Annotated in this window: 55 protein-coding genes (2 of these 55 running past the window's edge); 32 read left to right on the top strand and 23 right to left on the bottom strand. The window is 72.2% G+C overall.

All coding sequences use genetic code 11. From position 1 onward, the window contains the following. From FJQ56_RS10890 to FJQ56_RS10900, 3 genes are all read left to right on the top strand, one after another. Positions 1-53, top strand: partial view of a M4 family metallopeptidase gene (locus FJQ56_RS10890; RefSeq protein ID WP_140009415.1) — the end only. The gene continues 1,864 nt to the left of window position 1, outside the view; the window shows 53 of its 1,917 coding nt (coding positions 1,865-1,917); its start codon lies off the left edge, out of view; it ends in the stop codon at positions 51-53. Between the two features lie 234 nt (positions 54-287). Further along, complete coding sequence (locus tag FJQ56_RS10895; protein ID WP_140009416.1) at positions 288-1,754, top strand: NAD-dependent succinate-semialdehyde dehydrogenase; 1,467 nt, start codon at positions 288-290, stop codon at positions 1,752-1,754. Positions 1,755-1,799: 45 nt separating this feature from the next. Beyond that, positions 1,800-2,741 (top strand): hypothetical protein, encoded by a 942-nt coding sequence (locus FJQ56_RS10900; RefSeq protein WP_140009417.1) that lies wholly within the window; start codon positions 1,800-1,802, stop codon positions 2,739-2,741. On the opposite strand, the gene FJQ56_RS10905 is transcribed toward FJQ56_RS10900, so the two are convergent. The 3 genes from FJQ56_RS10905 to FJQ56_RS10915 all read right to left on the bottom strand — a co-directional run bounded on the left by FJQ56_RS10905 (position 2,689) and on the right by FJQ56_RS10915 (position 5,399). Next, complete coding sequence (locus FJQ56_RS10905; protein ID WP_140009418.1) at positions 2,689-3,402, bottom strand: hypothetical protein; 714 nt, start codon at positions 3,400-3,402, stop codon at positions 2,689-2,691. The genes FJQ56_RS10900 and FJQ56_RS10905 overlap by 53 nt on opposite strands. 101 nt (positions 3,403-3,503) lie before the next feature. Then, positions 3,504-4,016 carry a DinB family protein gene (locus FJQ56_RS10910; RefSeq protein WP_140009419.1) on the bottom strand — a complete coding sequence of 171 codons (513 nt, stop codon included), beginning with the start codon at positions 4,014-4,016 and terminating at the stop codon, positions 3,504-3,506. A gap of 9 nt (positions 4,017-4,025) precedes the next feature. Then, on the bottom strand, positions 4,026-5,399 hold the full coding sequence (locus tag FJQ56_RS10915; RefSeq protein ID WP_140009420.1) for an HNH endonuclease signature motif containing protein: 1,374 nt from the start codon (positions 5,397-5,399) through the stop codon (positions 4,026-4,028). Between the two features lie 435 nt (positions 5,400-5,834). On the opposite strand from FJQ56_RS10915, the gene FJQ56_RS22430 reads away from it, so the two are divergent. After that, positions 5,835-6,146 carry a DUF1232 domain-containing protein gene (locus FJQ56_RS22430; RefSeq protein WP_211350839.1) on the top strand — a complete coding sequence of 104 codons (312 nt, stop codon included), beginning with the start codon at positions 5,835-5,837 and terminating at the stop codon, positions 6,144-6,146. 27 nt (positions 6,147-6,173) lie between these two features. On the opposite strand, the gene FJQ56_RS10925 is transcribed toward FJQ56_RS22430, so the two are convergent. From FJQ56_RS10925 to FJQ56_RS22435, 5 genes are all read right to left on the bottom strand, one after another. Next, positions 6,174-7,166, bottom strand: a complete 993-nt coding sequence (locus FJQ56_RS10925) for a helix-turn-helix transcriptional regulator (RefSeq protein WP_140009421.1) — start codon at positions 7,164-7,166, stop codon at positions 6,174-6,176. Positions 7,167-7,175: 9 nt separating this feature from the next. After that, positions 7,176-7,811, bottom strand: a complete 636-nt coding sequence (locus FJQ56_RS10930; protein ID WP_140009422.1) for a TIGR03086 family metal-binding protein — start codon at positions 7,809-7,811, stop codon at positions 7,176-7,178. Between the two features lie 11 nt (positions 7,812-7,822). After that, positions 7,823-8,842, bottom strand: coding sequence for a sigma-70 family RNA polymerase sigma factor (locus tag FJQ56_RS10935; RefSeq protein WP_140009423.1), 1,020 nt, complete (start codon positions 8,840-8,842; stop codon positions 7,823-7,825). Positions 8,843-8,981: 139 nt separating this feature from the next. After that, positions 8,982-10,535, bottom strand: coding sequence for a glycerol-3-phosphate dehydrogenase/oxidase (locus FJQ56_RS10940; protein ID WP_211350840.1), 1,554 nt, complete (start codon positions 10,533-10,535; stop codon positions 8,982-8,984). Continuing rightward, complete coding sequence (locus tag FJQ56_RS22435; RefSeq protein ID WP_211350841.1) at positions 10,532-11,098, bottom strand: TetR/AcrR family transcriptional regulator; 567 nt, start codon at positions 11,096-11,098, stop codon at positions 10,532-10,534. The genes FJQ56_RS10940 and FJQ56_RS22435 overlap by 4 nt, the downstream gene beginning before the upstream one ends. Positions 11,099-11,115: 17 nt before the next feature. Here FJQ56_RS22435 and FJQ56_RS10945 point away from each other — a divergent pair, with 17 nt between their 5' ends. Together FJQ56_RS10945 and FJQ56_RS10950 are read left to right on the top strand one after the other, a co-directional pair. After that, positions 11,116-12,708 (top strand): FAD-binding oxidoreductase, encoded by a 1,593-nt coding sequence (locus FJQ56_RS10945; protein WP_246084079.1) that lies wholly within the window; start codon positions 11,116-11,118, stop codon positions 12,706-12,708. Further along, positions 12,705-13,658: a diacylglycerol/lipid kinase family protein gene (locus tag FJQ56_RS10950; RefSeq protein WP_140009425.1), complete on the top strand. Its 954-nt coding sequence runs from the start codon at positions 12,705-12,707 to the stop codon at positions 13,656-13,658. The genes FJQ56_RS10945 and FJQ56_RS10950 overlap by 4 nt, the downstream gene beginning before the upstream one ends. A 53-nt stretch (positions 13,659-13,711) precedes the next feature. On the opposite strand, the gene FJQ56_RS10955 is transcribed toward FJQ56_RS10950, so the two are convergent. Both FJQ56_RS10955 and FJQ56_RS10960 read right to left on the bottom strand, forming a co-directional pair. Further along, on the bottom strand, positions 13,712-14,938 hold the full coding sequence (locus FJQ56_RS10955; RefSeq protein WP_140009426.1) for an SGNH hydrolase domain-containing protein: 1,227 nt from the start codon (positions 14,936-14,938) through the stop codon (positions 13,712-13,714). 59 nt (positions 14,939-14,997) lie between these two features. Then, complete coding sequence (locus FJQ56_RS10960) at positions 14,998-15,660, bottom strand: pirin family protein (protein WP_246084080.1); 663 nt, start codon at positions 15,658-15,660, stop codon at positions 14,998-15,000. Positions 15,661-15,700: 40 nt separating this feature from the next. Between FJQ56_RS10960 and FJQ56_RS10965 the strand changes: the two genes are divergently transcribed. Further along, positions 15,701-17,032 (top strand): GH1 family beta-glucosidase, encoded by a 1,332-nt coding sequence (locus FJQ56_RS10965; RefSeq protein ID WP_246084081.1) that lies wholly within the window; start codon positions 15,701-15,703, stop codon positions 17,030-17,032. Positions 17,033-17,065: 33 nt separating this feature from the next. On the opposite strand, the gene FJQ56_RS10970 is transcribed toward FJQ56_RS10965, so the two are convergent. Beyond that, a complete protein-coding gene (locus tag FJQ56_RS10970) occupies positions 17,066-18,214 on the bottom strand; it encodes an aminotransferase class I/II-fold pyridoxal phosphate-dependent enzyme (RefSeq protein ID WP_140009429.1) in 1,149 nt (382 codons plus the stop codon). Positions 18,215-18,259: 45 nt separating this feature from the next. Then, positions 18,260-18,940, bottom strand: a complete 681-nt coding sequence (locus FJQ56_RS10975; protein ID WP_140009430.1) for a hypothetical protein — start codon at positions 18,938-18,940, stop codon at positions 18,260-18,262. Positions 18,941-19,146: 206 nt separating this feature from the next. On the opposite strand from FJQ56_RS10975, the gene FJQ56_RS10980 reads away from it, so the two are divergent. Genes FJQ56_RS10980 through FJQ56_RS11000 form a run of 5 tightly spaced genes read left to right on the top strand, consistent with a single transcriptional unit; the run spans position 19,147 to position 24,425 of the window. Continuing rightward, positions 19,147-20,043: an ABC transporter substrate-binding protein gene (locus FJQ56_RS10980; protein WP_140009431.1), complete on the top strand. Its 897-nt coding sequence runs from the start codon at positions 19,147-19,149 to the stop codon at positions 20,041-20,043. Further along, a complete protein-coding gene (locus FJQ56_RS10985; RefSeq protein ID WP_140009432.1) occupies positions 20,040-20,891 on the top strand; it encodes an amino acid ABC transporter permease in 852 nt (283 codons plus the stop codon). The genes FJQ56_RS10980 and FJQ56_RS10985 overlap by 4 nt, the downstream gene beginning before the upstream one ends. Then, complete coding sequence (locus FJQ56_RS10990) at positions 20,888-21,700, top strand: amino acid ABC transporter ATP-binding protein (RefSeq protein ID WP_140009433.1); 813 nt, start codon at positions 20,888-20,890, stop codon at positions 21,698-21,700. The genes FJQ56_RS10985 and FJQ56_RS10990 overlap by 4 nt, the downstream gene beginning before the upstream one ends. A 55-nt stretch (positions 21,701-21,755) precedes the next feature. After that, entirely contained in the window at positions 21,756-22,919 is a 1,164-nt protein-coding gene (locus FJQ56_RS10995) for a CaiB/BaiF CoA transferase family protein (protein ID WP_140009434.1), read from the top strand. 54 nt (positions 22,920-22,973) lie between these two features. Continuing rightward, positions 22,974-24,425 carry a flavin-containing monooxygenase gene (locus tag FJQ56_RS11000; RefSeq protein ID WP_140009435.1) on the top strand — a complete coding sequence of 484 codons (1,452 nt, stop codon included), beginning with the start codon at positions 22,974-22,976 and terminating at the stop codon, positions 24,423-24,425. Here the strand turns inward: FJQ56_RS11000 and FJQ56_RS11005 are convergent. After that, positions 24,422-26,236, bottom strand: coding sequence for an AAA family ATPase (locus FJQ56_RS11005; protein ID WP_140009436.1), 1,815 nt, complete (start codon positions 26,234-26,236; stop codon positions 24,422-24,424). The two genes, FJQ56_RS11000 and FJQ56_RS11005, sit on opposite strands and share 4 nt — an antisense overlap. Next, positions 26,233-27,384 carry a hypothetical protein gene (locus FJQ56_RS11010; protein WP_140009437.1) on the bottom strand — a complete coding sequence of 384 codons (1,152 nt, stop codon included), beginning with the start codon at positions 27,382-27,384 and terminating at the stop codon, positions 26,233-26,235. Before FJQ56_RS11010 ends, FJQ56_RS11005 begins: the two co-directional genes overlap by 4 nt. A gap of 190 nt (positions 27,385-27,574) precedes the next feature. Between FJQ56_RS11010 and FJQ56_RS11015 the strand changes: the two genes are divergently transcribed. Together FJQ56_RS11015 and FJQ56_RS11020 are read left to right on the top strand one after the other, a co-directional pair. After that, positions 27,575-27,769: a CsbD family protein gene (locus FJQ56_RS11015; RefSeq protein WP_140009438.1), complete on the top strand. Its 195-nt coding sequence runs from the start codon at positions 27,575-27,577 to the stop codon at positions 27,767-27,769. A gap of 137 nt (positions 27,770-27,906) precedes the next feature. Next, the gene (locus FJQ56_RS11020) at positions 27,907-28,542 is read left to right on the top strand and encodes a CPBP family intramembrane glutamic endopeptidase (RefSeq protein ID WP_140009439.1); all 636 of its coding nucleotides are present in this window, start codon (positions 27,907-27,909) and stop codon (positions 28,540-28,542) included. Between the two features lie 28 nt (positions 28,543-28,570). Here the strand turns inward: FJQ56_RS11020 and FJQ56_RS11025 are convergent, their stop codons facing one another. Beyond that, complete coding sequence (locus tag FJQ56_RS11025) at positions 28,571-29,464, bottom strand: NAD(P)H-binding protein (RefSeq protein ID WP_140009440.1); 894 nt, start codon at positions 29,462-29,464, stop codon at positions 28,571-28,573. A 195-nt stretch (positions 29,465-29,659) separates the two neighbouring features. Between FJQ56_RS11025 and FJQ56_RS11030 the strand changes: the two genes are divergently transcribed. Continuing rightward, entirely contained in the window at positions 29,660-31,153 is a 1,494-nt protein-coding gene (locus FJQ56_RS11030; protein WP_140009441.1) for a DEAD/DEAH box helicase, read from the top strand. Positions 31,154-31,313: 160 nt separating this feature from the next. Here FJQ56_RS11030 and FJQ56_RS11035 read toward each other — a convergent pair whose 3' ends face one another. Further along, entirely contained in the window at positions 31,314-32,036 is a 723-nt protein-coding gene (locus FJQ56_RS11035) for a MerR family transcriptional regulator (RefSeq protein ID WP_140009442.1), read from the bottom strand. 128 nt (positions 32,037-32,164) lie between these two features. Between FJQ56_RS11035 and FJQ56_RS11040 the strand changes: the two genes are divergently transcribed. Together FJQ56_RS11040 and FJQ56_RS11045 are read left to right on the top strand one after the other, a co-directional pair. After that, positions 32,165-33,376 (top strand): acetyl-CoA C-acetyltransferase, encoded by a 1,212-nt coding sequence (locus FJQ56_RS11040; RefSeq protein ID WP_140009443.1) that lies wholly within the window; start codon positions 32,165-32,167, stop codon positions 33,374-33,376. Positions 33,377-33,522: 146 nt separating this feature from the next. After that, positions 33,523-35,736 carry a 3-hydroxyacyl-CoA dehydrogenase NAD-binding domain-containing protein gene (locus FJQ56_RS11045; RefSeq protein WP_140009444.1) on the top strand — a complete coding sequence of 738 codons (2,214 nt, stop codon included), beginning with the start codon at positions 33,523-33,525 and terminating at the stop codon, positions 35,734-35,736. A gap of 73 nt (positions 35,737-35,809) precedes the next feature. Here FJQ56_RS11045 and FJQ56_RS11050 read toward each other — a convergent pair whose 3' ends face one another. From FJQ56_RS11050 to FJQ56_RS11070, 5 genes are read right to left on the bottom strand one after another with little or no spacing between them, the layout of a single operon-like run. Further along, positions 35,810-36,142: a PIN domain-containing protein gene (locus FJQ56_RS11050; protein ID WP_140009445.1), complete on the bottom strand. Its 333-nt coding sequence runs from the start codon at positions 36,140-36,142 to the stop codon at positions 35,810-35,812. After that, entirely contained in the window at positions 36,139-36,402 is a 264-nt protein-coding gene (locus FJQ56_RS11055; RefSeq protein ID WP_140009446.1) for a hypothetical protein, read from the bottom strand. The genes FJQ56_RS11050 and FJQ56_RS11055 overlap by 4 nt, the downstream gene beginning before the upstream one ends. Continuing rightward, positions 36,395-37,693 carry a WXG100-like domain-containing protein gene (locus tag FJQ56_RS11060; RefSeq protein WP_140009447.1) on the bottom strand — a complete coding sequence of 433 codons (1,299 nt, stop codon included), beginning with the start codon at positions 37,691-37,693 and terminating at the stop codon, positions 36,395-36,397. Before FJQ56_RS11060 ends, FJQ56_RS11055 begins: the two co-directional genes overlap by 8 nt. Continuing rightward, positions 37,690-37,989, bottom strand: coding sequence for a WXG100 family type VII secretion target (locus FJQ56_RS11065; RefSeq protein WP_140009448.1), 300 nt, complete (start codon positions 37,987-37,989; stop codon positions 37,690-37,692). Before FJQ56_RS11065 ends, FJQ56_RS11060 begins: the two co-directional genes overlap by 4 nt. Next, positions 37,989-38,312, bottom strand: a complete 324-nt coding sequence (locus tag FJQ56_RS11070) for a WXG100 family type VII secretion target (protein ID WP_140009449.1) — start codon at positions 38,310-38,312, stop codon at positions 37,989-37,991. The genes FJQ56_RS11065 and FJQ56_RS11070 overlap by 1 nt, the downstream gene beginning before the upstream one ends. A 59-nt stretch (positions 38,313-38,371) precedes the next feature. Here FJQ56_RS11070 and FJQ56_RS11075 point away from each other — a divergent pair, with 59 nt between their 5' ends. Continuing rightward, complete coding sequence (locus tag FJQ56_RS11075) at positions 38,372-38,983, top strand: hypothetical protein (RefSeq protein WP_140009450.1); 612 nt, start codon at positions 38,372-38,374, stop codon at positions 38,981-38,983. Here the strand turns inward: FJQ56_RS11075 and FJQ56_RS11080 are convergent. Further along, positions 38,980-40,311 carry an aminotransferase-like domain-containing protein gene (locus FJQ56_RS11080; protein ID WP_140009451.1) on the bottom strand — a complete coding sequence of 444 codons (1,332 nt, stop codon included), beginning with the start codon at positions 40,309-40,311 and terminating at the stop codon, positions 38,980-38,982. The two genes, FJQ56_RS11075 and FJQ56_RS11080, sit on opposite strands and share 4 nt — an antisense overlap. A gap of 91 nt (positions 40,312-40,402) precedes the next feature. Here FJQ56_RS11080 and FJQ56_RS11085 point away from each other — a divergent pair, with 91 nt between their 5' ends. The 9 genes from FJQ56_RS11085 (at position 40,403) to FJQ56_RS11125 (ending at position 50,774) form a co-directional block, all read left to right on the top strand. Beyond that, positions 40,403-41,242 carry a nitrilase-related carbon-nitrogen hydrolase gene (locus tag FJQ56_RS11085; protein ID WP_246084127.1) on the top strand — a complete coding sequence of 280 codons (840 nt, stop codon included), beginning with the start codon at positions 40,403-40,405 and terminating at the stop codon, positions 41,240-41,242. A gap of 126 nt (positions 41,243-41,368) precedes the next feature. After that, positions 41,369-42,814, top strand: coding sequence for a dihydropyrimidinase (gene hydA, locus FJQ56_RS11090; RefSeq protein WP_140009453.1), 1,446 nt, complete (start codon positions 41,369-41,371; stop codon positions 42,812-42,814). Positions 42,815-42,915: 101 nt separating this feature from the next. Further along, positions 42,916-43,944: a TIGR03842 family LLM class F420-dependent oxidoreductase gene (locus FJQ56_RS11095; protein WP_140009454.1), complete on the top strand. Its 1,029-nt coding sequence runs from the start codon at positions 42,916-42,918 to the stop codon at positions 43,942-43,944. A gap of 8 nt (positions 43,945-43,952) precedes the next feature. Further along, positions 43,953-44,891, top strand: a complete 939-nt coding sequence (locus tag FJQ56_RS11100; protein WP_140009455.1) for an ABC transporter permease — start codon at positions 43,953-43,955, stop codon at positions 44,889-44,891. A 32-nt stretch (positions 44,892-44,923) separates the two neighbouring features. Next, on the top strand, positions 44,924-45,775 hold the full coding sequence (locus FJQ56_RS11105) for an ABC transporter ATP-binding protein (protein ID WP_246084082.1): 852 nt from the start codon (positions 44,924-44,926) through the stop codon (positions 45,773-45,775). Further along, a complete protein-coding gene (locus FJQ56_RS11110) occupies positions 45,772-46,554 on the top strand; it encodes an ABC transporter permease (RefSeq protein ID WP_140009457.1) in 783 nt (260 codons plus the stop codon). Before FJQ56_RS11105 ends, FJQ56_RS11110 begins: the two co-directional genes overlap by 4 nt. 64 nt (positions 46,555-46,618) lie before the next feature. Next, positions 46,619-47,773: an ABC transporter substrate-binding protein gene (locus FJQ56_RS11115; RefSeq protein WP_140009458.1), complete on the top strand. Its 1,155-nt coding sequence runs from the start codon at positions 46,619-46,621 to the stop codon at positions 47,771-47,773. Between the two features lie 131 nt (positions 47,774-47,904). Continuing rightward, complete coding sequence (locus FJQ56_RS11120; RefSeq protein WP_140009459.1) at positions 47,905-49,239, top strand: aspartate aminotransferase family protein; 1,335 nt, start codon at positions 47,905-47,907, stop codon at positions 49,237-49,239. Beyond that, positions 49,239-50,774 carry a CoA-acylating methylmalonate-semialdehyde dehydrogenase gene (locus FJQ56_RS11125; protein WP_140009460.1) on the top strand — a complete coding sequence of 512 codons (1,536 nt, stop codon included), beginning with the start codon at positions 49,239-49,241 and terminating at the stop codon, positions 50,772-50,774. The genes FJQ56_RS11120 and FJQ56_RS11125 overlap by 1 nt, the downstream gene beginning before the upstream one ends. Before the next feature lie 198 nt (positions 50,775-50,972). Here the strand turns inward: FJQ56_RS11125 and FJQ56_RS11130 are convergent, their stop codons facing one another. Beyond that, a complete protein-coding gene (locus FJQ56_RS11130) occupies positions 50,973-51,518 on the bottom strand; it encodes a hypothetical protein (RefSeq protein WP_140009461.1) in 546 nt (181 codons plus the stop codon). Between the two features lie 37 nt (positions 51,519-51,555). Here FJQ56_RS11130 and FJQ56_RS11135 point away from each other — a divergent pair, with 37 nt between their 5' ends. The 5 genes in view from FJQ56_RS11135 to FJQ56_RS11155 are tightly spaced (at most 9 nt apart) and all read left to right on the top strand, a layout consistent with a single transcriptional unit that may run on beyond the window. Beyond that, a complete protein-coding gene (locus tag FJQ56_RS11135) occupies positions 51,556-52,788 on the top strand; it encodes an acyl-CoA dehydrogenase family protein (RefSeq protein ID WP_140009462.1) in 1,233 nt (410 codons plus the stop codon). Continuing rightward, positions 52,785-53,858, top strand: a complete 1,074-nt coding sequence (locus FJQ56_RS11140; protein WP_140009463.1) for a phosphotransferase family protein — start codon at positions 52,785-52,787, stop codon at positions 53,856-53,858. The genes FJQ56_RS11135 and FJQ56_RS11140 overlap by 4 nt, the downstream gene beginning before the upstream one ends. Continuing rightward, a complete protein-coding gene (locus tag FJQ56_RS11145; protein ID WP_140009464.1) occupies positions 53,858-54,547 on the top strand; it encodes a histidine phosphatase family protein in 690 nt (229 codons plus the stop codon). Before FJQ56_RS11140 ends, FJQ56_RS11145 begins: the two co-directional genes overlap by 1 nt. Next, positions 54,547-55,446 (top strand): PfkB family carbohydrate kinase, encoded by a 900-nt coding sequence (locus FJQ56_RS11150; RefSeq protein WP_140009465.1) that lies wholly within the window; start codon positions 54,547-54,549, stop codon positions 55,444-55,446. Before FJQ56_RS11145 ends, FJQ56_RS11150 begins: the two co-directional genes overlap by 1 nt. A gap of 9 nt (positions 55,447-55,455) precedes the next feature. Continuing rightward, a protein-coding gene (locus FJQ56_RS11155) for a DoxX family protein (RefSeq protein WP_140009466.1) crosses the window boundary here: on the top strand, positions 55,456-55,832 show its 5' portion. Its footprint extends 58 nt past the window's final position; 377 of the gene's 435 nt are visible here — the first part of the coding sequence; the start codon lies at positions 55,456-55,458; its stop codon lies beyond the right edge, outside the window.

The raw sequence follows: 55,832 nt of genomic DNA on the forward strand, positions 1-55,832 counted from the left end.
TCTACGCCTACTCGGGCAGCGGCAGCTACACGCTGAAGTACGACATCCCCTGACCTCTCCCGTGAGGTAGGACGCGAGGCCCGTCAGCACCGCTGGCGGGCCTCGCTGCGTCGGGATGGCACGACGCCGTCACAAAAGGAGGCGAACCCCCCGCCGCATGGGGTCGGCGAGGGGTTCTCGTCGTCTTTCTAGGTGCTCCCTCCGAAGGACGACACGGCCAGGATACCCCCGGTGCCATGGTGTGTCCTCCTCCAGGGGCAAAGTCCTGGAGTGGTTGGCTGGTGGGTATGACCGGACCCGACCGTCTCGACGACCTGCTCGCCCCCGCCCATCGCAACCTCCTCGTCGGCGGCACCTGGCGCGAGGCCGACGACGGCCGTCGCTTCGAGGTCGTCGACCCCGCCGACGGGTCGGTCCTGACGACCGTGGCCGACGGCTCGCCCGACGAGGCCGTCGAGGCGCTCGACGCCGCCGTCGCGGCGCAGGCCGACTGGGCGGCGACCGCGCCGCGCGAGCGGGGCGAGATCCTGCGCCGGACGTGGCAGCTGCTGCAGGACCGTGCCGACGACGTCGCGCTGCTGATGAGCCTCGAGATGGGCAAGCCGGTCGCCGAGGCGAGGGGTGAGGTGGCCTACGGCTCGGAGTTCTTCCGCTGGTACGCCGAGGAGGCCGTCCGCATCCACGGCCGCTGGATGCACAACCCGGCCGGTGGCTCCCGGCTGCTCACGATCAAGAAGCCCGTCGGGCCGTGCCTGTTCGTCACGCCGTGGAACTTCCCGCTCGCGATGGGCACCCGCAAGATCGGGCCGGCCATCGCCGCGGGCTGCACGATGGTGGTCAAGCCGGCCGCGAGCACGCCCCTGACGATGCTGCTGCTGGCCACGCTGCTCGAGGAGGCCGGCCTGCCGCCGGGGGTGCTCAACGTCGTGCCCACCACCCGCGACAAGGGCCTCAGCGAGACCCTCCAGGCCGACGACCGGCTCCGCAAGGTGTCGTTCACCGGGTCCACCGCCGCCGGCCGGGTGCTGGTGCGCCAGAGCGCCGAACAGCTGCAGCGGGTGAGCATGGAGCTCGGCGGCAACGCCCCGTTCGTCGTGTTCGCCGACGCCGACCTCGACGCCGCCGTCGAGGGCGCGATGCTCGCCAAGATGCGCAACATGGGCGAGGCCTGCACCTCCGCCAACCGCTTCCTGGTGCACGCCGACGTCGCCGAGGAGTTCGGCGCCAAGCTGGCCGCCAGGATGGGGGCGCTGAGGGTCGGACGCGGCCAGGACGACGGCGTCGACGTCGGTCCGCTGATCGACGAGAAGGCGGTCGAGTCGGTGGCGCAGCTGGTGACCGACGCGGTCCACGACGGTGCGCGGGTGCTCGTGGGGGGAGACGCCCCCGACGGGCCCGGTTTCTTCTACAACCCGACCGTCCTGGTCGACGTACCGGCCGACTCGGCGATCAACGTTGCGGAGATCTTCGGTCCCGTCGCCCCGATCACGACGTTCACGACCGACGAGGAGGCGGTCGCCGCGGCCAACGCCACCGAGTACGGCCTCGCGTCCTACGTCTACACCCGCGACCTGGCCCGCACGATCAAGGTCGCCGAGGCGCTCGAGTTCGGCATGGTCGGGGTCAACACCGGTCTGGTCTCCAACCCGGCGGCGCCGTTCGGCGGCATGAAGGCCAGCGGGTTCGGCCGTGAGGGCGGCTTCGAGGGCATCGAGGAGTACCTCGAGACGACGTACGTCGCCCTGCCGGTCTGAGCCGGTCTGACAGCCGGTCTGATCGAGCCGCCGTAGGGTCGCCGGATGAGGTGGGCGGTCGGGACGGTGCTGCTGTGCCTCGTCGCGGCGTGCTCGTCCGGGGAGCCGGCCACCAGCCCGTCGGTCGACGCCCCGTCGACGACGTCGACGACATCGGCTCCAACCGCGGTCGCCACCCCCGAGCCCACCGAGACGGCGCCGCCCCCGCCGACCCCGACGCGCGACCCGCTGGCCGACCTGGTCGAGGGCATCGAGGTCGAGGACGGGCCGGTCCTCGGCGCCGACATCAGCTGGCCGCAGTGCCCGCCCGGCCTGGGCATCCCCGAGAAGCGGTCCAGCGGCCAACCGCTGCCGGTGGCCGAGGCGCGCTACGTCGTCGTCGGGCTCACCAACGGCCCCGGGTTCCGTCCCAACCCCTGCCTGGCCGACCAGGTCGCCCACGTCCGGCAGCGCGGGCAGCTGATCTCGGCGTACGCCGTGGCGTCCTTCCCCGAGGCCGAGCGGGTCGCCCGGCACGGCCAGGACGGGCCGTACGACGGCGCGACGCGGCTCGGGACGCTGGCCAACACCGGCTACCAGCAGGCGCTCTTCAACGTGCGGTCGATGAAGGCCGCCGGGCTGCGGACGCCCGTGGTGTGGATCGACGTCGAGCCGGTCCCGAAGTTCGACTGGAGCAGTGACGTGGTGGCCAACGCCGCGGTGGTCGCCGGCGTGGCGCGGGGCTACGAGGACGCCGGGTTCCGGATCGGCGTCTACTCGACGCCTGCGCTGTGGGACGCGGTGGTGGGCGACCTCGAGCTCGGCGTGCCCGAGTGGCGCGCCGCGGGTCACACGTCGCGCGACGAGGCCCTGTCGAGGTGCGGCGACGACCACGTGATCCAGGGCGGCGAGGCGGTGATGGGGCAGTGGGTGGAGTCGCGCCGCGACCAGAACCTCACCTGCCCGGGGATCTCCGCGGACCTGGCGGCGTGGTTCCACCACTACTGAGCTCCCCGACCCGGGCCACCGCCTCCTCCGTGCGGGGGCACACCCACACGACGTCGCCGGCGACCTGGCGCACCTCGAGGGGATGGGTGGTGGGGTGGGCCGGGCACACCGGCCAGTTGGTCGGCCGCCGGAGGCCCGGCAGCTCCTCGACGACCCACTCGTGCACCTGGTCGGCGAGGCGCTCGAGCTCGTCGGCCGGCGTCTGGTCGTCGGTGCCGGGGTGGATCATCCAGCTGCCGGACGGGAAGTCGAGGTGGACGGCGTGCGGGGACTCCCACGACGGGGGCCCGGGGCTGATCGCGAACTGCTCCTCCAGACCCAGGCCGAGGGTGCGCACGTCGTCGAGCACGAGCGCCAGGAGCTCGCGCAGGCCCTCGAGGCCGACGGTGCTGCCGGGATCCGGCCGCTCGGGGATGTCGAGCTCGCGCAGGGTGTCGAGGAGCACCGGCCCCACCGTGGAGCGGGGCGCCCCCGACGGCAGCCCGGCCAGGGCGCGCAGCGACGGGGTGTCGAGACCGGCCACCAGGCAGTCGACGGCTGCCTGGACGACCTCCGCGGTGTGGCGGTGGGCCAGGAGCCAGGCGGACTCGGTCTCGTCACGCCACTGCCGGGCGGTGTGGGCCAGGTACGCCGCCGCCTCGTCGCTCGTCTGTCCGGTCACCCGGACAGCGTGCCCGGCGGCGACCACGGCCGCACCCGAGTTGTGCCGGAGCCGTCGGTGCCACCAGCGGGGGCGCCGCTGACCGCGGACGGCCAGGTAGCTCACGTCGGGCCCGGCTCCCGGGCCGCCAGGACCAGCTCGCGCAGGACGTCGGCGTGCCCGCAGTGCTGCGCCAGCTCGCGCAGGGCGTGCAGGTAGACCCAGCGCAGCGGCAGCGGGCCCCGGCGGTTGCCGGTGACCTCGTCGTCGATCCCGAGGCCCGCCGCGGCGGCCCGCGAGGCCGCACAGGTCCGGCGGTAGTCGGCCCGCACCGACTCGATGGTGTCGTCGTCCCCGAGCCGGAACGACTCGTCCGGGTCGGCGGGACAGCCGATCTCGGCGCGGGAGCGCGCGGTGATGGCCTCGTCGAACCACACCTGCTCGACGAACGCGGCGTGCTTGACCAGCCCGAGCAGGGTGGTGGCCGACGGGACCAGCCGCCGGCGGGCCTCCTCCTCGGTCAGGTCGTCGAGGCAGTCGTGCAGCGCCCGGCGGTGGTCGTCCAGGAACAGCTCGAGCTGGTCACGCAGCGGCGCGGCGAAGCTCTCGGGGTCATGGCTGGAACGCTCGGTCACGGGGCGACCCTAGTGAGACGGAGCCTCGAGCGGGTCGTCGGCGACCCGGTGTGGATCGACGATGGTGGTGCGGGCGTGGTCGCGGAGGTAGTGGAACCCGTGGGGGTCGGTCCACAGGAACTGTCGGGTGTCGAGGCGCCGGTAGGTCCACGGGGTGTGGGTTTTCAGTCGGTGGTGATGTCGGCACAGGGGGGCGAGGTTGTGGGTGCAGGTCGCCCCGCCTTGGCCGGGTTCGGTCGACCAGGCGTCGATGTGGTCGAGGTCGCAGCGTCGCGAGGGTCGGGTGCAGAAGGGGAACACGCAGGTGGGGTGGAGGAGCTGGGTCTGCTCGCGTAGCCGGTGGGGGATGGCGTAGGACTCGGTGTGGAGGTCCTCGTTGAGGTCGAGGACGGGCTTGACGGTGACGTGGGTGTCGGTGCGGGCCAGCCAGTCGCGGACCTGCTGGGCGAGCATGGCGTGGCGGGTGGTGTCGTTGAGGGCGACGGGGTCCAGGCCGAGCAGTCCGAGGTCGGTCAGGTGCAGGTAGAGCACGGCCTGCTTGGACGGTGCGGGCGCCTCGGCACCGTTGAGCAGGGCGAGGGCTTGGGCGGGGTCGGCCAGGACCCCCAACGCGCGGGCGCGGCGTACGTCGAGGCCGGTGTCGTCGCCGGCGGCCTTGAGGGCTGCAGCGACGTGGGTGAGGGTCTGGTGGAGGTCGTGGAGGTCTTTCCAGTCCCCGCGGGCGAACAGCTCGGCGGTGCCGTCGGGTTGGGCGTCACCGTGGAAGCGGACCTCGTGGGACTCGGTGGCGCAGGCTTGGTCGGCCTCGCGGGCCTCGGCGTGCAGCAGGGTCATGGCTCGTTCCACGACCTGGTCCAGGGTGACGGTGCCGATGGTGCCGACCACGGGGGCGATCTGGTCATCGACGTAGGCCACCACATCGGCCGGGGCGGCCAGCACAGCCTCAGCGACCCGACGCGCCCGCCACGCGGGGACCTCACCACCGGTCACACGCGCCCAGGTCCGGGGCAGGCGGTGGTGCAGGATCAACGCGTCACGGATCAGGCGTTTGCCGGCGGCGGTGGACATCTTGTTGGCCGCAGCGAACGCCGCGGGGGCATCCCAGGCCACCGGGGGGATGCCGCACCACTCGACCAGCTCCTCAGCCGCGGGGTCGGTGGGGTCCAGGGCCAGGGCGGTGCCGTCGACCTCGCTGTAGGCCACGCCAGTGGCCGTGGTGATCTGCCACCCCTCACCACCCTCGAGGACGGGGTGGGCGTGAGCCCACTCCACGGCTAGCTCCATGATCCGGGCTTCGGCGGCCTCGGCCGCAGCGCGGGCACGGCGGACCTCGTCGAGCAGCAGCGCCGGGGTCACGGCGGTGTCGGCGAGGGCGGCGGGCATGCCCCAAGAATACTAGAACATATGTTCGAACAAAAGGGTCTGCGGGATGCTGTGGACAGCCGTGATGAGGCCGGTGTGACTCGACCCAAGCCGAGGAGGCGGCCACGTTCGGCGTGGCGGCGGTCGGGCAACGCATCGGCGTTGAACCCCTCGCGCGGCGGACCTGATCCACCTCGTCGAGCACGTGTCGCGACTCGGGATCGAGCCGATCGCCGCCACGCCCTACAAGCCGACCACGCGGGCCAGGTCCTCACGGAACACCCCCGACCAATCCCCCGGGAGTCACCTACCTCGGCAACGACAGACCCCCCTGGACCTCGACCCCAGAACCCCGAACCATCACCAAAGTCCTGACGGAGCACGTGTCAACGATGTCTTGAGGCAGGACGGTCACCGATGTCTCGAGACATCGCACGGACGTGCCAGGCTGGCGGGATGGACGTCAGCGACCTGGTCACGATCGTGCTCGTGGTGCTCGGCGGGCTGTTCCTGCTGGGGGTCGCGGTCATCGTGTTCGTGATGGTGAGGTACCGCGTGCCCCCGCGGGGACTGGTGGCGATGGTCGGCGCGCTCGTCTACCTCGCGAGCCCGGTCGACGTACTGCCTGAGATCGTGCTCGGGCCGCTGGGTCTGGTGGACGACGCCGGGGTCGTGGCGGTCGTCGGGATCTGGGTCTACAAGCTGGTCCAGGCCCGCAAGATCCTGCGCGACGCGGGCGTCGGACGGCGTCCGGGACCGACGGCCTGAGGCCCGGCCCTCGCTGCCCGGGCCGTCCTAGACCGACGCGAGCAGCGCCACGAGCCCGCGGCGCGAGCAGAGCCCGAGCTTGCGGTAGACCCGCGACAGGTTGCCCTCGACAGCCTTGACCGTCACGCCCAGCTGCTCGGCGATCTGCCGGTTGCCCAGGCCCTCGACGGCGAGCAGCGCGACGCGGCGCTCGGCGGCAGTGAGCACGGCCAGCGCCTCGGCCCCGGCCCGGTCGGGGACCTCGCCCATCCGGTCGAGCAACCGCCGCACGCGGCTCTGCAGGGGCCACAGGTCCTCGCTCGCGGCGTACGCCTCGGCGGAGCGGAGCAGGGCGACCGCCGCGTCGCGGTCACCGTCGAGGAGCCGCAGGCCGGCCAGGTCGGTCTCGAGCTGGGCCCGCAGGCGGGTCGCCTCGACGTCGGCGAGCAGGGCCAGCGCCTCGCACAGCCGCGGCGCGCGCTCGCTGCTCCCGGTGGTCGTCGCGTCGGTGGTGGGGTCGGTGGTGGCGAGCACGCGCAGCGCCAGCGCCACGTCGTACGGCGTGCCCGCGGCCCGGGCGAGGTCGTGCTGGGCGTGCGCCAGGGCGAGGGCCTCGGCGCGCTCGCCCTGGCGCACCAGGGCGAGGGCCGCGCCGGCGCGCCAGGGGAGCAGCAGGTCGTGGGCGGCGCGGGCGCCGTCGACGGCGCGGAACCGCTCGACGGCCAGGTCGGGATCGCCGACGGCCGAGGCGAGCTCGGCGCGGGCGTGGTGCACCCAGGCGTGGTCACCGGCTGTGGCGAGCTCGTCACCGAGGGCGAGCGCGGGACCGAGGTCGCCCTGGGCCAGGTGGCCCTCGGCGAGCAGGGCGGCGGCGACGGCCGACCCGTCGGCGTCGAGGTCGCCACCGGCGCGCAACCGGACCAGCTCGCCGACCGCCGCGCGGACGTGGCCGCGCCGCATCAGGTCGTGGACCGGTGCGAGCCGGGCCCCCAGCAGCTCGTGCGGGGAGGCCGCGACGGTGAGGAGAAGGAGGGGGACCATGCGCACAGGTTAGGAAGCGGGCCGCTCCCGCGTCCGACGATTCAGCGAATCCACAGGGAGTGGACCAGTCAGGCCGCGTGGGTCCGGGTCGCGTCCGAGGTGGGCCAGCAGCCGCTCCGCGGGTCCGGCGTACGGCGGGAGGGGGCGGGGTCGGGCGAACCGCACGTCGCGGTCGTCCTCGTCGACCAGCACCACCGCGACGGCCAGGAGCTCGCGGGCCAGGTCGGCCGGGATCGGCGTACGCCGCCCGGTGGCCAGGGCGACGTCCCACCCGTGCGTGGCGATCTCGAGCGCCGCGGCGCTGGCGACGACCGCGGTCGGCACCGGGAGGCCGCCGACGTCGACGACCCCCGGGACCCCCGGGGCGCTCCACGCGCCGAGCAGCCCGCACGCCCGGCTCAGCAGGGTCGCGACCCTGACCTCGAGCGCCCGCGTGGGCGGGGTGACGTCGACGGCGCCCGTGGCGCCCTCGGTGAAGGCACCCAGGGCGTCGTCCATGTGGTCGAGGAGCTGGTCGAGGCTCCACGCGGCGCAGGGCGTGGGGCGGTGCAGGTGCTCGGGGCGCACGTGGAGGAGCGTGCTGCGGGTGTAGCCGAGCGCGCGCTCCAGCAGCTCGACCCCCGGCCCGGGCGTCCTGTCGGGCATGACGGTGGGGATCAGCCGGTCGGGGCGGCGGGGGCGGTCGCGACGGCGGGGGGTGCCCAGTCGGCCGGCAGCCGGTCGGGCAGGCCGAACGTCACGAAGAGCCGCGGCTCGAAGAACGCGGTGACGTGGCGCACCAGGTCGCCCTCGAGGTGGAGCACCTGCAGGTGGAAGGGCTCGAAGTCGCCGTCCGCGGTGCGCATGTAGAGGCCGAAGGCGGGCTGGCCGTTGGCGACCGTGCGGATCATCGGCATGTCGTGGTGGCCGCCGGGGCACTTGGTGCCGATCAGCTCGCCGATGGTGGTGGAGCCGCGGTACCAGTTGGTGAACGGCGGCATGTCCCAGGTGGCGTCGGCCTTGAGCAGCCCCACGATCGTGTCGATGTCCTTGACCCAGAAGGCCTGGAGGTAGCGGTCGAGCAGCGCCTGCTGACGCTGGTCGAGGTCCTCGACGACCGTGTCGGCGGTGAGCCCGCGCTCGCCGAGCTGGGCGTGCGCGCGCTGCAGGGCGGAGTTGACCGCGGCGACGCTGGTGTCGAGGGCGTCGGCGGTCTCGGCGGCGCTCCAGCGCAGGACGTCGCGCAGGATCAGCACCGCGCGCTGGCGGGCCGGGAGGTGCTGCAGTGCGGCGACGAAGGCCAGTCGCAGGGTGTCGCGCTCGGCCACGACGACGGCGGCGTCGGGGACCGGCTCGAGCCAGGCGATCTCGTGGTTCTCCTCCAGCGCGTCGCCGGCCATCTGGTCGCTGGTCCCGAGCCCGGCCGGCAGCGGTCGGCGCGGCTTGCCCTCGAGGTTGGTGAGACAGACGTTGGTGGCGATGCGGTAGAGCCAGGTGCGCACGGAGCTGCGGCCCTGGAACGTCGCGCTCGCCTTCCACGCCCGCAGGAACGTCTCCTGCACCAGGTCCTCGGCCTCGTGCACCGACCCGCTCATCCGGTAGCAGTGGGCCATCAGCTCGCGCTGGTAGCGCGCGGTCAGCCCGTCGAAGTCGTCGAGCTCCGTCACCGTCGCCACCTCGTCGTACGTCGTCGCCATCCCGCTCTCCCGCCGCTGGTCAGTGTGCTCCGACTACCGACCGCGGTCGACCCCCGAACTCATCGCTCCAGCCCCGGGCGGGATAGTCCCTGACGTAAATCAAGGTTCTGGCGCCCGGAACCGTGATTTACGTCAGGGACTATCCCGACGCGGCCGCCCGGGCCACCAACGCCAGGGCGCGCTCAGCGGCGGGGAGGGCTGCGGCGCGGTCGGCGGCGACCAGGCCGACGCGGGTACGTCGGTCGAGCAGGTCGGCGGCGTCGTGCGCGCCCTCGTGGGTGACGCCGAAGACGAGCTCGGCGAGGGTGACCGGGACGGTCGGCGTGATCGGCGCGAGCAGCTCGTCGTCGGGCAACCCTGTGACCTCCCGGGCGGTCTCGAGCACCAGGGCCGCGTCGGTGCCGAAGCGGCGCACGAGACGGCGCGGCTGCTCGAGCGCGGCGAGCTCGGCGCGCGACGCCGCACCCAGCAGCGGCAGCGTCGCGGTGACGCACGGGCCCCCGATGCCGGTCAGCTCGTGGACGGTGTCGAGCGCGTCCTGCGCCATCCGGCGGTAGGTCGTGAGCTTGCCGCCGACGATCGTGACGACGCCGCTGTCGCTGGTCAGCACGGCGTGCCGGCGGGACAGGTCGGCGGTCGAGCCGTCCTCGCCCCCGTCTAGCAGCGGGCGCAGCCCGGCGTAGGCGCCGACGACGTCGTCGCGGTGCAGCGGTCGCTCGAACGACGCCGCGACGACGTCGAGCAGGAAGCCGATCTCGGCGTCGGTGGGCACCGGCACGTCGGGCACCTCGCCCTCGACCGGCTCGTCGGTGAGCCCGACGTAGATCGTGCCGTCGGGCTGGGGGAGCACCATGACGAAGCGGTTGCTCGCACCCGGCACCGGTGCGAAGACCGCGGCGGTCAGTCCCGGCAGGGTGTCGGCTCGCAGCACCAGGTGGGTGCCGCGGCTAGGGCGCAGGGTCACCTCGTCGACCAGGTCGCCGGCCCACACGCCGGTGGCGTTGACCACGGCCCGCGCCGCCACGTCGTACGACGCCCCGGTGAGCTCGTCGCGCAGCCGCACCGATCGCCCGGTGGCGGCCAGTACGCGGGCCCGGGTGCGGACGTGGGCGCCCCGCGCCGCGGCGGTGCGGGCGATGGTGGTGACCAGCCGTGCGTCGTCCTCGAGCTGGCCGTCCCACGAGAGCATCCCGCCGGCGAGCCCGGCGGTGCGCAGGCCCGGCGCCAGCTGGAGGATCTCGGTCGCCGACAGCCGGCGCGGCGAGGGGAGCGTGTCGACGGAGGTGCCGGCGCCGCGGCGCAGGGCGTCGCCGGCGCGCAGACCGGCGCGGGTCAGGGCGCGCTGGGGCTGGGAGGTCGAGGTCGTGAACGGGACGACGTAGGGCATCGCGCGGGTCAGGTGGGGTGCGGTGACCTCCATGAGCACGCCGCGCTCGGTCGCGCTCTCCCGCGCGACGCCGAGCTGGCCCTGCGCGAGGTAGCGCAGCCCGCCGTGGACCAGCTTGGAGGACCAACGGGAGGTGCCGAACGCGAGGTCGTGCGCGTCGACCGCGAGCACCGTGAGGCCGCGGGTGACGGCGTCGAGCGCGACGCCCGCCCCGGTGACCCCGAGCCCGATCACGACGACGTCGACGTCGGTGGGTGCGTCGGCCAGCCCGGGCGTGATCCGGGGGGAGGAGTCCACGTCGCTCACGGCGCCAGCACCCGGCCCAGCACCAGCGCCAGCTCGGCGTCGAGCTCGGCCTCGCCGACCCGCTCGTCGACCATCGTGTGCGCCGACAGCACGAAGCCGTGGGCGGCCAGCACCAGCGCCCGGGCGATGGCGGTCGGGTTGCCGGTGCGGACCTCGCCGGCCTGCTGCCCGGCGCGGATCGCGTCCTCGGCGAGGCCGAGGATGAGGTCCTGCGAGCGGCCGCGACGCGCCAGCAGGTAGGGCAGGACCAGCTCGGGGTCGACCTCGACGATGCGCACGAACAGCTCGTTGGCGCGCAGTGCGCGGATGGTCGCGACCATCCGCTCGACGAACCCGCCGCGGTCGGCGGTGGCGTCGACGACGCCGGTCCACTCGCGGGTCATCAGGTCGGCGAGCAGCGTGGGCATGTCGGCCCAGGTGCGATAGATGGTCATCCGCGAGACGCCGGCCCGTCGGGCGACCTCGGTCAGCGTCGTACGCCGCCAGCCGACGTCGAGCAGGCAGGCGCGGGCGGCGTCGAGGTAGAGGTCCTGCGGCGACTCGTTGTGACGAAGTGACGTCATGTGTCACAGTGTAACGCATGACGCGACCCCTGCCCGCCGAGATGCACCCCCAGCGCTGGGGCGACCCCGCCCGCGCCGCCGCGCTGCCCGAGTCGACCCGCGGCCTGGTCGAGCTCGCCTTCGGCCTCGACCCGCGGCCCGTCGTCGCCGATGCCCCGCTGCCGGCGTCCGGCCTCGACGACGCGCTGCTCGACGACCTGCGCGACCGGCTCGGGGCGGAGCACGTGCGCACCGACGACGACGCGCGACGGCTGCGCACCCGCGGCAAGTCGACGCCCGACCTCCTGCGGGCGCGCGCCGGCGACCTCGCCGACGCTCCCGACGCCGTGGTCCGTCCCGGCGACCACGACGACGTCGCCGCCGTCCTGGCCTGGGCCGTCGCGCACCACGTCGCGGTCGTCCCGTTCGGCGGCGGTACGTCGGTCACCGGCGGCCTGGTCGCGCGCCGCGAGGGCTACGCCGGTCTCGTCTCGCTCGACCTCGGCCGGCTGCGACGGCTGCTGCGCGTCGACCACGAGTCGATGACCGCGGTCCTCGAGCCGGGCCTGCGCGGACCCGAGGCCGAGGCCCTGCTGGCCGCGGAGGGCCTCACGCTGGGCCACTACCCGCAGTCGTTCGAGTACGCCACGATCGGCGGTTTCGCCGCGACCCGCTCCAGCGGTCAGAGCAGCGCCGGCTACGGCCGCTTCGACGCGCTCGTGGTCGGCCTGCGGGTCGCCACGCCGCGGGGCGAGTGGCGGCTCGGCTCGGCGCCGGCCAACGCCGCCGGACCCGACCTGCGTCAGCTCGTGCTGGGCTCCGAGGGCGTCTTCGGCGTGATCACCGAGGTCGCCGTTCGGGTGCGCAGGATCCCCACGGCCACGGTCTACGAGGGGTGGCGCTGGCCGTCGTTCGACGTGGGTGCCGACGCCATGCGCACCCTGGCCCAGGCCGGGATGCTGCCGACGGTGATCCGCCTCAGCGACGAGACCGAGACCGCGATCAACCTCGCCCGGCCCGACGCCATCGGCCCTTCGACAGGCTCAGGGACCGATCCCGGGTGCCTGATGATCACCGGTTTCGAGGGCGAGCCGACCGCGGTCGAGGCCCGGCGTACGGCGGTCACCGCGGTGCTCACGGGCCTCGGCGGGACCCCCCTCGGCGAGGAGCCCGGTGAGGCCTGGGCGCACGGCCGGTTCGACGCGCCCTACCTCCGCGACGCGATGCTCGACGTCGGGGTGCTGGTCGAGACGATGGAGACCGCCACCTGGTGGAGCAACCGCGCCCGGCTCTACGCCGACGTCAGGGCCGCGCTCACCGACTCCCTCGGTGAGGGCGCGCTGGTGCTCTGCCATGTCTCGCACGTCTACGAGACCGGCTGCTCGCTCTACTTCACCGTCGCGGCCAAGGCCGACGAGGACGCGCTGCCCCAGTGGCGGGCCGCCAAGGCGGCCGCGTCGGAGGCGATGGTCGCAGCCGGCGCGACGATCACCCACCACCACGCGGTCGGCACCGACCACAAGCCCTGGCTGACCCGGGAGATCGGCGAGCTCGGCGGCTCCGTGCTGCGCGCCGTCAAGGCCGACCTCGACCCGACCGGCGTCCTCAACCCGGGGGTGCTCGTCCCGTGAGTGGCAGCCCGCGGTCCTACTCGTTCCTGGTCAACCCCGCCTCCGGCGGGGGCGCGGCCCCCGACGCCGTCGTCCCGGTCGCCCGGCTGCTGCGCGACGCCGGGGCCGAGGTCGACGTCACCTACTCGCCGGGCCCACGGGCGATGGCCGGGCTGGTGGCCGCCGCGGTCGAGCGCGGCGACGTCGTGGTCTCGGTCGGGGGCGACGGCATGCTGTCCTCGCTGGCCGGCTCGGTCTCCCTGGCCGACGGCACCCTGGCGATCCTGCCCGCCGGGCGGGGCAACGACTTCGCGCGGATGCTCGGCCTGCCCGACGCCGCCGCCGGACCCGAGGCCCAGGCCCGGATGCTGCTCGAGGGCGCCGTACGCCGCGTCGACCTCGTCTCCTGGACGCTGTCGGGCGCCGCCCCGCGACGGGTGGCCGGCTCGGTCTACTGCGGCATCGACGCCCGCGCCGGCGAGCTCGTCGACCGCGCCCACCGGCTTCCCCGCACCCTGCAGTACCCCTACGCCGCCCTCCGCGCCATCGCCGGCTACCGGCCGGCGCGCTACCGCGTCGTGGTCGACGGCGAGTCCCGCGACTACGAGGCCGCCACCGTGGTCGTCGCGAGCTCGGCCTACTACGGCAAGGGCATGAAGATCGCCCCCGCCGCCGTCGTCGACGACGGCCTGCTCGACGTGGTCGTGATCGAGGCGGCCTCCAAGCTCTCGCTGATGCGCTCGCTGCCGAAGGTCTACGACGGGTCCCACGTCGACCTGCCCCAGGTCAGCGTGCTGCGGGGCCGACGGGTCGAGGTCGCCGTCGACGCTCGGGGACCCGTCCCCGTCGGCGGCGACGGCGAGCCGCTGGGCGTGCTCCCCGGCCTGGACGGCGTACCCGCGGTCGTCGAGGTCCTGCCCGCCGCGCTGGCCGTCGTCGGCGCGGTCGGCTCACCTCGGGCGCCGGGATAGTCCCTGACGTAGATCAAGGCGCTGGCGCCCGGAGGCTTGATTTACGTCAGGGACTATCCCGCCGGGCGGCTGGGCCTCGGCTCGCGCTCGATGACGGCGAAGGCCTTGTCGAGCAGGGGGGCCAGGGTCTCGACGTAGGTCTTCGTCAGGTGCGATCCGTTGCGGTAGACCAGCACGTTGCCGATGACGGGCGGGCAGGTGTCGGTGGGGCAGACCCACGGGATGACGTCGACGTAGGAGATGTCGGCGGGGGCCGTACGACGGCCGACCTCGTCTCCGCGCAGCGCCGGGGTCAGGTCGCGCGCGCCGGCGGAGCGCAGGGCCTTCTCCTGGGTGGGGTAGCCGCCCAGGTCGATGCCCCGGGTGCGGTCGAAGGTGCAGGCGGTGAGGTCGTCGAGGTGGTCCTCCACGCACGGCGGCACCTCGAAGATGTCGGTGTCGTCGTCCGGGTCGACCGGCTTGGGCGTGTCGGAGACGACCAGCACCTTGCTGCCGGCCTTGGCCCAGACCCGCCACGTCTGCTGCAGGCCCGCCGAGAGCGCGGCGTCGCTGACCTTGACCGAGCCCGACTTGTCGCGCTCGCTGATCGCGCTGCCCCGGCCGCTGACCGTGAAGACGAGGTCGACGGGCTTCTCCGTCAGGCGCTTGCGCACCTCACGGTTGAACTCCGAGCAGGTCTGGTAGACCTTGCCGGCGTTGGAGACCGGGACCGTCGAGGCCGGGCACGCCGACTTCGTGTAGACCTCGATCCGCCACGAGTAGCGCTCGGCCAGGACCTGCAGGGCCGGGAGCCACTGGGCCGCCTTGGAGTCGCCCACCACGGCGACGGTGGCCTTCGCCCGGGCCGCGGGGACGCCGTACGCGCACTCCTTGAGCTGGGACTCGTCGACGGTCAGCTGGCAGTCGTCGGCGTAGAGGTCGGGGAGGTCCTGGTCGGCCTCGGCGGGGTCGGGCACGATCGGCCCCGGCACCTGGTCGACGGGGACGCCGGCCGGGGAGTCCTCGGGCTCGCTGCCGAGCGCGGCGGCGCCCTCGGGCGTCCCGCTGGGCGGCGCACTGGACGTCTCGCCCTGCGTCGGCTCGGACGACGGGTCGTCGGTCTGGCTCTCGGTCGGGTCGTCGGACGGGCTCGCCGACGGGTCCGAGGAGGAGTCGGTGGTGCCGGAGTCGTCGTCGACGAGGCGGGTCGCGACGAGCGCACCGGCGGCCAGCAGGACGATCACGGCGAGCCCGACGAGCCACGGCAGCGGCCCCGAGCGTCCGCTCCTTCGAAGTTGCATGTGCCTACGCTAGAGGGGACGGGGGCACGCGGGGTCGTCCCCCGCGGGCGGCAGCGGGCTCATGCGGGGTGGCCGAAGCTCCACACGAGCAGCACCGAGTCGACCCCGGCGGTGACCTCGTGCGCGGGCTCGCCGGTGAAGCGGAACGCGTCGCCCTCGTGCAGCGGCTCGGCCATCGACGAGCGCAGCAGCGCGCCGCGCGCCACGTAGACGTGGGTGAGGGGGGCGGCGGGGATGGTGCCGGTCGCGCCGTCGGCCAGGCGCAGCACCGTCAGCCGCGCACCCGGCAGGGCGTCGACAGCGGCGACCGCGTCGACCTCGGCGCCGGGCACGACGGCGTACGACGGGGTCTCGGGCGGCTCGTCGTCGGTCAGCCACACCTGGACGAACCGGGTCTGGGGGGCGGCGGCCAGCTCGCTGTGCTCCACGCCGTCACCGGTGCGCAGCACCGCGACCGAGCCGGCCTCGACACGCGCGGTGCCGTCGGGGCCGGTGTGAGAAAGAGCACCCGACACGACGTAGGTGACGATGACCAGGCCGCTGTGGCGGTGGGTGTCGAACCCCGTGCCGGTCGCCAGCAGGTGGTCGTCGTGGCACACCATGGGCCCGAACCGCAGGTTGTCGGGGTCGTACGCCGCCCCGAAGGCGAACGAGTGCTGCGTCAGCCGTCCGGGCTCGCGCTGGACCAAGCGGTCGGTTCCCCGGCGGATCTCGCTGCTCACGGGCATCATTGTGCAGGTGCCGCCACCGTCAGCAGACGGCGTGCCCCTGCTGCCGCCGGGGTTCGTCCTCGGAGCCGCCACGGCGGCGGCCCAGATCGAGGGAGCGACGGCCGAGGACGGCCGCGGTCCGAGCATCTGGGAGACCTACGCCCGCCGCCACCCACCCGCCGACGGCAGCGACGGCTCGGTGGCCGCCGACCACTACCACCGGGTCGACGAGGACGTCGCGCTCCTGGCGCGGCTGGGGGTGTCGTCCTACCGCTTCTCGATCTCGTGGTCGCGCGTCCTGCCGACGGGGCGCGGACCCGTCAACGCCGCAGGCCTCGACTTCTACGACCGGCTGGTCGACCGGCTGCTCGAGTCGGGCCTGGCCCCGATGGCCACGCTCTACCACCACGACCTGCCGCAGGCGCTCGAGGACGACGGCGGCTGGATCAACCCGGCCACCGCCGTCGCGTTCGGCGACTACGCCGGCATCGTGGGCGAGCGCCTGGCCGACCGGGTCTCGTCATGGGTGCCGATCAGCGAGCCCAACGTCGCGGCGTTCCTCGGCTACGGCAACGGCACCCAGGCGCCCGGGCACCGCCTCTACTTCGACGCCCTGCACGTCGTCCACCAGCTGCTGCTGGGCCACGGCCGTGCGGTCGGGGCGCTGCGGGAGGCCGGGGCGCGCGAGGTCGGCTGCGCCAACAACCACGCGCCGATCTGGCCGTTCAGCGAGGACCCCGCCGACGTCGGCGCGGGCAAGCTGTTCGACTCGCTGTGGAACGGCATGTTCCTCGAGCCCATGCTGCTGGGCCGCTACCCGGTCGACGTCGCACCGCTGATGGACGACCTCGTGGCGCCCGGCGACCTCGCGTTGATCCGGCAGCCGCTCGACTTCTACGGGGTCAACTACTACAGCCCGATCCGGATCGCGGCCGCCCCCGACGACGCCCCCGTGCCCTTCGAGGTCTTCGAGATGCTCGGCTACCCGCGCACCGACCGCGGCTGGACCGTCGTCCCCGACGCGCTGCGCGAGTGGCTGATCACGTTCCGCGCCCGGTTCCGCGCCGCGCTGCCGCCGATCGTGGTGACCGAGGCCGGGGCGTCGTACGCCGTGGGACCCGACGAGCGCGGCGTCGTCGACGACCAGGCCCGTATCGACTACCTCGACGCGCACTTGCGCGCCGTGGTCGAGGCGTGCGAGCGCGGCGTCGACGTCCGCGGGTTCTACGTGTGGTCGCTGCTCGACGGGTTCGAGTGGACCGAGGGCCTGGCCCAGCGCTACGGGCTGGTGCACGTCGACCACGAGACGCTGGTCCGCACCCCCAAGCGGTCCTTCGCGTGGTACGCCGAGGTCATCGCGGCCCAGACGCGCTCCGTCGGCTGAGGTTGTCGGCTGAGGTCGCCGGCGCGGCGTACCTCAGCCGAGCGCGACCTCCAGCCGGCGCACGATCTCGGTCAGCCGCGCCGCGCTCGTCGCGAAGTTGAGCCGCACGTGCCCGGGCAGCCCCGGGTGGTAGTCGTGGCCCGGCGCCAGCCGTACCCGGCCGCGCTCGAGCGCCACGGCCGCCGGGTCGTCGTGGCCGTAGGCGCGCAGGTCGACCCAGGCGAGGTAGGTCGCCTCGACCGGTCGCAGCCGGGCCAGCGGCAGCCGGGCGGCGAGCAGCCGCTCGAGCAGGTCGCGCTGGTCGGCCAGCCGCCGCCGCAGGGCCTCGAGCCAGGCGTCGCCGTGCGTGTACGCCGCCACCGAGGCCTCGACCGCGAGGACCGACCACGACTCGTTGCGGGCCGCGGGCGCCGACACCAGCGCCTGGTGCAGCCGGTCGGAGGCGGTGACCAGCTGCGCGCACCTGAGCCCGGCGATGCCGAACGCCTTCGACGCCGACACGAGGGCGACGGCGTGCTCGGCGGTGCCCTCCACGTCGAGGTAGGACACGTGCTCGCGCCCGTCGAGCACGAGCGGGGCGTGGATCTCGTCGGACACCACGAACCCGCCGCGGCGCAGCACCACGTCGCGGACCCCCTCGAGCTCGGCGCGGGTGAAGGCCCGTCCCCACGGGTTGTGCGGCTGGGTGAGCAGCAGCACGCGTGCCCCGTCGGCGAGCAGGCGATCGAGGTGGTCGAGGTCGAGCTCGGCCCGCGCTGCGTCGGGGTCGAGGGTGAGGTCGAGGCGCTCGCGCCCGGTGATCTCGGCCATCGCGAGCTGGGGGCTGTAGCCCGGCACCGGGAAGACCAGCCCGCCGGCCGGGGCGAGCACCTCCAGCGCGAACCTGACCCCGGCGGTGACGTCGACCGTCGGCACCACCCGGTCGGGATCGACGTCGTGCCCGAACTGGCGGGCCGCGAAGGCGGCGTACGCCGCGCCGAGGGGGCCGCCCACGCGGGCCGTCGGGTAGCCGGTCATCCCGGCCGCGACCGCACGCTGCAGCGCCTCGACGACGGGCTCGGCGATCGCGTAGTCCATCTCCGCCACCCACGCCGGCAGCACGTCCGGATCGACCTCGCCCCACTTGCACGGCAGCGCCGTACGGGCCTGGTCGTCGGTCAGGTCTCGCACGAGCGCGGTCACCCCCCGACCGTAGCCAGCGCCGGTCGGCGGTCGGGTCAGGCTCGGTCAGGCCGAGGTCGTGAACCAGCCGGAGACCGCCTTGATCTGCTTGGCCTCGGGACCCTCGGAGGTGCCGTCGAACGGGCCGTCGCCGCGGCCGCTGATCGGGCCGCAGTCGAAGGTGCCAGCCATGCCCTCGGCCGACAGTGCCGACACGGTGACCACGCAGTCGGTGTTGCCGACGTAGTAGGTGCGGTCGACCTGGAACGCGATGAAGGACGACGGCTGGACCAGGTCGACGGGTGCAGTCGGGAAGTCCTCACGCGGAGGACGGGCGCTGACGACGAGGCCGCCATCGACGTCCCCGAGGTCGGCCGATCCGCCGGGGCTGCTCGGGTCGAAGCTGGCGTCGCCGTAGGTCCCGTCGTAGACGCCGTCGGCCACCACGCACGTAGTGCTCCCGTCCTCGGCCGTCACGGTGATCGCTGCCGACCCGCTCGAGTACGGCGTGGGCTCGCCGGCGGCGTCACCGGGGTCGAACGTGCCGGTCAGGTCGGGCGGCGCCGGGCAATCGGCCTCGCGCTCCGCGGGTTGCGACGGGGCGGCGTCCCCGTCAGTGCTGGTCTCACGGGGGTCCGTGGATCCCGAGCCGTCGGAGCACCCGGCGAGGAGTGAGGCGGCGAGGACCACGGCAACGAACGAGCGGGGCGCCATCGGCCCGCGGGCGGGCTGGAGAGATCGGGTCACGGCCCGTGAGGCTACGTCGCGACGCTCGGCCGGGGCACGTCAGGTCAGGGGGCGTCGCGGACGGCAGGTATGGCGCTGGCGTCCTGTCCTGGTTCCTCGATCGAGGCACCACCCCGGTCGGGGCCGGTCCGTGCGCTACGTCACGCCGCCGTCCACGTTCCCGAGGGAGGGTCCGAAAGGCCTGTAACTCGCCCTACGCTCAAGACATGCGTCTGCGTCGTACCGCCCTCATCGCCGTCTCCTCCCTGGTCCTCGCGGCCACCGCCGCGTGCGCGCCCGTCGACGACGAGGACGGCGGCGACGCCTCGGGCGCCGCCGACAGCGGCGCTCCCGCGTCCGCCGGGTCCGACGAGTGCGCGACCGACTCGCTGCCCGTGCTGTCGAAGGGCAAGCTCACCGTCGCCACCGACTCCCCGGCCTACGAGCCGTGGTTCGTCGACAACGACCCGACCAACGGCAAGGGATACGAGTCGGCGGTCACCTACGCCGTGGCCGAGCAGCTCGGGTTCAGCAAGGACCAGGTCGAGTGGGTGACGGTGCCGTTCAACACCTCCTACGCGCCGGGGGCCAAGAAGTTCGACTTCGACGTCAACCAGATCTCCATCACCCCCGAGCGCGAGAAGGTCGTCGACTTCTCCGACGGCTACTACTCCGCTGCCCAGGCCGTCATCACGCTCGAGGACTCCGACGTGGCCAAGGTCGCCAGCGTCGCCGACCTCGCCGACTACCGCCTCGGCGCCCAGACCGGTACGACGTCGCTGACCGCGATCCGCGACGTGGTCAAGCCCCGCAGCGCCCCGCTCGTCTTCGAGGACACCAACGCCGCGAAGCAGGCGCTGCTCAACGACCAGGTCGACGCGATCCTGGCCGACCTGCCGACCGCGTTCTACATCAGCTCCGTCGAGATCCCCGACAGCACCATCGTCGGGCAGTTCCAGGTCCAGGGCGCCGACCAGGAGAAGTTCGGGCTGCTCTTCGAGAAGGGCAGCGACCTGGTCCCGTGCGTCGACGGTGCGCTCGCGGCGCTGACCGAGGACGGCACCATCGCCGACCTCCAGCAGCAGTGGCTCTCGGACGTCGTCGACGTCCCCGCCCTCCCGTGACCGAGGCCTGGACCCCCAGCCCGAGGGAGCTCGCCCGCCGCCGCCAGCGCCGACTGCGCCGGCTCGGCTCGGTGGCGCTCGCGACCGTGCTCACGGTCCTGGTGTTCGCCGTCATCACCGCGGCGGTGACCCTCTCGCCGGGCTGGCCACGGGTGCGCGAGCTGTTCTTCAGCGAGTTCCACGCCCGCGAGTCGTTCCCGGCCGTGCGCGACGGCTTCGCCGTCAACGTCAAGCTGTTCCTGATCTGCGAGCCGGTGATCCTCGTGCTGGGCCTGGCCGTCGCCCTGGCGCGCTCGGCGCGCTCGGCCTGGCTGGTGCCGGTCCGCCTCCTCGCGGCGCTCTACACCGACGTCTTCCGCGGCATCCCGACGATCCTCCTCGTCGTGCTCCTGGCCTTCGGCATGCCGGCGCTGCAGCTGCAGGGCATCCCCAACAGTGCGCTGTTCTGGGCCGGCGTGGCCCTGGTGCTGTCCTACGGCGCCTACGTCGCCGAGGTCTTCCGTGCCGGCATCGACTCCATCCACCCCTCGCAGGTGGCCAGCGCCGAGGCCCTCGCCCTGAGTCGCACCCAGACCCTGCGCCACGTCGTCGTACCCCAGGCCGTGCGGCGGGTCCTGCCACCGCTGCTCAACGACTTCGTCTCGCTGCAGAAGGACACCGCGCTCGTCGCCGCGGCCGGCATCCTCGACGCCGTCTTCGCGGCCCGCGACTACGGCAACTACCAGTTCAACTACACCCCGCTCGTCGTCGTGGCCTGCTTCTTCATCGTGATGACGGTGCCGCTGGCCCGCTTCACCGACTGGCTGCAGCGTCGGTACGCCGAGCGCGAGAGGGCAGGGGCACGATGACCGACCTCACCAAGCACACGCCGCCCACCCCGGCGGTCGGGCCGGCGGCCGGGCCGGCGGTCCGGCCGGCCGGTCCGCCGCTGCTCGAGGTCGAGCACCTGCGCAAGACCTACGGCGAGCGGGTCGTGCTCGACGACGTCTCCTTGACGGTGCGGCGCCACGAGGTGATCTGCCTGATCGGCTCGTCCGGCTCGGGCAAGTCCACCCTGCTGCGCTGCCTCGACCTGCTCGAGCAGGTCGACGACGGGGTGATCCGGCTCGACGGCTACGAGATCACCGATCCCCGCGTCCACCCGCGCGAGGTACGCCGCCGCATCGGCATGGTCTTCCAGGCCTACAACCTCTTCCCGCACCTCAGCGTCCTCGACAACTGCACCCTCGCCCCGCGCCGGGTGCACGGGCTGTCCCGCGCCGCGGCCCAGGAGCAGGCCCGCGAGCTGCTCGCGACCTTCGGCCTCGCCGACCACGTCGACAAGCACCCCGACCGGCTCTCGGGCGGCCAGCAGCAGCGGGTCGCGCTGGTGCGCGCGCTCTGCGGACGTCCCGACCTGCTGCTGCTCGACGAGATCACCGCAGCCCTGGACCCCGAGCTGGTCGGCGAGGTGCTCACCATCGTCCGTGAGCTCGCCGAGCGCGGCACCACGATGATCCTGGCGACCCACGAGATGGCCTTCGCCCGTGACGTCGCCACCTCGGTCTGCTTCCTGTCCGAGGGCCGCATCCTCGAGCAGGGCCCGCCGGCCGAGATCTTCAGCGACCCGCGGGAGGAGCGGACCCGGCAGTTCCTGCGCCGCGTGCTGCCCGGCTGACGCGCCCGCTGGACGATGACAGCAACACTGGCAACGTCCTGGCATGATCCGGTCCATGACTGAGCAGACCGTCGAGCTGGGCCAGGGCACCGGACCGCTGAAGGGCGTCAAGGTCGTCGAGATCGCGGGGATCGGCCCGGGGCCGCACGCCTGCATGATCCTGGCCGACCTGGGCGCCGACGTCATCCGCGTGGAGCGCCCCGGCGGCCAGGCCCTGGCCGGCGGCAAGACGATGCTGCTCAACCGCGGACGGCCCAGCGTCGCGCTGGACCTGAAGAACCCCGAGGCCCGCCAGGTCGTGCTCGACCTGGTCGCGGATGCCGACGTCCTCGTCGAGGGCATGCGCCCCGGGGTCACCGAGCGCCTCGGCCTGGGCCCCGACGACTGCCACGCGGTCAACCCGCGCCTGGTCTACGGCCGGATGACGGGCTGGGGCCAGACCGGTCCGCTGGCGCAGGCCGCCGGGCACGACATGAACTACATCGCCATCACCGGTGCCCTCTTCGGCCTGGGCCAGGACAAGGCCAGGCCGCACTTCCCGGCCAACCTGGTCGGCGACTTCGGCGGCGGGTCGACGTACCTCGTGATCGGCATCCTGGCGGCGCTCCTCGAGGCCAAGGCGTCCGGTCAGGGGCAGGTGGTCGACGCGGCCATCGTCGACGGCACCGCCCACCTCAACGCGATGACCAACGCGTTCGCCAACTCCGGCGGCTACCACGAGGAGCGCGCGGCCAACCTGCTCGACGGCGGCGTCCCGTTCTACGACATCTACGAGACCTCCGACGGCAAGCACCTGAGCGTCGGGTCGCTCGAGCCGCAGTTCTTCGACACGCTCGTCACCCTCCTCGAGATCAAGGACACCTGCCCCGGGCAGGCCGACCTCGACCGCTACGACGAGATGCGCGCCCTCCTCACCGAGACCTTCGCGAGCCGGACGCAGCGGGAGTGGATCGACCTCTTCGAGGGCACCGACGCCTGCGTCGCCGGGATCATCCCGATCAGCGAGGCACCCGACCACCCCCACCTGGCCGCCCGTGGCACGTTCGTCGTCAAGGACGGGATGACCCAGCCCGTGCCCGCCCCGCGCTTCTCGCGCACCGAGGCGACGCTGGGCTCGCCGCCGCCCGGCCCCGGCGAGCACACGCGAGCCGCCCTCACCGCCTGGGGCGTCGCCGACGTCGACGGCCTGCTCGAGCGTGGCGTCGCCGTCCAGACCTGACCCCCACCGCCCGGCTGTTGAATATGTGTCAATAAGCCCCTAGGGTCGGGGACCATGAGCACTCCCGAGCACGTCGACGTCCTCATCGTGGGCGCCGGCCTGAGCGGCATCGGCGCCGCCTGCCAGCTGAGGACCGGCCACCCCGGCCGCACCGTTGCGCTCCTCGAGGCGCGCGAGGCGAGCGGCGGTACGTGGGACCTGTTCCGCTACCCCGGCATCCGCTCCGACTCCGACATGTTCACGTTCGGCTACAAGTGGCGGCCCTGGCCCAGCGACACCGCGCTGGCCGACGGCGCGCTGATCCTCGACTACGTGCGCACCGTCGCCGAGGAGTACGGCGTCGACAAGCTCATCCGCTACCGCTCCAAGGTCACCGCCGCGAGCTGGGACAGCGAGACGGCCCGCTGGACGGTCACGATCGACCACGACGGGACCGAGCTCACCATGACCGCCGGGTTCCTCTGGGGGGCCACCGGCTACTACGACTACGAGGGGGGCCACGCGCCCGTCTTCCCGGGGCGCGAGGACTTCGAGGCCGCCGGCGGCCAGGTCGTCCACCCGCAGTTCTGGCCCGAGGACCTCGACTACTCGGACAAGAAGGTGGTGGTCATCGGCTCCGGCGCGACCGCGGTGACGCTGGTGCCGTCGATGGCGCCGACCGCCGCCAAGGTGACCATGCTGCAGCGCACGCCGACCTACATCCTCCCGCAGCCCGCGAAGGACCCGCTCGCCGTGGCGTTGCGCCGCCTCCCGACCAGGCTGAGCTCCCCGATCGTCCGCAGCGCCAACATCGCCAAGCTGGTCGCCAACTACCAGCTCGCCCAGCGGCTGCCCGACGTCTCCAGGAAGCTCGTCCGCCGCGTCACCGAGCGCCAGCTCCCCGAGCACCTCTCCTACGACGAGCACTTCCAGCCGCCCTACAACGTCTGGGACCAGCGCCTGTGCGTCGTCCCCAACAGCGACCTGTTCCGCGCGCTGCGCTCGGGCAAGGCCGACGTCGTGACCGACACCATCGACACGTTCACCGACACGGGCATCCGGCTCTCCTCCGGCAAGGAGCTCGAGGCCGACATCATCGTCAGTGCGACCGGGCTCAGGCTCAAGCTGTTCGGCGGCATCGCGGTGACCGTCGACGGAGAGCCGTTCGTGGCCCACGAGACCATGACCTACAAGGGCCTGATGGTCAGCGGCATCCCCAACTTCGTCTTCACCATCGGCTACACCAACGCCTCCTGGACCCTCAAGGCCGACCTCGTCGGTGACTACGTCGTCCGGCTCCTGCGCCACATGGACGACACCGGCGTCCGGGCCGTGGTCCCGGTCAAGGACGAGAGCGTCGGCGAACGCCCCTTCATGGACCTCGCCTCGGGCTACGTCCAGCGTGCCCTCGACGGCCTGCCGCGCCAGGGCGACCGGGCCCCGTGGGCGCTGAAGCAGAACTACTACGTCGACGTCCGCTCCATCCGCACCGGCAAGATCGACGACGGGGTGCTCCAGTTCGACTAGCCGTCCGAACGCCAGCGCTCCGCAATGCTGGCGATCTCGGCCGCCAGCTCGTGGTCTGCCAATCTGTGGGCCACTTGGTCACTGGCCCACTGCTGCAGGTCGGCTGCCTCGCCAGCGTCGCGCGTCACGAGAAACGTCAACGCGAGGTCGAGCGCCGAGTGGAGTACGTCATGCGGGTACGTCGCCACGGCAGCGGAGGCAATCGCCCAAGCAGCGTCGGCTGCGGCTGGTCTTCCAGCCAGCTCGAGCCACGACGCCATCGCTCCGCTCAGCATGAAGCGCTGACTCTCCGGCGTGGAACGGAAGATCCGTTCTGCGCGTTCGACCCAGGCGTCGACATCTGCGGCACCATCCGTGATGAACGCGAACGTGGCCTCGACCAGCACCTCCGCTTGTATGCGGACGACCGACCGACCTGCCAGGGCGTGCTCGACGGCCCTTCTGACGGGCGTGGGCAGACTGAGCAGGCCGTCGGGTTCACGGCCCTCGAGGACGTCCGACAGGTGCATGAGAAGGGTGAGTGACGCGCCATTCACACGTGAGCTGGCGTAGTCCGTGAGGAAACGCGACACCCTGACCACGGGTTCGTCCTGCGCGGCCAATGCCGCTGACAGGTACTCGGCCGTCGTCAGTTGAGCTGACGGCACCTGCAGCTGCAGCCGGTCGAACCAGTGCTTGAGAAAGTCGACGACGAGGCGGAGCGGTTGCTGGCGGCCGTCCTTGACCTGGAAGGCGAGTCGAGCCATCGGCTCGGCCAGTTCGTAGTGCGTCCGGCGCCGATCTGTTGCGGCCGGTGTCAACGTCGTGGTCGAGGAGCTCGAGACCTGAGACACCCAGCCGCGGTCGAGCAGGTCGACCATCGTGCGCCCCACGCTTCGCTGGTCCGCCTCGATCCGCTCCGCGAGCTCGCGCACGTGGAGAGGGCGGTCGGCCTCGGCCAGCTCGGCAACGACCAGTCGTTGCTGAGGCGAGAGTCGAGCCAGCTGCTCCTGGTAGTACGGCGTGAGGTCGTCGACCCTGGCGATCAGGTGCTCCACCAGCTCGGAGAGGCCGTCCACGGACAGCGAGGTCGAGAGCAGTGACCACATCCGCGGCTGCCCGCCGGCGAGGTGGGCGATGGCACGAAGTCGGGCCCGACCCTGGTCGGAGGCCAGGTAGTCGACGAGGTCGTCCTGGCCGTTCTCGATCGCGATGCGGGTCAGCATCGCCGCGGCCTCGTCGGTGTCGAGCGGCGCGAGCCGCGAGGTCGTGAAGAACGCGTAGAACGGGCTCGCCTGCTCCGACAGCGATCGGTCCAGACGAGTCGTCGTGGCGACCAGCAGCAGGGACCGATCGGCCTGGAGCAGGTGTCGGAGCCGTTGCTGACCGTCCTCGCCGATCTGGTGCATCACCTGGTCGAGGTTCTCCAGCAGCACCACCACCGGGCCTCCGGCCTGAGCCGCCACCCGGATCTGGTGCTCCCGCTCGTCGGCGGTCGGTGCGGGAGGCACGTCGAGACGCTCCAGGATCGCGCCGAGCAGGTGCCGGTGCGACGCGATGGTCCAGGGATCCTCGGGAAGCCACGCCACGTGCAGTCGGGCACCCTCGTCGATCAGGCCGCGGACGCGATGATGGACCAGTGAGACCAGGTGGGTCTTCCCAGCGCCCCGCGGGCCGACGAGGAGCGTGTGGTTGCGTTCCTGCGAGGTCGCAGCGCGTCGTACACGGTCGACGATGTCGGTGAGCAGGTCGTCGCGCGCGACGAAGAGCCGCTCCAACAGCTCGGGTGCCATCAGGGACGGGGTGAAGTGCGACCTCGGAGCAGCGCTCATGACGACAGCCTCCGGCGGCGGTGCCACACGCGACGCAGCACGTCGTACCGCCACCTGATCGCGTCGGCACCCTCGACGAGGTAGTGGTCGTCGACGAGGTCGTCGAGGATCAAGCGGATCTGGTCGGACCCCTGGGTGAGCACGTCAGCGGTGGGAACCGACCCTGCGGTGGCCACCCGGTCCAGGAGCAGCTCGGCCTCGCGCACTCGACCCTCGTAGAGGGGGTCGAGCCGGGTGACCAGGTGGGTCAGGGCTCGGCTGTCCTCGCGGTCGCCCACGAACTCGTCGAACACCGACACCACACGGGTGGCGTCGGTCGCGAGGCCGGACTCGCGGAGTCGATGGGCGAGGGCGTGGAGCAGGAACGGGATGCGTTCGGTGACCCGGACCATCTCGGAGACTGCTGGGTCGGTCGGCGTGTGGCCGATGCCCAGCAGCAGCCGATGGGCCAGCTCGACCGCTTCGGGCTGGGTCATGGGGCCCAGGGGCAGGTTGACCAGGTCGTTGATGACGCCCTCGGTGGCCCCGCACGCCCGCAGCACGTGATGGAAGCCGATCGATCCGCAGAGGATCCACCGCAGGCGCGACCGTCGTCGGCGCAGTTCTCGCAGGCACTGCAGCAGCTGATGCGCAGCGGCTGGGCCCTCGTTGTCCTTGATGTTGGCGATCGCGATGGGGACCTCGTCCATGGCGACGACCAGTAGCGCCTCGGGCGGGAGGTGCTCCTCGACCGCGAGGATGACGTCCGACAACAACGCCGTCGCCGACCGGCCGGTGGCGGCGACCCCGAGCTTCACCGGCCCGAGTCCGAGATCCAGGTCGACGTTGTCGAAGAAGGTCCGCCATCGATCCCTGGTCCGGGACGCGAGCCCGCGATGCGCTCGGAGTCCTTCGAGGGTGCGAAGCACGAACTCGGTGCTGCTCCGGACGCCCTCGTAGTCGATCTTGATCGCCAACAGGCCTGCACCCGGGTCGTCGACGAGAAGATCCAGCAGCACCGTCTTCCCCATCCGTCGGGGGTCGGTGAGGCTGAGGTTGTTCCCGGCGGTGAACTCCTCGCGTGCCCTCCGCAGCACGTCGCGGCGCCGAACCGCGCTCGCTGGATCGATCGTCGACCCCGGCTGGGGCGAGATGGGGGTGGTGTCCACGGCCGACTCCGTTCGTACGGGAGGAATGACGTACAAGTGTACGTGACTTCCTACGTACTTTGTCGACCAGGCCGGTCGCCGTTCCCCCTCAGCCATCTCCCACGGGGTGAGTCTCGCCCACCAGCCGCGTGGTTCTGTGGAGGACGACGGCGCCGTACGACGCCGGCACCTACTGCGAAGGAGCACTCCCGTGGGACTCGGAGACAAGATCAGCAACAAGGCCGAAGACCTCAAGGGTCAGGGCAAGGAGGCCACGGGCAGGGCCACCGGCGACGAGAGCCTCGAGGCCGAGGGCAAGGGCGACCAGGCCTCCGCCTCGCTCAAGGACGGCGTCGAGAAGGTCAAGGACGCCGCCAAGGACATCAAGGACGGCCTGACGAAGTAACCGTCGCCGCCGCCTCCTCACCCCTCGTCACACCGACATCTCCACCCGTGTCCTAGCGTGTACGACGAGGGGTGAGTGCTGTGGTGAGGCAGTGGGTTCAGCGGTCGCTGTGGGACGTCGTCCCCCGTGATCACCGGATGAGCGAGCGGGCGCTGCGGCGCCGCCGCATCGTCACGGGCGCGTTCGTCGTGCTGGGGGCGATCGTCCTCGGGACCCTCCTGCGGCTCGAGCAGGGCAGCACGGCGTTCGTCGTGATGTCGCTGGTGCTGGCCGGGGTGTGGACCGTCGGGGCGTTCGCCAGCGGGCCGATCTACCTGGGCCGGATCACGGTGAAGGACATGGAGGTCCGCCCGATCGTCCAGCCGTTGCTCATCGGGGCAGCGCTCGCCGGCGTCTTCGTGCTCGGCGCGCTGGTCGTGCGCGAGATCGGTCCGCTCGCCGACCAGATCCGCAACGTGCTGGGCTTCGCCAGCGAGGGCTACCTGCCGGTCCTGGTGGTCGTGACGGCCGTCAACGGAGTGGCCGAGGAGCTCTTCTTCCGCGGCGCGGCCTACGCCGCTATCTCCAAGTACCCCGTGGCCTGGACCACCGTGGCCTACACCATCGCCACGGCTGCGACCGGCAACGTGATGCTGGCGTTCGCCGCGATCCTGCTCGGCGTGATCACCGGGCTGCAGCGTCGCGCCTCCGGCGGCATCCTGGCCCCGATCCTCACGCACTGCACCTGGTCGTTGACCATGCTGCTCGCGCTGCCGGCCATCTTCGGCGTCTGATCGCCGCAGCCGGGCCGCGCAGCCGGTCTCAGGCCGGCTGCTTCGACTCCTCGATCGCCTGCCGTACGGCGTCCTGGTAGGCCGTCCGGTCGCCCGGCACGAGCGCAAGGATCGCGTCGTCGGTGACGACGACCTCGGTGGCCATCGAGTCGATCAGGTTCTTGGCCGTCGTGGTGTCGACGTCGGTCACGAACGCGATCCAGTGCGACGACAGCGACGGCGTCAGCAGGGGCACGGTGATGATCGGGACCTTGCGCCCGAGCATGACCTGCGCGGCCTGCTGCATCATCTCCAGGTAGGTCAGCTGCTCGGGCCCACCGATCTCCAGCACCCGGCCGTAGGTCGCCTCGTTGCCGATCACGCCGACGAGGTAACGGATCACGTCGTCCACCGCGATCGGCTGGGTGCGCGTGTTGACCCACTTGGGCACGACCATGGCCGGCAGGTTCTTGACCAGCTGGCGGGTGATCTCCCACGAGATGCCGCCGGCGCCGACGACGATGGCCGCGCGCAGCACCGTGACGGGTACGCCGCCCAGGCCCAGCTTGCCCTCGACCTCACGGCGCGAGCGCAGATGGGGAGAGAGATCGTCTCCCTCGGCGCCGAGGCCGCCGAGGTAGACGATCTGCTGCACGCCGGCCGCGGCGGCAGCCCGACCGAACGCCTCCGCGGCGTCGGCGTCCTTGCGCTCGAAGTCGTCGTCGTCGAGGGAGTGCACCAGGTAGACGGCCAGGTCGACGCCCGCGAGCGCCCGGTCGAGCGAGTCGGTGTCGCCGACATCGCCGTAGACACCCTCGCCGGGACCCTCGTAGTCGTCGGGACGGCGGGTCATCGCGCGTACGTCATGCCCTCGCTCGACCAGCACGGGCGCGAGACGTCGACCGACGAACCCGGTCGCGCCGGTCAGCAGGACAGTGGCCATCCCCACAGCGTAGGGAAGCGTCACGATGCCGGGGTTCACCCCGCAAGCGGATAGAGTCTGGCGATAGCAGCCCGCACAGTCTTGCCTCGGGCTCCCGCGCAGACTTCTGTCGGCGCCCCTCCTCGTGAGGCACCGCTACTCCTCCCGCCGCCGGCGGGACAGCTTGGTGAGACACACCAACGTGAGTGATCTCCTGTGACTTCTGTTCCTTCGTTCTCCGACCTCCTCGTGCCGGACGAGCTCGTCTCGATCCTGACCGCACGCGGCATCACCACCCCGACCCCGATCCAGGCCGCCACGCTGCCCGACTCGCTCGCCGGGCGCGACGTGCTCGGCCGCGGCCGTACCGGCTCCGGCAAGACCTACGCCTTCCTGCTCCCGCTGGTCACCCGGCTGGTGCAGTCGGGCAAGCGCCCGGCCGCCGGCAAGCCCCGCGCCCTGATCCTGGCCCCGACACGTGAGCTCGTGGGTCAGATCCACGAGGCCCTGATCCCGCTCGCCCAGGCGACCGGGCTCACCACCCAGACCGTCTTCGGCGGCGTCGGCCAGAACCCCCAGGTCAACGGCCTGCGGCGCGGCGTCGACATCGTCCTGGCCTGCCCCGGCCGGCTCGAGGACCTCATCCAGCAGGGTCACGCCTCGATGGCCAGCATCGAGATCACGATCCTCGACGAGGCCGACCACATGGCCGACCTGGGCTTCCTGCCCGCCGTACGCCGCCTGCTCGAGGCCACCCCGCGCTCGGGCCAGCGGCTGCTGTTCTCGGCCACCCTCGACAACGCGATCGACGTGCTGGTCAAGAAGTTCCTGACCAACCCGACCGTGCACGAGGCCGACTCGGCGCAGTCGCCGGTCTCGACGATGGACCACCACGTCCTCCACCTGGCCCGCGAGCACCGCGTGCAGGTGCTGGTCGACCTGACCTCCGCCCCCGGTCGCACCGTGGTGTTCACCCGCACCAAGCACGGGGCCAAGGCCCTGGCCCGCCAGCTCAACAAGAGCGGCGTCCCGACCGTCGACCTGCACGGCAACCTGAGCCAGAACGCCCGCACCCGCAACATGGAGGCGTTCCACTCCGGCCAGGCCACCACGCTCGTCGCGACCGACATCGCCGCCCGTGGCATCCACGTCGACGACGTCGCGCTGGTCGTCCACGCCGACCCGCCGACCGAGCACAAGGCCTACCTGCACCGCTCGGGCCGTACCGCCCGCGCCGGTGCCGCCGGCACCGTGGTCACCCTGATGACCGACGAGCAGGTGCGCGACGTCCGTCAGCTCACCCGCGCGGCCGGCATCAAGCCCACGCTCACCAAGATGTCCGGCGCGTCGCACCCGGTGCTCGTCCAGCTCGCCCCCGGCGAGCGGGTGCTGGTGCCCGGTGGCCTCGAGCTGACCGCGTCGGGTCAGGACGTCCAGTCCTCCTCGGCCGGCGGCGGTCGCGGCAACGGCCGCAACCGCACCGGTGGCGGCAACGGCGGCGGTGCCCGCTCGGGCGGCGGACGCCGCTCCGGCGGCGGCGCCCCCAAGCAGGGCGGCCAGGCCAAGCAGTCCGGCCCGCGCAGTGGCTCCGGCGCCCCCAAGCAGGGCGGCAACGGCGGTGGCGGCGGTCGTCGTCGTACCGGTGCCGGCGCAGCCTCGGCCAGCTCCGGCGGCAGCCACTCGGCGTCCAGCTTCTCCGGTCGCCGCTGACCCCACCGCTCGACCCCGGCTGCTCCGCAGCCGCCACGAACCACGCCGGCCCGACGTCTCGCCACGACGGGCCGGCGTGCTGGCTTTTTCGCTGACCCGTCCCCCATGGGCGACGGGTGACCGCGAATCTGACGCTGACCCGTCGCCCATGGGCGACGGGTCAGCGGCGGGTCGCCTCGCGGGCGGCCTTGGCCACCGCGTTCTCGTACGCCGTCACCAGGCCGCCGACCGAGAGCGGCTTGAGGCTCTCCATGACCTCCTGGAACCGCTGGGACTCGTCCGCGCCGTAGCGCGGGGCGAGCTGCTCGGCGATGACCCGGTGCAGCTCCTCGGCCATCTGCCGACCGTGGTCGAGGTAGACCGCACGGGCCGCCTCGGCGACCTCCCGCGGGAACCCGAGGTCGAGCAGGTGCACGCCGATGCCGAGCTGGGTGCGGGCCACGAGGAACCGGTCGGCGCGCACCCGGACGATGCCGAGGGCGACCAGGGTGGCGACGTCCTCCTCGGACAGGGCACGGCCGGCGCGGCGCTCGAGCTCGTCGCGCTCCATGTCGACCGGCAGGTCGGACTGCCACGGGGCGAGCATCGTGCGGGCCAGGGCGATGTCCTCGGGCTCGGCGTCCTCGGGCAGCGCGGAGACGTAGCGCTCGATCGCTGCGAGCGTGAAGCCGTGGGCCTGGAGCTCCTGCACCAGCTCGAGGCGGGCGACGTGCTCGTCGGAGTAGTAGCCCGAGCGGCCCCGGCGGATCGGCGGCGGCACGAGGTTGCGCGAGGTGTAGAAGCGCACGTTGCGCACCGAGAGCCCGACGCGGTCGCACAGCTGCTCGAGCGTCAGCAGGTCGGGCGACGGGCTGGATGACGCACGGGGCGACGGTGCCGACATGACGTGACCCCTCTCACTCGGCGTACGGACTCGGGTTTCCTTGACGACAGTGACAGTATTGGTGTCACAATCGTGGGGAGCAAGCACCCCTTCGCGGAACACATCGCTAGAGCAACCTGAGGACGGTCATGGCAGAAGCATTCGTGTACGACCACCTGCGCACCCCGCGCGGCAAGGGCAAGGCCGCCGGCTCCCTCCACGAGGTGAAGCCGATCGATCTCATCGTGGGCCTCCTCGACGAGGTCAAGACCCGCAACCCCGGCCTCGACCCGGCCCGCGTCGACGACGTCGTCCTCGGTGTCGTCTCGCCCGTCGGCGAGCAGGGCGGCGACATCGCCAAGACCGCGGCGCTGGCGGCCGGCTACCCCGACACCGTCGCGGGCGTGCAGCTCAACCGGTTCTGCGCCTCGGGCCTCGAGGCCGTCAACCAGGCCGCAGCCCGCATCCGCGGCGGCATGGAGGACCTCATCCTCGCCGGCGGCGTGGAGTCGATGTCCAACGTCGCCATGGGCTCCGACGGCGGCGCCTGGGCCCAGGACCCCGCCACCGCGCTGCGCACCGGCTTCGTGCCGCAGGGCATCGGCGCCGACCTGATCGCGACGATCGAGGGCTGGAGCCGCGACGACGTCGACACCTACGCCGCCGAGTCGCACCACCGTGCCGCCAAGGCGTGGGCCAACGGCTACTTCTCCGACGCCGTCGTCCCGGTCCGTGACCTCAGCGGCCTGACGATCCTCGACCACGACGAGACGATCCGTCCCGACACCAGCCCCGAGGGCCTCGCCGGGCTCAAGCCGAGCTTCGCCGGCATCGGCGCCGACGCCGGCTTCGACGACGTGGCGCTCGAGAAGTACCACTGGATCGAGAAGATCGACCACGTCCACCACGCCGGCAACTCCTCCGGCATCGTCGACGGCGCCGCCCTGATGGCGATCGGCACCGAGCAGGTCGGCATCGACCTCGGCCTGACGCCCCGCGCGCGCATCATCTCGATGGCCGTCAGTGGCGCCGACCCGACGATCATGCTCACCGGTCCGGCGCCGGCCGCCCGCAAGGCGCTGGCCAAGGCCGGCCTCGAGGTCGGCGACATCGACCTGTTCGAGATCAACGAGGCGTTCGCCGCCGTCGCGATGCGGTTCATGCGCGACCTCGACATCAGCCACGAGATCACCAACGTCAACGGGGGCGCCATCGCCATGGGCCACCCGCTCGGCGCCACCGGCGCGATGATCCTCGGCACCCTCATCGACGAGCTCGCCCGCCGCGACCAGAAGCGCGGCCTCGCCACGCTGTGCGTCGGCGGCGGCATGGGCATCGCCACCATCGTCGAGCTGGTGTGACCGAGGGACGAGGTCACGCCAGCTGATGGTGGTCGAGCATCCGGCGTCGCGGCTGAGCCTGCGAAGTCGCGAACCGGTGTCGAGACCCCCGCAGCCGATGCGCCCAGAGCACCCCATGACGCCGTACGAACTGACAGGAACCACGCATGACTGACACCACCACCGACACCCAGACCGCCGTGCGTTACGACAAGGACGCCGACGGCATCGTCACCCTGACCCTGGACGACCCGAACCAGTCGGCCAACACGATGAACCAGCTCTACATCGACTCGATGACCAAGGCCGTCGACGCGCTGTACGACGAGCTGGCGGCCGACGAGAACGCCGTCACCGGCGTCGTGGTCGCCTCGGCCAAGAAGACCTTCTTCGCCGGCGGCGACCTCAAGAACATGATCGAGGCGACCAAGGCCGACGCCGCCGAGATCTACGCGCTGGCCGAGAGCGTCAAGGCGGCCCTGCGCCGCCTCGAGAAGCTGCCCAAGCCGGTCGTCGCGGCGATCAACGGCGCGGCCCTGGGCGGTGGCTACGAGATCACCCTGGCCACCAACCACCGCATCGTGGTCGACGACCCCAAGGCCGTGGTCGGCCTGCCCGAGGTCAGCCTCGGGCTGCTGCCCGGCGGTGGCGGCGTGACCCGCGTGGTCCGCAAGTTCGGCCTGCAGGACGGACTGATGACGGTGCTGCTGCAGGGCACGCAGTTCAAGCCCGCGGCGGCGCTCAAGGCCGGGCTCATCGACGAGGTCGTCGCGACCCGCGAGGAGCTGGTCCCCGCTGCCAAGGCGTGGATCAAGGCCAACCCCGAGGCGACCCAGAACCCCTGGGACGCGCCGGGTTACAAGATGCCCGGCGGCTCGGTCAAGAGCCCCGCGATCGCGGGCTTCCTGCCGGCGTTCCCCGCGCTGCTGCGCAAGCAGACGAAGGGTGCCGTCTACCCCGCCGCCCGGGCGATCCTCAGCGCCGCGGTCGAGGGCGCCGGTCGCGACTTCGACACCGCCTCGCGCATCGAGAGCCGCTACCTGACCAACCTGATCGTCAACCAGGGCTCGAAGAACATGATCCAGGCGTTCTTCTTCGACCTGCAGGCGATCAACTCCGGCGCGCTGCGCCCGCAGGGCATCGCGCCGTGGAAGGCCACCAAGGTCGGCGTCCTCGGCGCCGGCATGATGGGTGCCGGCATCGCCTACTCGTGTGCCCGCGCCGGCATCGAGGTCGTCCTCAAGGACGTCGCCCTCGAGAACGCCGAGAAGGGCAAGGCCTACACCGAGAAGCTCAACGCCAAGGCGGTCAGCCGCGGCAAGCTAGCCCAGGAGAAGGCCGACGAGCTGCTCGCCCGGATCACGGCCACCGACGACTACGCCGACCTGGCCGGCTGCGACCTGGTCATCGAGGCCGTCTTCGAGGACCCCACGCTCAAGCACCAGGTCTTCGCCGAGGCGGTCAAGCACGTCGACCCCGACGCGCTGCTGTGCTCCAACACGAGCACCCTGCCGATCACCGAGCTCGCCGAGGGCGTGGCCCGGCCGAAGGACTTCATCGGGCTGCACTTCTTCAGCCCCGTCGACAAGATGCCGCTGGTCGAGATCATCAAGGGCGCGGAGACCTCCGACGAGGCGCTCGCCAAGGCCTACGACGTCGTGCAGCAGATCAAGAAGACGCCGATCGTCGTCAACGACAGCCGCGGCTTCTACACCTCGCGCGTCATCGGCACCCAGGTGATGGAGGGCCTGGCCATGCTGGCCGAGGGCGTCCACCCCTACTCCGTCGAGCGGGCCACCACCCAGGCCGGCTACCCGGTCGGCGTGCTGCAGCTGACCGACGAGCTCAACATGGAGCTGATGGCCAAGATCGAGAAGGCCTCGCGCGATGCCGCGGAGCGCGACGGGACGCCGTACGTCGAGCACCCGGGTGTCGCCGTCGTACGCCGGATGATCGACCTGGGCCGCCCCTCGCGGCTCAAGGGCGCCGGCTTCTTCGACTACGTCGACGGCAACCGCGGCTCGATCTGGACCGGCCTCGCCGGCGAGTTCCCGCCGGCCGAGAAGCAGATCCCGATCGAGGACATGAAGGACCGGATGCTGTTCGCCGAGGCCCTCGAGACGGCCAAGTGCTTCGAGGAGGGCGTCATCACCTCGGCCGCCGCGGCCAACATCGGCTCGATCATGGGCATCGGCTTCCCGCCCATGACCGGCGGCGCGGCCCAGTTCATGACCGGCTACGAGCACCCGGTGACCGGCGAGATCGGCCTGCAGGCGTTCGTGCTGCGCGCCGACGAGCTCGCCAAGCTCTACGGGACCCGCTTCGAGCCCACCCCGTGGCTGCGCGACCTGGCCTCCTCGGGCGGCTCGTTCCCCGCCTGACCTGACCGCACCGCACGACGGCACCGACGTACGCCGGCCCGGACCCTCTCAAGGGGGTCCGGGCCGGCGTCGTTCACGGCTCGCGGTGGTCCGCTCGGTCGGGATCGTCGAGCTCGCGCTCGGCCTCTTCGGTCAGCCGGGCGCGCTCCTCGGGGTCGAGGGACTGCCACGCCTCCTCGTAGGCGCGGGCGCCCCGGTCGGTCAGGGCGACGAAGTCGGGGTAGTCCGCCAGCGCGCGCATCTCGGTGCGGCCGGCCAGGGTCGACTCGACGAGTCGTCCGAGCGGGGTGCCGGCCTGCTCGTCGGCGATCGCGCGCAGCGCGGCGCGCAGGTGGCCGGCCGCCTCGGCGTCACCCCGGGTGAACGCCAGGACCGAGTCGTCGTCACCAGGCTCGACCGACGTCACTCGAACCCCGGGGGCACGTGGGTCAGACGCTCCTCGGTCGACAGCCCGTCGTGCGCCTCGTCGGGGTCCGACCACGGGGCGCCCTTGGCGAGCCACTCGGCACGGTAGGCGCGCGTCGACGCCGGGCTGTTGTCCTCGTAGCCGGCCTCCACCTCGCAGCACGGGCAGATCCAGAAGGTGGCGGCGTCGTTGCCCACGCCCCACGGGGGCTCGCCCCAGTCGTAACCACAGACGCGGCAGGTGGTGATCGGCTCAGCCATGGAGGAAATAGTCCCAGTTGGTGGGGAACGGGTGCTTGCCGACCTGCGGCTTGAACATCGTCTGCATCACGCCGTCCTTCGTCATGATCCCGAGCGTGTTGCTGTCGGGGTTGTAACGCATGATCGCGCCGTCCGACTCGCGGACGCGCGTGTAGGTGCCGGGCGGCGGGTCGGTCATGAACTTCTTGGCTGCCTCGACGTACTCCTTGGCGTTGCGCACACCGGGGAACTCCCCCTTGTGCTTGTTGAAGTGCTTGAGCGCGTTCTTCGGCCGTGTCCACTTGCCCGGCGACCAGAGCTGTTTGTCGATGCCCTTCGCGGCCCGACGGACCTTGCGGATGTTCTGGAACTTCTTCAGGGCCGAGCGGACGCTGCGGATCTTGGGCAGGGTCCGCACCATCGTCCCGATGGCGCGGACCGCCTTGAGCGCCATCAGCGCCTTGATGATGTTGCGGGCACATGAGATCGCCCGTTGCAGCGCGACGCCGGCCCCGACCGCGGCCGCGCCGCCAAAGGTGACGACGCTGAGCAGACCGCTGACGACAGCCGTCGCCCCGACCTCGATCGCCAGGTCCTTGATCAGGCCCTTGATCGTGTCGCGGGTCGTGTCGACCTGCTCGGCGTAGTCGTCGCACGCGCCGGCGAGCTCGCGGCAGTGGGCGGCCAGGTCGGTGGTCTGGGTCTTGAGCTCGCCGATCGCCGTACGGGCGAAGGGGATCTCGGGCGACTTCTGCCCCGAGAGGTGGGAGTCGGCGACCGAGGCGAACGAGGGCGCCCGGTCGATGTCGTCGGCCACGGCCCGCCAGGTGCCGGCCGCCTCACGCAGCTTGCCGGTGTCGGCGCTGGGCCAGGCCCAGCCCTGGAGGTGGTCGACCACGAGGTTCCAGAACTCCGGCATGTCCTGGTTGTCGCCACCCAACGAGCTGGGCGGGGTGTAGGCGGACACGACGTCGGGCTGGGGTTCGGCTGCGTCGCCTCCCCCTGCGGCTGCGCCGCCGTAGACGGATCCGCGGTTGGCGTCGCCGTGGTTCTTGCCGCTGGTGGCGGTGAGCAGTGCCAGGTTGCCGTAGGCCGTGGCCAGCTCGGCGATGGCGCCGACCGTGTCGGCGGCGGCGGAGTCGTAGTTGGCGACGAAGTCCTCCGACGACGTGTCGTCGCCGGCCATCGCCGAGTAGCCGGACAGCTTGCCGACCAGCGACGTGTAGCCGCGCGCGATCGCCTGGTTGCCGCCGACGAAGGCCTCGGCGGCCGAGTCGTAGCCACCGCCGCTGACGTCGAGTGCGATGTTCAAGCCAGCCCCGCCCACATCGACCGGTTCGCCTCGGCGGCCCCGCGGTAGTTGCTGCCCGCAGTCTCTGCCGCCGCGCGGATGTCGGCCAGTGCGCCGCGCATCGCCGCCATGCCCTGGTCCCACTCCTGCTGTGCCTCGGCGTGGGCCTGCGCCGCGAGCCCCTCCCACTCGGCGTGCAGAGCCTGGATCTGCTGCCGCAGGTCGTTGCTGAGCGTCTCGAGGGCCGTCTCGGTGCGGGCGATGTCGGCGATCACGGCGTCGAGCTCGTCGGGGTCGATGGTGAAGCTGTCGCTCATCAGCCGAGCCTCGCGATGATCTTGCTCGAGACCTGGTTCATGTTCTGGGCCGAGTCGTCGTCCCGGTCGGTCAGGTCCTGGTGGGTGGCCTGCATGAGGTCCGCCATCGCGACCAGGCCCTCCAGGACGTCGGTCGAGCCGGCCTTCCAGTCGCCCCACGCGTCGACGAACGAGTCGGCAGCGATGCCGGTCCACCCGTCACCCAGGAAGCCGCTGACGCGGTCGTCGATGCGGGCCCGGTCCTGGCGCAGCTGACCGGCCGCCTCACGCACGTCCGCGATCGCCTTGGTGAAGGCCGCGTGGTCGAGGTTGATCTGGTCCATGTCTAGACAGGTTGCCGGGACGGACGGGGCTGAAACCCCCGCTCGCCTACGATCGCCGCGTGTCCCGCATCCTCCGGTCCGTGCTGGCCGCGCTGGCGATCCTCACGGTGGTCGCGGCGGCGTACGTCGTCCTGACGCCGGACGAGGACGGCGTGGTCCCGTCGTCCCAGGACGTCCTCGAGTTCACGCCGGAGACGACCCCGCGCGGCCTGGCGGTGGCCATCATCGACCACCTCGGTGACCGGACGATCACCTCGGTCGCCGTGACGGGGAAGGGCGGCACGCACGCGGTCGTCGAGACCACGGACCCGGAGGTCGCCTCGGTCTCCGTCTCCGTCAGGACCTCGACCGAGGGACCGTATCAATGCGGCTCCGACGACGGCTACACCCGAGTCTCGTGCTCGGCGAACGGCCCGCTGCGCGAGGTGGTCCGACGCACCCCCGGCGGGGCAGCCCCGACCGTCATCGGCCACGCGAACGACGACTTCCGCGGCGACGTGCTCATCGAGGTGCACGGCGACAGCGACACCCCGGAGGTGGTCGAGCTCGTGCAGTCGCTCGTCGACGACGAGGACCTCGGCGAGGTCACGTCGCAGGACCGCAACGACCGCGGACGCGACCTCGACGTCGTCCCCCTCCGGTTCGAGAGCACGCTCGAGTCCGTGGGTTAGCCCAGGCCCACGCTCGCCGCGGCAACCAGCGCCGCGGCGACCTCGTCGGCGTCCTCGGGCGGCACCAGCCCCGACGTCACGCGCACGAACGACCCGGTCTCGCCCGCGGCCAGGAACGGCGACCCGGCGGCCACGCGGATGCCGGCGGCGGCGAGGTGGAGGACGGCCGCCTGCTCGTCGCGGACGGGCAGCCACAGGTTGATGCCGTCGGGGGTCGGTACGACGAGGCCGTGCGCCGCCAGCGCGGCGACGAGGGCCTGCTGCCGGCCGTAGTACTGGCGGCGGGCCTCGCCGACCTCGTCCATCGAGCGCGACGTGGTGAGCAGGTCGAGCAGGATCGTCTGGAGCATCCGGGACGTCCAGGCCGGGCCGAGCATCCGGCGCGCGACCAGGGCGTCGACCAAGTCGGTCGGCCCGCCGAGGGCGGCGACCCTCAGGTCGGGGCCGTGGGTCTTGGAGTAGGACCGCACGTGCACCACCCTCCCGGGCAGCCAGGCACCGAGCGAGACGTCGGGGGCGGTGCTGATCGCGCCGGAGTGGTCGTCCTCGACGACCCACGGGGTGGGCGTCGTACGACGCAGCAGCCGCGCGAGCGACTCGGCGCGGGCCGGGGTGGTGGAGACCCCGGTCGGGTTGTGTGCGCGCGGCTGGAGCACGACGGCCGCCGGCCGGGTGGCCAGCGCGCGGCGCAGCGACTCGGGCCGGACGCCGGAGCCGTCGAGCTCGACGGGCACCGCCTCGGCCCCCAGCGCCTCGACGAGGTCGTAGAACGGCGGGAAGCCGGGGGTCTCCAGGACGACCCGGTCGCCGTAGGAGACGACGAGCTCGAGCACCCGGGCGACGCCGTCGGTGGCCCCGTCGACGACGGTGATCTGGTCGGTCGGCGACGGCCACGTCGCGGCGAGCGCACGGCGCAGCTCGGGCACCACCGGCTCCTCGTGGTAGCCGGGCGTCGTGGCCCGCTCCGAGACCCGGCGCAGCGCGGGGCCGAGCTCGGGCAGCAGAGCGGGGTCGGGAGTGCCCCGTGACAGGTCGAGCCGGACGCCGTCGTCGGAGGGTCCGCGCAGCCCGGCGACCCGCGGGCTCAGCCGCCGCGCGGGCGCCTCGCTGACGTAGGTGCCGGCGCGTCCCCGGGACACGACGAGGCCGGTACGGCGCAGGGCCTGCCACGCGGCGCTGACCGTGGCCGGGGAGACGCCCAGCTCGGCGGCGACGTCGCGCACGGTGGGCAACCGCTCGCCGGGGGCCAGCTCGCCGGAGCGGACGGCGCGCCCGAGTGCCGCCGCGATGCCCCGGGGGGTGCGGTCCTCGAGCGTGGCCAGATTCACGGGAAATCCTTGACACGAGCGTCACATGCGCGAAATGTTCAACTCCCACGATAACAGTTCGGACGACCCCAGGGAGAACGCGTTGACGATCGTGAAGGCCGCCATCAGCCAGACCACGTGGACCGGCGACAAGGAGTCCATGCTCGACAAGCACGAGCAGTTCTCCCGCGACGCAGCGGCGCAGGGCGCACAGGTGATCTGCTACCAGGAGCTGTTCTACGGGCCCTACTTCGGGATCACCCAGGACCAGAAGTACTACCGCTTCGCCGAGGCCGCCGACGGCCCGATCGTGCAGCGCTTCGCGGCCCTGGCCAAGGAGCTCAACATGGTCCACATCCTTCCGATCTACGAGGAGGAGCAGACCGGCGTCTACTACAACACCGCCGTGGTGGTCGATGCCGACGGCACGATCCTGGGCTCCTACCGCAAGCACCACATCCCCCACCTCGACCGGTTCTGGGAGAAGTTCTACTTCCGCCCCGGAAACCTCGGCTACCCGGTCTTCGACACCGCGGTCGGCAAGATCGGCGTCTACATCTGCTACGACCGACACTTCCCCGAGGGCTGGCGCGAGCTGGGTCTCAACGGTGCCCACATGGTGTTCAACCCCAACGCCACCAAGCCCGGTCTGTCCAACCGGCTGTGGGAGGTCGAGGGCCCGTGCGCCGCGGTCGCCAACGGCTACTTCGTGCTGCAGCCCAACCGGGTCGGTCGCGAGGACAACGAGTACGGCGACCTGGCGGTCGACTTCTACGGCACCAGCCAGGTGATCGACCCGCGCGGCAACAACATCGGCCCGCTGGGCTCGGGCACCGACGAGGAGCTCATCGTCCGCGAGCTCGACCTCGACCTGGTCCAGGAGATGCGCGACGACTGGCAGTTCTACCGCGACCGCCGGCCCGACTCCTACACCCACATCGCGCAGGCCTGACGTGACCACACGTCGGTCGAGGAGGCCGGTCACGGCCGTCTCGAGACCATCCGACGGCAGCCGACGTGGTCTCGAGACGGTTGCTAGCGCAACCTCCTCGACCACCGTGGAGGAAGGAACCCCCGCATGAGCACCCTGCTGATCACCGGCGGCACCGTCGTCAGCTCGACGGGCCGCAGCCTGGCCGACGTCCTGGTCGACGGCGAGAAGATCGTGGCCGTCCTGGCCCCCGGCTCGACCCTGCTCGGCCACGACCTCGCGGGCAGCGTCGACACCGTGATCGACGCGACCGGCAAGTACGTCGTCCCGGGCGGCATCGACGCCCACACCCACTTCGAGCTGCCCTTCGGCGGCACCGAGGCCAGCGACACCTTCGAGTCCGGCACGACGGCCGCGGCCTGGGGCGGCACCACCAGCGTCATCGACTTCGCCGTCCAGACCACCGGCCAGCGCATCGAGACCGGCCTCGCGACGTGGCACGAGAAGGCGGCCGGCAACGCCGTCGTCGACTACGGCTTCCACCAGATCATCGGCGGGGTCGACGAGCACTCCCTGAAGTCGATGGAGACCCTGCTCGACGAGGGCATCAGCAGCTTCAAGCTGTTCATGGCCTACCCCGGCGTCTTCATGTCCGACGACGCCCAGATCCTCAAGGCCATGCAGAAGGCCGCCGAGCTCGGGCTGCTGACGATGATGCACGCCGAGAACGGCCCCGCGATCGACGTGCTCGCCCAGCAGCTCTACGACCAGGGCAAGACCACGCCCTACTTCCACGGCGTCGCCCGTGCCTGGCAGATGGAGGAGGAGGCCACCCACCGCGCGATCATGCTGGCCGACCTCACCGAGTCGCCGCTGTACGTCGTCCACGTGAGCGCCAAGCAGGCCGTCGCCCAGATCGCCGCGGCGCGCGACCGCGGCAAGAACGTGTTCGGCGAGACCTGCCCGCAGTACCTCTACCTCTCGCTCGAGGAGCAGCTGGGCGCCACCGGCGACCCGACCTGGGGCGACTTCGAGGGCGCCAAGTGGGTCTGCTCGACGCCGCTGCGCTCGCGCGCCGACGGCCACCAGGACGCCATGTGGCAGGGGCTGCGCACCAACGACTTGCAGATGGTGTCGACCGACCACTGCCCGTTCTGCATGAAGGACCAGAAGGAGCTCGGTCGGGGCGACTTCCGGGCGATCCCCAACGGCATCGGCACCATCGAGCACCGGATGGACCTGATGTACCAGGGCGTCGTCACCGGCGAGATCACCCTGGAGCGCTGGGTCGAGCTCACCTCGACCACCCCGGCGCGGATGTTCGGCCTCTACGGCACGAAGGGCGTCATCGCCCCGGGCGCCGACGCCGACGTCGTCGTCTACGACCCCGCCGGCCACACCTCCATCGGCATCGGCGAGGGTCGGACCCACCACATGAACATGGACCACAGTGCGTGGGAGGGCTACGAGATCGACGGGCACGTCGATGTCGTGGTCTCCCGTGGCACCGTGCTCGTGTCCGACGGTGAGTTCCACGGCCGTGCCGGCCACGGCAACTACCTCAAGCGCGGCCTGACCCAGTACCTCGTCTGATCTCGACAAGCTCGATCCCCGACGGTGGTCGAGCTCGTCGAGACCCCGCCAGTATCGGTGGTCGAGCTTGTCGAGACCCCGCCAGACCAAAGGAGAACCCCATGGACTTCGGCGTCGTGCTGCAGACCAACCCACCCGCCTGGCGCACCGTCGGCCTGGCCAAGCAGGCCGAGGAGCACGGGTTCGACTACGTCTGGACCTTCGACTCCCACCTGCTCTGGCAGGAGCCCTACGTCATCTACTCGGCGATCCTGGCCGCGACCAACCGGATCATCGTCGGGCCGATGGTGACCAACCCCGCGACCCGCGACTGGACCGTCACGGCGTCGGTGTTCGCCACGCTCAACGAGATGTACGGCAACCGCACCGTCGTCGGCATCGGGCGCGGCGACTCCGCCGTCCGGGTGCTCAACGGCAAGCCCACGACCCTCAAGGACGTCCGTGAGGCGACCCACGTGATCCGCGAGCTGGCCAACTGCCGGCCGGTCGAGATCAACGGCACCACGCTGCAGTTCCCCTGGGCCCGCAGCTCGCAGGTCGAGGTGTGGATCGCGGCGTACGGCCCGCTGGCGCTCAAGACCACCGGCGAGGTGGGTGACGGCTTCATCCTCCAGCTCGCCGACGTCGACATCGCGAGGTGGATGATCGGCGCGGTCCGCAAGGCCGCCGCCGACGCCGGCCGCGACCCCGACGCGATCACGTTCTGCGTCGCCGCCCCGGCGTACGTCGGCGACGACAGCCCCGAGTCGCTGCAGCACATGCGCGACCAGTGCCGCTGGTTCGGCGGCATGGTCGGCAACCACGTGGCCGACATCGTCGCCAAGTACGGCGACTCCGGCGACGTCCCGCAGGCGCTGACCGACTACATCAAGGGCCGCGAGGGCTACGACTACAACAGCCACGGCAAGGCCGGCAACGACCACGTCGACTTCGTGCCCGACGAGATCGTCGACCGCTTCTGCCTCCTCGGCACCCCCGAGCAGCACGTCGCCAAGCTCGAGGAGCTCAAGGCGATCGGCGTCGACCAGTTCGCGGTCTACCTCCAGCACGACAACAAGGAGGAGACGATGCGCCTCTACGGCGAGTCGATCATGCCCGCGCTGCGCGACCAGGTGACGGCGAAGGCCTGACCTTGTCGATGTCCGCCACCGCCCAGACCACCGCAGCCCCGGGGCTGGTGACCGCGCGCCCCCGACGGGGCGCCGGCGCCTGGCCCGTGCTCCGCTCCGTGCTGCTCGGCCTGCTGGGCCTGGTCGCGGTCGCCGGGCTGTGGGAGGCCTACAAGGCGCTCGCCCCCGAGGACGGCGTGATGGTCGGCGACAACCGGGTGCTGCCGCGCACGACCGACCTGGCCATGCCCCACGTGTGGGACATGGCGCAGCGCCTGGGCGAGCCGGTCACCGGGATGCGGGGCGCCGAGCCGCTGTGGCAGGCGGTGGCCGACGCGGTCGTCGTCTCCCTCAAGGTCGCGGCCGCCGGCTGGCTGGTCGGCACGGTGATCGGTCTGCTGCTGGCCGTGCTGATGGCGCGGCTGCGGGTCCTCGAGTTCGGCCTGCTGCCCTGGATCGTGCTGAGCCAGACCGTTCCCCTGATCGCCTTCGCGCCGATGGTGCGCAGCTGGGGCTCGCGCATCGAGATCGGCGGGTGGCAGTGGCCGCCGTGGATGTCGGTGGCCCTGATCGCCAGCTACCTCGCGTTCTTCCCGGTGGCCGTCGGGGCGTTGCGCGGCCTCCAGGCCTCCGACCGCATCCACACCGAGCTGATGCGCACCTACGACGCAGGATGGTGGGCCACGCTGGTGCGGGTCCGACTGCCGGCGTCGGTGCCCTACCTGCTGCCGGCCCTGCGCCTCGGCGCGGCCGGGGCCGTCGTGGGCACCGTCGTGGCCGAGGTCTCGATCGTCTATCCCGACGGCATCGGCCGGATGCTCGTCACCTACGCCGGGCAGGCCTCCGGTGACCCGGAGAAGGCGTGGGCCCCGATCTTCGGCGCCGTCGTGCTCGGCCTCGTCGCGGCCGCCTTCATCGCGCTCCTCGGCGTGCTCCTGCGCCGCTACCGACGTGGTGAGGCCACATGAGCACCGCCGTACCCCCCGACCCAGAGGACACCGTGGATCTCGACAAGCGCACCCCCGCGACCGGCTCGACCTCGTCGGCGTTCGGCGCCCCGCCGGCCGTCGAGGCGGTCGGCGTCTCCAAGGCGTTCGGCTCACGCAAGCGTCAGGTCGTCGCCCTCTCCGAGGTCGACCTCAGGGTCGCCGCCGGCGAGTTCGTCGCCCTGATCGGGCCATCGGGCTGCGGCAAGTCGACGCTGATGCGTCTCGTCGCCGATCTCGAGAAGCCGACCAGCGGCACGCTCGAGGTGTTCGGCAAGCCGGCGAGCCAGGCGCGCGTCGACCAGGACTACGGCATCGCCTTCCAGCAGGCCGGGCTGCTGCCCTGGCGGAGCGTGGCAGGCAACATCTCGCTTCCCCTCGAGCTGCACGGCGCCTCACGCAACGAGCGCAAGCAGCGGGTGGCCGAGCTGATCGAGCTGGTCGGCCTGACCGACTTCGCCAAGTCCCGGCCCGACCAGCTGTCGGGCGGCATGCAGCAGCGGGTCGCCATCGCCCGCTCGCTCGCCGAGCGGCCCCGGCTGCTGCTGATGGACGAGCCCTTCGGTGCCCTCGACGAGATGACGCGCGAGCGGATGCAGGCCGAGCTCGCGCGGATCTCGGTCGAGACCGGGGCGGCGGTCGTGTTCGTCACCCACTCCATCCCCGAGGCGGTGTTCCTCGCCGACCGGGTCGTGGTGATGACCGCACGGCCCGGCCGGATCACCGAGGAGATCGTCACCGGGATCGGGCGCGAGGTGGTCCGCGACCAGCAGCTGCGCGAGGACCCGGCGTTCTTCACCAAGGTCACCGAGGTGCGCGAGGCGCTGCACGGCGCCCCGGTCGCCTCGAGCGCGGAGGAACGGTGACCAGCCCGGCCACCGAGCGGGTCCTGCGGGTCGTGGCGCCCGTGGTGGTGGGGCTCGTCGTGCTGGCGATCTGGCAGTACCTCGTCTCGGTCGTCGGGGTCGCCCCCTACCTGCTGCCCGGCCCCCGCGAGATCGGGCAGGAGCTGCAGGACAACGCCGACGCCGTACGCGAGGCGTTCTGGATCACCGGCCGCAACGCCGCCCTCGGCCTGGTCTTCGGGTCGGTGGTCGGGGTGGTCCTGGCGGGCCTGTCGGCCTGGGCGCGGGTCGTCGACGGCATGCTGGCGTTCGTCGTGGCGTCCCTCGCGGTCGTCCCGATCGTCGCCCTGGCCCCGGTGCTCAACTCGATGTACGGCGCCGACAGCCAGTACGGCCGCCGGGCCATCGCCGCCATCGCGGCGTTCGTCCCGGTCTACGTCAACACCGTCCGCGGACTGCGCCAGACGACGCCGCAGCACCGCGACCTCATGCACTCCTACTCGGCGTCGGGGTGGCAGACCTTCCGCTCCCTGACCCTGCCCTCGGCGGCGCCCTTCGTCATCACCGGCATCCGCGTCGCCAGCTCGCTGGCCGTCATCTCGGCCCTGGTCGCCGAGTACTTCGGCGGACCTCGCGGTGGCCTCGGCAGCTTCATCTCCACCTCCGCGGCCACCAGCGCCTACGCCCGAGCCTGGGCCTACGTCGTGGCCGCCATCGTGCTCGGACTGGTCGCCTACGTCGTCACCGTGCTGCTCGAACGCATCGTGCAGCACCGACTTCCGACCGGAGGCGCCCGTTGAGGGGCGCCACCCGCCCCGCAGCGTCGCGAGGCAACCCCATCCATCGCACGCGAGAGGAACTCACATGATCAACAGGATGCGCCGCACCATCGCGGCCGGGGCGACCGTGCTGGCGGCGTCGAGCTTCCTCGCCGCCTGCGGCGGCGACGGGGACGACGACAAGGCGGGCGGCAGCGGCGGCGGCGACTGCAACACGTCGAACGACGTCAAGCTGCAGCTGCAGTGGCTGCCCCAGGCCCAGTTCGCCGGCTACTTCGCCGCCGTCGACCAGGGGTTCTTCGAGGACGAGGGCCTGAACGTCGAGATCATCCCGTCCGGCGGCGACATCGTCCCGCAGGACGCGCTCGCCGCCGGCGACGCCGACTACGCGATCGCCTGGGTGCCCAAGGTGCTCGGCTCGATCGAGCAGGGCGTCGACCTGACCAACATCGCGCAGATCTTCCAGCGCTCCGGCACCCTCCAGGTGTCGATGGCCGACTCCGGCATCGACTCGGTCGCCGACTTCGAGGGCAAGAAGATCGGCTCGTGGGGCTTCGGCAACGAGTGGGAGATCTTCGCCGCGATGGCGGCCGAGGGCCTCGACGCCGAGTCGGTCGAGATCGTCACCCAGGACTTCAACATGAACGCCTTCCTGCAGGGCGACATCGACGCCGCCCAGGCGATGACCTACAACGAGTACGCCCAGTTGCTCGAGACGCCCAACCCCGACACCGGTGAGCTCTACCAGCCCGACGACTTCAACGTGATCTCCTACCAGGACACCAAGGGCGCGATGCTCCAGGACGCCATCTGGGCCGACACCGCGTGCCTGAAGGACCCGGCCTTCGTCGACCGCACGGTCAAGTTCCTCAAGGCGGTCGTCAAGGGCTGGGCCTACGCCCGCGACAACGTCCAGAAGGCGGCCGACATCACCGTCGCCGCCGGGTCCAGCTGGGGTCCGAGCCACGAGCTCTGGATGGCCAACGAGACCAACAAGCTGATCTGGCCGGCCGACAACGGCATCGGCGTGATCGACCAGGCCGCCTGGGACCAGACCGTCGAGGGTGCGATGGCCGCCGTCAACGAGCAGGGCCAGCACCTGATCACCAAGAAGCCGCCGGCCACGGCGTACGACAACACCTACATCGAGAAGGCCATCGACGAGCTCGGCGACGAGGTCGACACCAAGGGTGCCGACTACAAGCCGATGGACGTCGAGCTGACCGAGGGCGGCAACTGACGCGTGGTCTCGAGGCTCGCTCCGCTCGCACCTCGACCGACGCCGGTCGAGGTGCGAGGCGCCCCGGCGCCGAGCCTCGAGACCACCGCACCACCACGACCACGCAACCACCACTGGCAGGGAGACCGACGATGACGACGGCGACCGAGCAGGACCTCGACGCTCGCACCAAGACGCTCGACAAGGCCCACGTCTTCCACTCGTGGTCTGCGCAGGCCGCGCTCGACCCGCTCGTGGTCGCCGGCGCTCTCGGCTCGAGGGTGTGGGACCACGCCGGGCGCACCTACCTCGACTTCTCCAGCCAGCTGGTCAACGTCAACATCGGCCACCAGCACCCGGCGGTCGTGGCCGCCATCCAGGAGCAGGCCGGGCTGCTGGCGACCATCGCGCCGTCGACGGCCAACCTGGCGCGCGGCGAGGCCGCCCGGCGGATCACCGACCGCGCCGGCGACACGATGAACAAGGTGTTCTTCACCAACGGTGGCGCCGACGCGATCGAGAACGCGATCCGGATGGCGCGGCTGCACACCAAGCGCGACAAGGTCGTCTCGACCTACCGCAGCTATCACGGCAACACCGGCGCGGCCGTCGTCGCGACCGGTGACTGGCGGCGGGTGCCCAACGAGTACGCCCGCGGCCACGTCCACGTCTTCGGCCCGTTCCTCTACCGCAGCGAGTTCTGGGCCACGTCGCCCGAGCAGGAGTCCGAGCGCGCGTTGCAGCACCTGCGCCGGGTGATCGAGGTCGAGGGCCCGGCGTCGGTCGCGGCCGTGCTGCTCGAGTCGATCCCCGGTACGGCGGGGGTGCTGGTCCCGCCGCCGGGCTACCTCGCGGGGGTGCGCGAGCTGTGCGACGCGCACGGCATCGTGCTGATCCTCGACGAGGTCATGGCCGGGTTCGGCCGGGCGGGGGAGTGGTTCGCCCACGACGCCTTCGACACCGGCCGCGGACCCGACCTGATCGCCTTCGCCAAGGGCGTCAACTCCGGCTACGTCCCGGTGGGCGGGGTCGTGATCAGCGACGAGATCGCCGCCGACTTCGACGAGACCGTCTTCCCGGGCGGGCTGACCTACTCCGGCCATCCGCTCGCGGCCGCCTCGATCGTCGCGACGCTCGACGCGATGGAGTCCGAGGGCATCGTCGACCACGCCCGCAGCATCGGCGCCGACGTGATCGGGCCCGGCCTGCGCGAGCTGGCCGAGCGCCACCCGGTGGTCGGCGAGGTGCGGGGGCTCGGCGTCTTCTGGGCCCTCGACCTCGTGTCGGACGCCGAGACCCGCACCCCGGTGGCCCCCGCCCTCATCGGGCTGGCCAAGAAGGAGGCCCTGGCCCGCGGCCTGGTGCCCTTCGCGGCCGACAACCGCATCCACGTCGTACCCCCGTGCGTCGTCACCGCCGACGAGGTCGCCGAGGCCCTGGCGATCTACGACGACGTCCTCACCCTGCTCGACAAGGAGATCTCCTGATGACCACCGACCAGACCGCCACCCCCACGCTCGACCACTGGATCGCCGGCGCGCTCACCGCCGGCGCGTCCGAGCGGACCGCCCCCGTCTACGACCCCGCGCTCGGTGAGGTCACCAAGCACGTGCGGCTCGGCTCGACCGCCGACGTCGACACGGCCGTGGCAGCCGCGCGGGCGGCGTACGCCGGGGTGGACGGCAAGGGTGGCTGGGGCCGGTCGTCGATCGCGAAGCGCCAGACGGTGATGTTCAAGTTCCGCGAGCTGCTCGACGGGCGACGCGACGAGCTCGCCGCGATCCTGACCTCCGAGCACGGCAAGGTGCTCTCCGACGCGGCCGGCGAGGTCGCCCGCGGCATCGAGGTCGTCGAGTTCGCGTGCGCGATGCCCCAGCTGGCCAAGGGCGCCTACTCGCAGAGCGTGTCGACCGACGTCGACGTCTACTCCGTCAAGGAGCCGCTGGGCGTCGTGGGCATCATCAGCCCGTTCAACTTCCCGGCGATGGTGCCGATGTGGTTCTTCCCCATCGCGATCGCCACCGGCAACACCGTGGTCCTCAAGCCCTCGGAGAAGGACCCGTCGGTCGCCAACTGGCTCGCCGCGCTGCTCACCGAGGCGGGCCTGCCCGACGGCGTCTTCAACGTCCTGCACGGCGACAAGGAGGCCGTCGACGGGCTGCTCGAGCACCCCGACGTCGCCTCGATCTCGTTCGTCGGCTCGACCCCGATCGCCCAGTACGTCTACGAGAAGGGCACCGCCGCCGGCAAGCGCGTGCAGGCCCTCGGCGGCGCCAAGAACCACATGCTGGTGCTGCCCGACGCCGACCTCGACCTGGTCGCCGACTCCGCCGTCAACGCCGGTTTCGGCTCCGCGGGCGAGCGCTGCATGGCGATCTCGGTGGTCCTGGCGGTCGACCCGGTCGGTGACGAGCTCGTCGACAAGATCCGCGACCGGATGGGCAAGCTCGTCACCGGCGACGGGCGCGGCGGCGCCGACATGGGCCCGCTGATCACCCGCGAGCACCGCGACAAGGTGGCCGGCTACCTCGACGTGGCCACCGCCGACGGCGCGTCCGTGGTCGTGGACGGCCGCGGGGTCGTGGCCGACGGCGCGGCCGACGGCTTCTGGCTCGGGCCCTCGCTCGTCGACCACGTCGGCACCACGTCGACCGTCTACACCGACGAGATCTTCGGCCCGGTCCTCTCGATCGTCCGCGTGGCGTCGTACGCCGAGGGGCTGGCCCTCATCAACGGCGGCCCCTACGGCAACGGCACCGCGATCTTCACCAACGACGGCGGCGCCGCGCGACGCTTCCAGCAGGACGTCGAGGTCGGCATGGTCGGCATCAACGTGCCGATCCCGGTGCCGGTTGCCTACCACTCCTTCGGTGGCTGGAAGGCGTCACTGTTCGGCGACGCCAAGGCCTACGGGCCGTCCGGCGTCGACTTCTTCACGCGCGAGAAGGCGATCACCTCCCGCTGGCTCGACCCGAGCCAGACCAGCAGCGGGCTCAACCTGGGGTTCCCGCAGAACGAGTAGGTCGTGTGGGTGTGGGTGTGGGTGTGGGTGTGGGTGTGGCGGCCAACTCGCGCAATCGAACGAGTTGGTCGGCCGCACCAGCCGCGGCTCCTGGGCAACTCGTTCAATCGAACGAGTTGGCATCGGATCGGCCGGATTCGGGCCCCCGACCCGTTCGATTGCGCGAGTTGGTCGACCCACCCACCCACCCCCACCGCGTCAGTCGATGGTCGTGCCGCGCGGCACCGCGCAGGTCTCCTGGGCCGCCTCGAGCTCGGCGGCCGCGGGGTCGGTCCCGAAGCGGCCGGTGAGCGTGGCGACGAGCGCCTGGCGCACCCGGTCGGGGGGGACGGCGGCGTCCAGGCACGAGGCGACGGTGGCCGGGTCGAGCTCGGGGTCGCGGGCGACCGCGACGCGCGCGGCGACCTCGGCGTACGACGTGCAGGAGCCCATCGCGTCGACCCAGGCGTCGGCGACGGTGACGTCGAGCATGGGCGTCACGTCGGTGGCCAAGCCGTCGTCGCGGACCAGGCCCGCCTCGACGAGCTCGTCGAGGGAGAGCCGGTCGGCGAGGGCGGCGGCGAAGCACTCGCCCTCGGCCAGGACGTCGGCCGACGGCGAGGGGCCGGCGTACAGCGAGGCGAGGCCGGCCCGGACCCGGTCGGGGGAGGGATCGCGGTCGTCGCTCTGGGAGACGTCGGCGTTGCAGGCCGACAGCGCGAGGGTCGTCGCCGCGGCCGTCAGCAGGGCCAGGACGGGACGCACGACGTCGATCCTCCCACGCACGGATAGCGTGCCTGACGTGGACTTCGCCCCTTCTGCCCAAGCCGCCGACCTCACCGAGCGCGTACGCGCGTTCCTGGCCGAGGAGCTCGAGCCCGTCGAGCGCGACTACCACCGCGACCTCGCCGCCGCGCGGCTCGCGGGCACCGCCTGGCAGCCGCTGCCGCTGATCGAGGAGCTCAAGACCAAGGCGCGCGAGCGCGGCTTGTGGAACCTCTTCCTCCCCGCCGGGCACAGCGACCCGTACGGCGAGGGCCTGAGCAACGTCGACTACGCGCCGATCGCCGAGCTGACCGGCCGCTCCGCGATCGCGCCGCTCGTCCTCAACTGCAACGCCCCCGACACCGGCAACATGGAGGTGCTGCTCAAGTACGGCACCGAGGCGCAGAAGCAGGAGTGGCTCGAGCCGCTGCTCGCCGGCGAGATCCGCAGTGCGTTCGCGATGACCGAGCCCGACGTCGCCTCCTCCGACGCCACCAACATGGCCGCGACGGCGGTCGTCGACGGCGACGAGATGGTCATCAACGGCCGCAAGTGGTGGACCTCCGGCATCGGCCACCCCGACTGCCGCGTGATGATCTTCATGGGCCTCACCGACCCCGACGCCGACCGGCACCACCAGCACACCATGGTGCTCGTGCCGCGTGACGCCCCGGGCGTGAAGGTCGAGCGGATGCTGTCGACGATGGGCTTCCAGGACGAGCCGCTCGGCCACGGCGAGGTGTCGTTCACCGACGTCCGGGTGCCGCTGACCAACGTCATCGGTGGTCCGGGCGAGGCGTTCGCGATCGCCCAGGGTCGCCTCGGGCCGGGCCGCGTCCACCACTGCATGAGGCTGATCGGCCTCGCCGAGCTGGCCCTCGAGCTGGCCTGCAAGCGGGCCCTGGAGCGCACCGCGTTCGGCAAGCCGATCGCCAACCTCGGCGGCAACCGCGAGCGCATCGCCGAGGCCCGCATCGCCATCGACTCGGTGCGGCTCCTGGTGCTCAACGCCGCCTGGAAGCTCGACCAGGGCGGCCCGCTCAACGCGCTGTCCGAGGTTGCCCAGATCAAGGTCTCGGCGCCCAACGTCGCCCAGCAGGTGATCGACATGGCCATCCAGCTGCACGGCGGCGGCGGCCTGTCCGACGACCACCCGCTCGCCGGCGCCTGGACCACGGCCCGCGCGCTGCGCCTGGCCGACGGCCCCGACGAGGTGCACCGCGGCGTCGTCGCGCGCCTCGAGCTCGGCAAGTACGGCGCCCGCCGGTGACCGGGCCGACCCCTGACCCCTCCAGCTCGGCGGTCCGCGACGAGGACGCCTTCGACGTCCCCGCGGTGGCGGCGTACCTCGGGCGTGGCCCCATCGCCGGCGTCCGCCAGTTCCGCGGCGGCGCCAGCAACCTCACCTACCTCCTGCAGTACGACGCCGACGTGACCGGGCAGCCCGACCTGGTCCTGCGGCGTCCGCCGGCCGGCGCCAAGGCCAGGGGCGCCCACGACATGGCCCGCGAGCACGACGTCCAGGCCGCGCTCGCGCCGGTGTTTCCCCAGGTGCCCGCGATGGTCGCGCTGTGCACCGACGAGTCCGTCATCGGCAGCGAGTTCTACGTCATGGAGAAGGTCGCGGGCGCCATCCCGCGCCAGGACTTCGGCTTCCCGGTCTCGCCCGAGCAGGCCGACAACCTCTGCGACCGCGCTCTCGACACCCTCGTCGCCCTCCACGGCGTCGACGTCGACGCGGTACCGGCCCTGACCGCGCTCAACCGGGGTGACGGCTACGTCGCCCGGCAGGTCGGCGGCTGGACCAGGCGGTTCGCCGACGCGCGTACCGACGACACCGGCGACTGGAGCGACGTGCTCGCCTGGCTCGACGAGCACCAGCCGGCCGACGTCGCCCAGCGGCTCATCCACAACGACTTCCGGCTCGACAACCTCGTCCTCGACCCCGACACCCTCGGCGTACGCGCCGTCCTCGACTGGGAGATGGCGACCGTCGGCGACCCGCTGATGGACCTCGGCGGCGCGCTGGCCTACTGGGTCGAGGCGACCGACGACGAGGTGTTCCAGCTCTTCCGCCGCCAGCCGACCACGACCCCCGGCATGTGGACCCGCGACCGTCTCGTCGACGCCTACCTCGAGCGCTCCGGGCTGTCGCTGCCTGACGGCGGCTGGCGGTTCTACGAGGTGTTCGGGCTGTTCCGGCTCGCCGTGATCGCCCAGCAGATCTGGTACCGCTACGTGCACCGGCAGACCACCAACGAGTCCTACGCCGTCTTCGGGCCGGCCGTCGGCTACCTCGAGACCCGCTGCCGCGGGCTGCTCAGCGGCGGGGCGAGCTGATGGGGGTCGTGCTGCTGGTCCGCCACGGCCAGGCGTCCTTCGGGGCCGACGACTACGACGTGCTGTCCCCGACCGGGTGGGAGCAGGGCCGGGCCCTCGGCTCGTGGCTGACCGGCGCGGGGGTCTCCCCGACGTCGCTGTGGCGGGGCGACATGCGCCGGCACCGCGAGACGCTCGAGGCCATGACTCAGACGGCCGGCTGGACCGACCTGCCCGAGGCGACGGTCGACCCCGAGTGGGACGAGTTCGACCACCTCGGCATCGTCGCGGGCTTCGCCGAGCTCACCGACGCCTTCGGAGGAGGAGGCGCCCCGACCGACCGGCGCGCCTTCCAGCGGGTCTTCGAGCAGGCCACCGCGCGGTGGACCGCCGGCGAGGGCGAGTACGACGAGACGTGGGCCGGGTTCGTGGCCCGCGTGCGCTCCGCGCTGGCCCGGGTCGCGGCGTCGGCCGGCTCGGGCGAGACCGCCGTCGTCGTCACCTCCGGCGGCGTGATCGCGGTGCTCGCGGCCGCGCTCGTCGACCCCGACGACGAGGACCCGGCCGCGCTGGCTCGCCGGTGGTCGCGCCTCAACGCGGTGACCGTCAACTCGTCGGTGACCCGCCTCGTGGTCGGCTCGACCGGCGCCCGGGTGCTCACCTTCAACGAGCACGCCCACCTCGGCGGCGACCTGCTCACCTACCGCTGATGACGCTCGAGCCGCAGGGCGTGGTCGTCGTGGTCGGCGGGATCAACCAGGACGTCGTCGTGCGAGCCGAGCGTCGTCCGGGTGCCGGCGAGACCGTGGTCGGCGACGGCCCGGCGGTGGTCCCGGGCGGCAAGGGAGCCAACACGGCCGTCGCGGCGGCCCGGGCCGGGGCGTCGGTGGTGATGTGCGGCGCCGTCGGCGACGACGACGCGGGCCGGGCCCAGGTCGTCGCCCTCGCCGCCGAGCACGTCGACACTCGCGGCGTACGGGAGCGGGTCGGCACGGCCACCGGCGTCGCGATGATCGTGGTGACGCCCGACGGCGAGAACTCCATCGCCGTGGGCCGCGGCGCCAACGCGACCGTCACCGGGCCCGACGTACGCCGGGCCTGCGCCGGCGCCGCGGTGGTGCTCGCGCAGACCGAGGTCGGCGCGGAGCCGGCCGACTGGGCCGCGGCGGCCTGCGCCGGACGGTTCGTGCTGAGCCTGGCGCCGGTGCTCCCGCTGCGCGCCGAGACCCTCGCACTGGCCGACCCGGTGGTGCTCAACGAGACGGAGGCGGCCGAGGTCGTCGGTCGTGCGGCCGACGACCCCGCCGCGGCGGTGCTCGCGGCGACGGGCGCGCGAGCGGTCGTGGTCACCCTCGGCGCCCGCGGCGCGGCCTGGGCGGACGGTGCCTCGTCGGGCCGGGTCGCCGGCCACCTCGTCGCGGCCGACGACGTCGTTGACACCACGGGCGCCGGCGACTGCTTCACCGGCACCCTCGCCGCCCGACTCGCAGCCGGTGACAGCCTCGAGCTGGCGGTCACGGTCGCGGTGGCGGCCGCCGCTGAGTCGGTACGCCGGCCCGGCGCCCGGCGCCCGGGGCTGAGCGACGGGGGTCAGTCGGGCACGCCGTAGGTTCGCCGGATGAGCCAGACGCTGCGCGTGGTGGGCCGGGTGCTGCTCGCCGCGGCGCTCGGCGTCGCCGGGATCGCCCACTTCGCCCGGACCGACGAGTTCCTGGGCCAGGTCCCGACGTTCCTGCCGTGGCGCGACGCGATCGTGATCGTCTCCGGGGTCGTGGAGCTCATCCTGGCGATCGCGCTGCTGACGCTGCGCGGCAAGCGGCTCGCGCTGCTGGGGTGGGTGGTCGCGCTCTTCTTCGTCGCCGTCTTCCCCGGCAACGTGTGGCAGGCCGTCCACGGGTCGTCCTCCTTCGGCCTCGACACGACCACGAGCCGCGTCGTACGGCTGTTCTTCCAGCCGCTGCTCGTCGTCTGGGCGCTGTGGTGCACGGGGGCCTG

Origin of the sequence: Nocardioides plantarum (assembly GCF_006346395.1) — a bacterium.
In the GTDB taxonomy this organism is placed as follows: Bacteria; Actinomycetota; Actinomycetes; order Propionibacteriales; family Nocardioidaceae; genus Nocardioides; species Nocardioides plantarum.

What these genes read in the sequence shown, in the direction of transcription:
- FJQ56_RS11150 (WP_140009465.1), top strand. Translation starts at nt 54,547, where the DNA reads ATGACGCTCGAGCCGCAGGGCGTGGTCGTCGTGGTCGGCGGGATCAAC.
- FJQ56_RS10980 (WP_140009431.1), top strand. Translation starts at nt 19,147, where the DNA reads ATGCGTCTGCGTCGTACCGCCCTCATCGCCGTCTCCTCCCTGGTCCTC.
- FJQ56_RS10955 (WP_140009426.1), bottom strand. Translation starts at nt 14,938, where the DNA reads ATGCAACTTCGAAGGAGCGGACGCTCGGGGCCGCTGCCGTGGCTCGTC.
- FJQ56_RS11065 (WP_140009448.1), bottom strand. Translation starts at nt 37,989, where the DNA reads ATGAGCGACAGCTTCACCATCGACCCCGACGAGCTCGACGCCGTGATC.
- FJQ56_RS11115 (WP_140009458.1), top strand. Translation starts at nt 46,619, where the DNA reads ATGATCAACAGGATGCGCCGCACCATCGCGGCCGGGGCGACCGTGCTG.
- FJQ56_RS11005 (WP_140009436.1), bottom strand. Translation starts at nt 26,236, where the DNA reads ATGAGCGCTGCTCCGAGGTCGCACTTCACCCCGTCCCTGATGGCACCC.
- FJQ56_RS11035 (WP_140009442.1), bottom strand. Translation starts at nt 32,036, where the DNA reads ATGTCGGCACCGTCGCCCCGTGCGTCATCCAGCCCGTCGCCCGACCTG.
- FJQ56_RS11020 (WP_140009439.1), top strand. Translation starts at nt 27,907, where the DNA reads ATGAGCGAGCGGGCGCTGCGGCGCCGCCGCATCGTCACGGGCGCGTTC.
- FJQ56_RS11000 (WP_140009435.1), top strand. Translation starts at nt 22,974, where the DNA reads ATGAGCACTCCCGAGCACGTCGACGTCCTCATCGTGGGCGCCGGCCTG.
- FJQ56_RS11145 (WP_140009464.1), top strand. Translation starts at nt 53,858, where the DNA reads ATGGGGGTCGTGCTGCTGGTCCGCCACGGCCAGGCGTCCTTCGGGGCC.
- FJQ56_RS11120 (WP_140009459.1), top strand. Translation starts at nt 47,905, where the DNA reads ATGACGACGGCGACCGAGCAGGACCTCGACGCTCGCACCAAGACGCTC.
- FJQ56_RS22435 (WP_211350841.1), bottom strand. Translation starts at nt 11,098, where the DNA reads ATGACGTCACTTCGTCACAACGAGTCGCCGCAGGACCTCTACCTCGAC.
- FJQ56_RS11025 (WP_140009440.1), bottom strand. Translation starts at nt 29,464, where the DNA reads ATGGCCACTGTCCTGCTGACCGGCGCGACCGGGTTCGTCGGTCGACGT.
- FJQ56_RS10990 (WP_140009433.1), top strand. Translation starts at nt 20,888, where the DNA reads ATGACCGACCTCACCAAGCACACGCCGCCCACCCCGGCGGTCGGGCCG.
- FJQ56_RS10930 (WP_140009422.1), bottom strand. Translation starts at nt 7,811, where the DNA reads ATGCCCGACAGGACGCCCGGGCCGGGGGTCGAGCTGCTGGAGCGCGCG.
- FJQ56_RS11040 (WP_140009443.1), top strand. Translation starts at nt 32,165, where the DNA reads ATGGCAGAAGCATTCGTGTACGACCACCTGCGCACCCCGCGCGGCAAG.
- FJQ56_RS11095 (WP_140009454.1), top strand. Translation starts at nt 42,916, where the DNA reads ATGGACTTCGGCGTCGTGCTGCAGACCAACCCACCCGCCTGGCGCACC.
- FJQ56_RS10945 (WP_246084079.1), top strand. Translation starts at nt 11,116, where the DNA reads ATGACGCGACCCCTGCCCGCCGAGATGCACCCCCAGCGCTGGGGCGAC.
- FJQ56_RS10915 (WP_140009420.1), bottom strand. Translation starts at nt 5,399, where the DNA reads ATGCCCGCCGCCCTCGCCGACACCGCCGTGACCCCGGCGCTGCTGCTC.
- FJQ56_RS11100 (WP_140009455.1), top strand. Translation starts at nt 43,953, where the DNA reads ATGTCCGCCACCGCCCAGACCACCGCAGCCCCGGGGCTGGTGACCGCG.
- hydA (WP_140009453.1), top strand. Translation starts at nt 41,369, where the DNA reads ATGAGCACCCTGCTGATCACCGGCGGCACCGTCGTCAGCTCGACGGGC.
- FJQ56_RS11055 (WP_140009446.1), bottom strand. Translation starts at nt 36,402, where the DNA reads ATGGCTGAGCCGATCACCACCTGCCGCGTCTGTGGTTACGACTGGGGC.
- FJQ56_RS22430 (WP_211350839.1), top strand. Translation starts at nt 5,835, where the DNA reads ATGGACGTCAGCGACCTGGTCACGATCGTGCTCGTGGTGCTCGGCGGG.
- FJQ56_RS11125 (WP_140009460.1), top strand. Translation starts at nt 49,239, where the DNA reads ATGACCACCGACCAGACCGCCACCCCCACGCTCGACCACTGGATCGCC.
- FJQ56_RS10900 (WP_140009417.1), top strand. Translation starts at nt 1,800, where the DNA reads ATGAGGTGGGCGGTCGGGACGGTGCTGCTGTGCCTCGTCGCGGCGTGC.
- FJQ56_RS10925 (WP_140009421.1), bottom strand. Translation starts at nt 7,166, where the DNA reads ATGGTCCCCCTCCTTCTCCTCACCGTCGCGGCCTCCCCGCACGAGCTG.
- FJQ56_RS11045 (WP_140009444.1), top strand. Translation starts at nt 33,523, where the DNA reads ATGACTGACACCACCACCGACACCCAGACCGCCGTGCGTTACGACAAG.
- FJQ56_RS10995 (WP_140009434.1), top strand. Translation starts at nt 21,756, where the DNA reads ATGACTGAGCAGACCGTCGAGCTGGGCCAGGGCACCGGACCGCTGAAG.
- FJQ56_RS11070 (WP_140009449.1), bottom strand. Translation starts at nt 38,312, where the DNA reads ATGGACCAGATCAACCTCGACCACGCGGCCTTCACCAAGGCGATCGCG.
- FJQ56_RS10895 (WP_140009416.1), top strand. Translation starts at nt 288, where the DNA reads ATGACCGGACCCGACCGTCTCGACGACCTGCTCGCCCCCGCCCATCGC.
- FJQ56_RS10935 (WP_140009423.1), bottom strand. Translation starts at nt 8,842, where the DNA reads ATGGCGACGACGTACGACGAGGTGGCGACGGTGACGGAGCTCGACGAC.